The sequence below is a fragment of the Desulfurococcus sp. genome, from assembly GCA_026626905.1.
Classification (GTDB): domain Archaea; phylum Thermoproteota; class Thermoprotei_A; order Sulfolobales; family Desulfurococcaceae; genus Desulfurococcus.
Genome location: JAPNUX010000003.1, coordinates 114,685 through 172,355, shown reverse-complemented (window position 1 = coordinate 172,355; position 57,671 = coordinate 114,685). Strand labels below are relative to the sequence as shown.

General features: G+C 47.7%; 63 protein-coding genes and 2 tRNA genes (2 of these 65 only partly in view). 23 read left to right on the top strand and 42 right to left on the bottom strand.

Translation table 11 applies throughout. The features are described from left to right. On the top strand, positions 1-328 hold the 3' end of the coding sequence (locus OWQ48_02975; GenBank protein ID MCY0868178.1) for a radical SAM protein. Its footprint begins 731 nt before the window's first position; only the last 328 of its 1,059 coding nucleotides appear in the window; its start codon lies off the left edge, out of view; the stop codon is at positions 326-328. A gap of 41 nt (positions 329-369) precedes the next feature. Here OWQ48_02975 and OWQ48_02970 read toward each other — a convergent pair whose 3' ends face one another. The 3 genes from OWQ48_02970 to OWQ48_02960 form a co-directional block, all read right to left on the bottom strand. Further along, a complete protein-coding gene (locus OWQ48_02970) occupies positions 370-2,307 on the bottom strand; it encodes an ABC transporter permease (GenBank protein ID MCY0868177.1) in 1,938 nt (645 codons plus the stop codon). Between the two features lie 9 nt (positions 2,308-2,316). Then, positions 2,317-3,405: an ABC transporter permease gene (locus OWQ48_02965; protein MCY0868176.1), complete on the bottom strand. Its 1,089-nt coding sequence runs from the start codon at positions 3,403-3,405 to the stop codon at positions 2,317-2,319. 153 nt (positions 3,406-3,558) lie between these two features. Further along, entirely contained in the window at positions 3,559-6,552 is a 2,994-nt protein-coding gene (locus tag OWQ48_02960; protein ID MCY0868175.1) for an ABC transporter substrate-binding protein, read from the bottom strand. Positions 6,553-6,650: 98 nt separating this feature from the next. On the opposite strand from OWQ48_02960, the gene OWQ48_02955 reads away from it, so the two are divergent. Further along, entirely contained in the window at positions 6,651-7,163 is a 513-nt protein-coding gene (locus OWQ48_02955; GenBank protein MCY0868174.1) for a hypothetical protein, read from the top strand. A gap of 22 nt (positions 7,164-7,185) precedes the next feature. Here the strand turns inward: OWQ48_02955 and OWQ48_02950 are convergent, their stop codons facing one another. The 20 genes from OWQ48_02950 to OWQ48_02855 all read right to left on the bottom strand — a co-directional run bounded on the left by OWQ48_02950 (position 7,186) and on the right by OWQ48_02855 (position 22,576). Next, positions 7,186-8,184 (bottom strand): NADH-quinone oxidoreductase subunit H, encoded by a 999-nt coding sequence (locus tag OWQ48_02950; GenBank protein MCY0868173.1) that lies wholly within the window; start codon positions 8,182-8,184, stop codon positions 7,186-7,188. A gap of 1 nt (position 8,185) precedes the next feature. After that, the gene (locus tag OWQ48_02945; GenBank protein MCY0868172.1) at positions 8,186-8,539 is read right to left on the bottom strand and encodes a sodium:proton antiporter; all 354 of its coding nucleotides are present in this window, start codon (positions 8,537-8,539) and stop codon (positions 8,186-8,188) included. A gap of 3 nt (positions 8,540-8,542) precedes the next feature. Next, positions 8,543-10,144, bottom strand: coding sequence for a proton-conducting transporter membrane subunit (locus OWQ48_02940; GenBank protein ID MCY0868171.1), 1,602 nt, complete (start codon positions 10,142-10,144; stop codon positions 8,543-8,545). An 11-nt stretch (positions 10,145-10,155) separates the two neighbouring features. Next, positions 10,156-10,671, bottom strand: coding sequence for a Na+/H+ antiporter subunit E (locus OWQ48_02935; GenBank protein ID MCY0868170.1), 516 nt, complete (start codon positions 10,669-10,671; stop codon positions 10,156-10,158). Further along, positions 10,668-11,072 carry a sodium:proton antiporter gene (locus OWQ48_02930; GenBank protein ID MCY0868169.1) on the bottom strand — a complete coding sequence of 135 codons (405 nt, stop codon included), beginning with the start codon at positions 11,070-11,072 and terminating at the stop codon, positions 10,668-10,670. The genes OWQ48_02935 and OWQ48_02930 overlap by 4 nt, the downstream gene beginning before the upstream one ends. Beyond that, positions 11,065-11,880, bottom strand: a complete 816-nt coding sequence (locus tag OWQ48_02925) for an MnhB domain-containing protein (protein ID MCY0868168.1) — start codon at positions 11,878-11,880, stop codon at positions 11,065-11,067. The genes OWQ48_02930 and OWQ48_02925 overlap by 8 nt, the downstream gene beginning before the upstream one ends. Continuing rightward, positions 11,877-12,107: a DUF4040 domain-containing protein gene (locus OWQ48_02920; GenBank protein ID MCY0868167.1), complete on the bottom strand. Its 231-nt coding sequence runs from the start codon at positions 12,105-12,107 to the stop codon at positions 11,877-11,879. Before OWQ48_02920 ends, OWQ48_02925 begins: the two co-directional genes overlap by 4 nt. A 32-nt stretch (positions 12,108-12,139) precedes the next feature. After that, positions 12,140-12,526 carry a monovalent cation/H(+) antiporter subunit G gene (gene mnhG, locus OWQ48_02915; GenBank protein MCY0868166.1) on the bottom strand — a complete coding sequence of 129 codons (387 nt, stop codon included), beginning with the start codon at positions 12,524-12,526 and terminating at the stop codon, positions 12,140-12,142. A gap of 2 nt (positions 12,527-12,528) precedes the next feature. Next, a complete protein-coding gene (locus tag OWQ48_02910) occupies positions 12,529-12,804 on the bottom strand; it encodes a monovalent cation/H+ antiporter complex subunit F (GenBank protein MCY0868165.1) in 276 nt (91 codons plus the stop codon). Continuing rightward, positions 12,801-13,202, bottom strand: a complete 402-nt coding sequence (locus OWQ48_02905; protein MCY0868164.1) for a 4Fe-4S binding protein — start codon at positions 13,200-13,202, stop codon at positions 12,801-12,803. The genes OWQ48_02910 and OWQ48_02905 overlap by 4 nt, the downstream gene beginning before the upstream one ends. Then, positions 13,175-14,395 (bottom strand): nickel-dependent hydrogenase large subunit, encoded by a 1,221-nt coding sequence (locus OWQ48_02900; GenBank protein ID MCY0868163.1) that lies wholly within the window; start codon positions 14,393-14,395, stop codon positions 13,175-13,177. Before OWQ48_02900 ends, OWQ48_02905 begins: the two co-directional genes overlap by 28 nt. A gap of 8 nt (positions 14,396-14,403) precedes the next feature. Beyond that, positions 14,404-14,856 carry an NADH-quinone oxidoreductase subunit C gene (locus OWQ48_02895; protein ID MCY0868162.1) on the bottom strand — a complete coding sequence of 151 codons (453 nt, stop codon included), beginning with the start codon at positions 14,854-14,856 and terminating at the stop codon, positions 14,404-14,406. Further along, positions 14,831-15,319 carry an NADH-quinone oxidoreductase subunit B family protein gene (locus OWQ48_02890; protein ID MCY0868161.1) on the bottom strand — a complete coding sequence of 163 codons (489 nt, stop codon included), beginning with the start codon at positions 15,317-15,319 and terminating at the stop codon, positions 14,831-14,833. Before OWQ48_02890 ends, OWQ48_02895 begins: the two co-directional genes overlap by 26 nt. An 81-nt stretch (positions 15,320-15,400) precedes the next feature. Then, a complete protein-coding gene (gene hypF / locus OWQ48_02885; GenBank protein MCY0868160.1) occupies positions 15,401-17,713 on the bottom strand; it encodes a carbamoyltransferase HypF in 2,313 nt (770 codons plus the stop codon). A gap of 37 nt (positions 17,714-17,750) precedes the next feature. After that, the gene (locus tag OWQ48_02880) at positions 17,751-19,292 is read right to left on the bottom strand and encodes a dihydropteroate synthase-like protein (GenBank protein MCY0868159.1); all 1,542 of its coding nucleotides are present in this window, start codon (positions 19,290-19,292) and stop codon (positions 17,751-17,753) included. Then, positions 19,267-20,013, bottom strand: coding sequence for a 4Fe-4S binding protein (locus tag OWQ48_02875; GenBank protein MCY0868158.1), 747 nt, complete (start codon positions 20,011-20,013; stop codon positions 19,267-19,269). The genes OWQ48_02880 and OWQ48_02875 overlap by 26 nt, the downstream gene beginning before the upstream one ends. A 2-nt stretch (positions 20,014-20,015) precedes the next feature. After that, positions 20,016-20,414, bottom strand: coding sequence for a dihydroneopterin aldolase family protein (locus OWQ48_02870; protein ID MCY0868157.1), 399 nt, complete (start codon positions 20,412-20,414; stop codon positions 20,016-20,018). Continuing rightward, the gene (locus OWQ48_02865) at positions 20,401-21,135 is read right to left on the bottom strand and encodes a DUF115 domain-containing protein (protein MCY0868156.1); all 735 of its coding nucleotides are present in this window, start codon (positions 21,133-21,135) and stop codon (positions 20,401-20,403) included. The genes OWQ48_02870 and OWQ48_02865 overlap by 14 nt, the downstream gene beginning before the upstream one ends. Before the next feature lie 8 nt (positions 21,136-21,143). Further along, positions 21,144-21,983 (bottom strand): GTP cyclohydrolase, FolE2/MptA family, encoded by an 840-nt coding sequence (locus OWQ48_02860; protein MCY0868155.1) that lies wholly within the window; start codon positions 21,981-21,983, stop codon positions 21,144-21,146. A gap of 20 nt (positions 21,984-22,003) precedes the next feature. Continuing rightward, positions 22,004-22,576, bottom strand: coding sequence for a hypothetical protein (locus tag OWQ48_02855; protein ID MCY0868154.1), 573 nt, complete (start codon positions 22,574-22,576; stop codon positions 22,004-22,006). A 149-nt stretch (positions 22,577-22,725) separates the two neighbouring features. On the opposite strand from OWQ48_02855, the gene OWQ48_02850 reads away from it, so the two are divergent. From OWQ48_02850 to OWQ48_02840, 3 genes are read left to right on the top strand one after another with little or no spacing between them, the layout of a single operon-like run. Next, positions 22,726-23,103 (top strand): class II SORL domain-containing protein, encoded by a 378-nt coding sequence (locus tag OWQ48_02850; protein MCY0868153.1) that lies wholly within the window; start codon positions 22,726-22,728, stop codon positions 23,101-23,103. 4 nt (positions 23,104-23,107) lie between these two features. Beyond that, positions 23,108-23,401: a hypothetical protein gene (locus OWQ48_02845; protein MCY0868152.1), complete on the top strand. Its 294-nt coding sequence runs from the start codon at positions 23,108-23,110 to the stop codon at positions 23,399-23,401. A gap of 20 nt (positions 23,402-23,421) precedes the next feature. Beyond that, positions 23,422-23,859: an Lrp/AsnC family transcriptional regulator gene (locus OWQ48_02840; protein MCY0868151.1), complete on the top strand. Its 438-nt coding sequence runs from the start codon at positions 23,422-23,424 to the stop codon at positions 23,857-23,859. 73 nt (positions 23,860-23,932) lie between these two features. Here the strand turns inward: OWQ48_02840 and OWQ48_02835 are convergent, their stop codons facing one another. Then, complete coding sequence (locus tag OWQ48_02835) at positions 23,933-24,823, bottom strand: transporter (GenBank protein ID MCY0868150.1); 891 nt, start codon at positions 24,821-24,823, stop codon at positions 23,933-23,935. A gap of 142 nt (positions 24,824-24,965) precedes the next feature. After that, on the bottom strand, positions 24,966-26,123 hold the full coding sequence (locus OWQ48_02830; GenBank protein MCY0868149.1) for an alanine--glyoxylate aminotransferase family protein: 1,158 nt from the start codon (positions 26,121-26,123) through the stop codon (positions 24,966-24,968). 259 nt (positions 26,124-26,382) lie between these two features. Between OWQ48_02830 and OWQ48_02825 the strand changes: the two genes are divergently transcribed. Genes OWQ48_02825 through OWQ48_02815 form a run of 3 tightly spaced genes read left to right on the top strand, consistent with a single transcriptional unit; the run spans position 26,383 to position 27,935 of the window. Beyond that, the gene (locus OWQ48_02825; GenBank protein MCY0868148.1) at positions 26,383-26,532 is read left to right on the top strand and encodes a hypothetical protein; all 150 of its coding nucleotides are present in this window, start codon (positions 26,383-26,385) and stop codon (positions 26,530-26,532) included. A 7-nt stretch (positions 26,533-26,539) separates the two neighbouring features. Continuing rightward, a complete protein-coding gene (locus OWQ48_02820; GenBank protein ID MCY0868147.1) occupies positions 26,540-27,073 on the top strand; it encodes a YkgJ family cysteine cluster protein in 534 nt (177 codons plus the stop codon). Positions 27,074-27,128: 55 nt separating this feature from the next. Beyond that, positions 27,129-27,935 carry an aldo/keto reductase gene (locus tag OWQ48_02815; protein MCY0868146.1) on the top strand — a complete coding sequence of 269 codons (807 nt, stop codon included), beginning with the start codon at positions 27,129-27,131 and terminating at the stop codon, positions 27,933-27,935. Between the two features lie 23 nt (positions 27,936-27,958). On the opposite strand, the gene galT is transcribed toward OWQ48_02815, so the two are convergent. Continuing rightward, the gene (gene galT, locus OWQ48_02810) at positions 27,959-28,978 is read right to left on the bottom strand and encodes a galactose-1-phosphate uridylyltransferase (GenBank protein ID MCY0868145.1); all 1,020 of its coding nucleotides are present in this window, start codon (positions 28,976-28,978) and stop codon (positions 27,959-27,961) included. A 79-nt stretch (positions 28,979-29,057) separates the two neighbouring features. On the opposite strand from galT, the gene OWQ48_02805 reads away from it, so the two are divergent. Together OWQ48_02805 and OWQ48_02800 are read left to right on the top strand one after the other, a co-directional pair. Next, entirely contained in the window at positions 29,058-30,257 is a 1,200-nt protein-coding gene (locus tag OWQ48_02805) for a GHMP kinase (protein ID MCY0868144.1), read from the top strand. Between the two features lie 41 nt (positions 30,258-30,298). Next, positions 30,299-30,802 (top strand): Lrp/AsnC family transcriptional regulator, encoded by a 504-nt coding sequence (locus OWQ48_02800; GenBank protein MCY0868143.1) that lies wholly within the window; start codon positions 30,299-30,301, stop codon positions 30,800-30,802. On the opposite strand, the gene OWQ48_02795 is transcribed toward OWQ48_02800, so the two are convergent. The 4 genes from OWQ48_02795 to OWQ48_02780 form a co-directional block, all read right to left on the bottom strand. Beyond that, entirely contained in the window at positions 30,783-31,034 is a 252-nt protein-coding gene (locus tag OWQ48_02795) for a hypothetical protein (GenBank protein ID MCY0868142.1), read from the bottom strand. The two genes, OWQ48_02800 and OWQ48_02795, sit on opposite strands and share 20 nt — an antisense overlap. A 17-nt stretch (positions 31,035-31,051) precedes the next feature. After that, positions 31,052-31,717, bottom strand: a complete 666-nt coding sequence (locus tag OWQ48_02790; protein MCY0868141.1) for an adenylate kinase — start codon at positions 31,715-31,717, stop codon at positions 31,052-31,054. A 72-nt stretch (positions 31,718-31,789) separates the two neighbouring features. After that, positions 31,790-32,938, bottom strand: a complete 1,149-nt coding sequence (locus OWQ48_02785) for a myo-inositol-1-phosphate synthase (GenBank protein MCY0868140.1) — start codon at positions 32,936-32,938, stop codon at positions 31,790-31,792. A gap of 13 nt (positions 32,939-32,951) precedes the next feature. Continuing rightward, the gene (locus OWQ48_02780) at positions 32,952-33,272 is read right to left on the bottom strand and encodes a helix-turn-helix transcriptional regulator (GenBank protein ID MCY0868139.1); all 321 of its coding nucleotides are present in this window, start codon (positions 33,270-33,272) and stop codon (positions 32,952-32,954) included. Positions 33,273-33,405: 133 nt separating this feature from the next. On the opposite strand from OWQ48_02780, the gene aspS reads away from it, so the two are divergent. Together aspS and OWQ48_02770 are read left to right on the top strand one after the other, a co-directional pair. After that, entirely contained in the window at positions 33,406-34,665 is a 1,260-nt protein-coding gene (gene aspS / locus OWQ48_02775; protein ID MCY0868138.1) for an aspartate--tRNA(Asn) ligase, read from the top strand. A 376-nt stretch (positions 34,666-35,041) separates the two neighbouring features. Further along, positions 35,042-35,893 carry a hypothetical protein gene (locus OWQ48_02770; GenBank protein ID MCY0868137.1) on the top strand — a complete coding sequence of 284 codons (852 nt, stop codon included), beginning with the start codon at positions 35,042-35,044 and terminating at the stop codon, positions 35,891-35,893. Here the strand turns inward: OWQ48_02770 and OWQ48_02765 are convergent. Continuing rightward, positions 35,891-35,964: transfer RNA gene (locus OWQ48_02765), tRNA-Met, on the bottom strand. The genes OWQ48_02770 and OWQ48_02765 overlap by 3 nt on opposite strands. Before the next feature lie 161 nt (positions 35,965-36,125). Between OWQ48_02765 and OWQ48_02760 the strand changes: the two genes are divergently transcribed. Next, positions 36,126-36,199, top strand: a tRNA-Thr gene (locus OWQ48_02760). Between the two features lie 42 nt (positions 36,200-36,241). Here OWQ48_02760 and OWQ48_02755 read toward each other — a convergent pair. After that, entirely contained in the window at positions 36,242-37,717 is a 1,476-nt protein-coding gene (locus OWQ48_02755) for a protein kinase (protein ID MCY0868136.1), read from the bottom strand. 116 nt (positions 37,718-37,833) lie between these two features. Between OWQ48_02755 and OWQ48_02750 the strand changes: the two genes are divergently transcribed. Continuing rightward, a complete protein-coding gene (locus OWQ48_02750) occupies positions 37,834-38,661 on the top strand; it encodes an inositol-1-monophosphatase (protein MCY0868135.1) in 828 nt (275 codons plus the stop codon). Here the strand turns inward: OWQ48_02750 and OWQ48_02745 are convergent. Then, a complete protein-coding gene (locus OWQ48_02745; protein MCY0868134.1) occupies positions 38,650-39,747 on the bottom strand; it encodes a Xaa-Pro peptidase family protein in 1,098 nt (365 codons plus the stop codon). The two genes, OWQ48_02750 and OWQ48_02745, sit on opposite strands and share 12 nt — an antisense overlap. A 102-nt stretch (positions 39,748-39,849) precedes the next feature. Here OWQ48_02745 and OWQ48_02740 point away from each other — a divergent pair, with 102 nt between their 5' ends. Next, positions 39,850-40,053, top strand: coding sequence for a hypothetical protein (locus OWQ48_02740; protein ID MCY0868133.1), 204 nt, complete (start codon positions 39,850-39,852; stop codon positions 40,051-40,053). A 41-nt stretch (positions 40,054-40,094) separates the two neighbouring features. Here the strand turns inward: OWQ48_02740 and OWQ48_02735 are convergent, their stop codons facing one another. The 4 genes from OWQ48_02735 to OWQ48_02720 form a co-directional block, all read right to left on the bottom strand. Then, positions 40,095-40,835, bottom strand: coding sequence for an ABC transporter ATP-binding protein (locus OWQ48_02735; GenBank protein ID MCY0868132.1), 741 nt, complete (start codon positions 40,833-40,835; stop codon positions 40,095-40,097). Next, positions 40,820-41,470: an ABC transporter permease gene (locus OWQ48_02730; protein MCY0868131.1), complete on the bottom strand. Its 651-nt coding sequence runs from the start codon at positions 41,468-41,470 to the stop codon at positions 40,820-40,822. The genes OWQ48_02735 and OWQ48_02730 overlap by 16 nt, the downstream gene beginning before the upstream one ends. A gap of 2 nt (positions 41,471-41,472) precedes the next feature. Further along, the gene (locus OWQ48_02725) at positions 41,473-42,381 is read right to left on the bottom strand and encodes a substrate-binding domain-containing protein (GenBank protein MCY0868130.1); all 909 of its coding nucleotides are present in this window, start codon (positions 42,379-42,381) and stop codon (positions 41,473-41,475) included. A 68-nt stretch (positions 42,382-42,449) separates the two neighbouring features. Beyond that, positions 42,450-43,514 (bottom strand): LysR family transcriptional regulator, encoded by a 1,065-nt coding sequence (locus tag OWQ48_02720; protein ID MCY0868129.1) that lies wholly within the window; start codon positions 43,512-43,514, stop codon positions 42,450-42,452. Between the two features lie 188 nt (positions 43,515-43,702). Between OWQ48_02720 and mgtA the strand changes: the two genes are divergently transcribed. After that, the gene (gene mgtA / locus OWQ48_02715; protein MCY0868128.1) at positions 43,703-46,417 is read left to right on the top strand and encodes a magnesium-translocating P-type ATPase; all 2,715 of its coding nucleotides are present in this window, start codon (positions 43,703-43,705) and stop codon (positions 46,415-46,417) included. Positions 46,418-46,638: 221 nt separating this feature from the next. Here the strand turns inward: mgtA and OWQ48_02710 are convergent, their stop codons facing one another. From OWQ48_02710 to OWQ48_02690, 5 genes are all read right to left on the bottom strand, one after another. After that, on the bottom strand, positions 46,639-49,212 hold the full coding sequence (locus OWQ48_02710) for a plasma-membrane proton-efflux P-type ATPase (protein ID MCY0868127.1): 2,574 nt from the start codon (positions 49,210-49,212) through the stop codon (positions 46,639-46,641). Between the two features lie 527 nt (positions 49,213-49,739). Beyond that, on the bottom strand, positions 49,740-50,051 hold the full coding sequence (locus tag OWQ48_02705) for a nucleotidyltransferase domain-containing protein (protein MCY0868126.1): 312 nt from the start codon (positions 50,049-50,051) through the stop codon (positions 49,740-49,742). After that, positions 50,035-50,451 (bottom strand): HEPN domain-containing protein, encoded by a 417-nt coding sequence (locus OWQ48_02700; protein MCY0868125.1) that lies wholly within the window; start codon positions 50,449-50,451, stop codon positions 50,035-50,037. The genes OWQ48_02705 and OWQ48_02700 overlap by 17 nt, the downstream gene beginning before the upstream one ends. A gap of 276 nt (positions 50,452-50,727) precedes the next feature. After that, positions 50,728-52,068, bottom strand: coding sequence for a glycerate kinase (locus OWQ48_02695; protein ID MCY0868124.1), 1,341 nt, complete (start codon positions 52,066-52,068; stop codon positions 50,728-50,730). Positions 52,069-52,192: 124 nt separating this feature from the next. Then, entirely contained in the window at positions 52,193-53,416 is a 1,224-nt protein-coding gene (locus OWQ48_02690) for an iron-containing alcohol dehydrogenase (protein MCY0868123.1), read from the bottom strand. A 119-nt stretch (positions 53,417-53,535) separates the two neighbouring features. Between OWQ48_02690 and OWQ48_02685 the strand changes: the two genes are divergently transcribed. The 7 genes from OWQ48_02685 to OWQ48_02655 form a co-directional block, all read left to right on the top strand. Further along, on the top strand, positions 53,536-53,670 hold the full coding sequence (locus tag OWQ48_02685) for a hypothetical protein (protein MCY0868122.1): 135 nt from the start codon (positions 53,536-53,538) through the stop codon (positions 53,668-53,670). Continuing rightward, positions 53,633-53,908 (top strand): hypothetical protein, encoded by a 276-nt coding sequence (locus tag OWQ48_02680; GenBank protein ID MCY0868121.1) that lies wholly within the window; start codon positions 53,633-53,635, stop codon positions 53,906-53,908. Before OWQ48_02685 ends, OWQ48_02680 begins: the two co-directional genes overlap by 38 nt. Next, on the top strand, positions 53,905-54,141 hold the full coding sequence (locus OWQ48_02675) for a hypothetical protein (protein MCY0868120.1): 237 nt from the start codon (positions 53,905-53,907) through the stop codon (positions 54,139-54,141). The genes OWQ48_02680 and OWQ48_02675 overlap by 4 nt, the downstream gene beginning before the upstream one ends. After that, complete coding sequence (locus OWQ48_02670) at positions 54,108-55,370, top strand: aldehyde ferredoxin oxidoreductase C-terminal domain-containing protein (GenBank protein ID MCY0868119.1); 1,263 nt, start codon at positions 54,108-54,110, stop codon at positions 55,368-55,370. The genes OWQ48_02675 and OWQ48_02670 overlap by 34 nt, the downstream gene beginning before the upstream one ends. A gap of 32 nt (positions 55,371-55,402) precedes the next feature. Continuing rightward, positions 55,403-55,663, top strand: a complete 261-nt coding sequence (locus OWQ48_02665) for a MoaD/ThiS family protein (GenBank protein MCY0868118.1) — start codon at positions 55,403-55,405, stop codon at positions 55,661-55,663. Positions 55,664-55,886: 223 nt separating this feature from the next. After that, on the top strand, positions 55,887-57,194 hold the full coding sequence (gene cytX, locus OWQ48_02660; protein ID MCY0868117.1) for a putative hydroxymethylpyrimidine transporter CytX: 1,308 nt from the start codon (positions 55,887-55,889) through the stop codon (positions 57,192-57,194). After that, positions 57,191-57,671, top strand: the 5' end (the start) of a protein-coding gene (locus OWQ48_02655; GenBank protein ID MCY0868116.1) for an AIR synthase family protein. 605 nt of this gene lie beyond the right edge of the window; the window shows 481 of its 1,086 coding nt (coding positions 1-481); the start codon lies at positions 57,191-57,193; its stop codon lies beyond the right edge, outside the window. The genes cytX and OWQ48_02655 overlap by 4 nt, the downstream gene beginning before the upstream one ends.

Sequence of the window (57,671 nt, the reverse complement as noted above, 5' to 3'; positions counted from 1 at the left end):
AGAGGTATCATGGAGGGAGTTCTGGGCGTGGATTAGCAGAGTTGAAGAGGAGACAGGCTTAAAGCTCCACTGGACGATGGAGGAGTGGGGGATGAGGTATACAAAGCGCCTGGCTCTTCCAGCTAGAAGAGGAGACAGGATTACCGTGGAGGTCGCGGGTAGAGGGCTTTTTAAAGGAGAGTATCTTGGAGTAGCCGAGAAGAAGGGTACGAGTTTTCTCGTAGCAGTGTTCCCTGGAAGACGGCTGTTAAAACCTGGAAGCATGGTGACTGTAGAGGTAATCGAGGATAGAGATGGGCTGATAACAGGAAGGGCTCTCAACGATTAAAATATGATTGTTAAATAAATGGAAAAAATGAAAAGATTACTCTACATGGTTCTCAAGCGCGGCTCTACGATTCTCTCAACAGCTAGACCGAGTAGCACGAATGTAAGGGATGTTATTGATAATAGTAAGCCTGGTGGTATTATCCACCACCACGCTGAGTACCCGGCTATACCTGCAGTCCTGGCTTCAGCTAGCACTGCACCCCATGTTGGCCAGCCGTGCCTGAGCCCTAATACACTTAACCCTGCTTCAGTGAGTATAGCGCCTGGAACGTTAAATACTAGTGTAGCTACAGCGTACATCATTACCTGCGGGAATATGTGGTGGAATATTATCCGCTTGTTGGAAGCCCCCATTGCTCTAGCAGCTTCAACATAGGGTTCCTCCTTTATGCTGAGGGTCATTGAGCGTACTACTATTGCAAGGCCAGTCCAGCTGAATATTATCAGTATTATGACGTAGAGCATTATTATGTAGAATGACTTCTGGGCTCCAGGAGGCAGTGTCTTCTGAGCTGTACTCCCAATAATTATCATTAACGGTAGGAATGGAATATTATTCAGCACGTCAACTGTTCTCTGGATTGCTTCATCAATCCATCCACCGTAGTAGCCACTAGTGATGCCAGCTATAACCCCTATAAGCGTTGAGGAGACAGAAGCTACTAAGCCTATTAGCAGGGCTATCGGGAAGCCATAGTATAGTAGTGTAGCTAGATCCATACCGTTGTTTATTGTGCCTAGAATACCTGAAGCTGTGCCTTTCACAACAAACTTAGCTTGCTTTACAAGTGATTCAGCGTTCAATGGGAGCTCTGTAACATTCGTGTAAGTCACATTTAATTCAAAGACGTAATTCCCAGTTAGTACTCCGAATACTGGATCCACGTTTATAAAGGAGACAGTTGTCTTCATGTTAGAGACCTGTTTATCCACGTAGCTCAGTAAGTCGTTTATTCTAGCTGACGCCTCAGGGGGAACATCCTCTAGCATGGAATACTTGTATGCTTCTTTGAGAAGTTGAATACTGTTTCTCAGCGTCTCGTAGACTTCACTAAACGTTACCTTATCAATATTGCTTACCAGGTAGGTTATATTAGACTCCACGTAAGCTACCGGCTGTAGAACTTTGCTTGGAGCATTAATGCCTTCAAGGTATTTTCTAAGAGCTATAACTCCGTTTAGAATTGTTCCAAGGGTTTCATTTACCGCGCCAGTATTTCTGCTCACCCATCTACTAATATCAACTGGCTCCTGGAATACTGAGAGGACTATCGTGGGTTGCACTATCTTCTTGCTGACAGCATCCAGCAGCTTTGAATTAGAGAGAGCGATTATCTCTTCATTTTCACCTGTTATGCTCTCGGATACTGTCACATTGTATTCTTCTAGAAGCTTAATTACAAATGCATTGAATTTCTGGCTTACTATATCTGCTGGATTAGTCTTATAGGAGACTAGAGTCTCATTGCTCTGAGCAGCCAGCTGTACATCCCATAAAACCACGTTTATACCGTCGGGTCTCTTAACGCCTACTGTAACCTGTGGTGCCCTACCCTCTAGGGTCTTTGCTTCAACAGCAAGATAGTAGTCTTGGGGGAGTACTGGGTTATCAAGTGTGTACTGGAATCTATAGGTTAGTACTAGTATTCCGGTAGATGGATCCCACTGCGGTCTTATATCAGGCTTTGTTTTCACGTCTATAACACTTGGAGCTATCTTCTCACCAAGGTATTTAACCCATGAAGGCGGTGCTATAATCGGGTTATCCTCCCAGTATGCCGCGCTCTGCCATGACTCTAGGAAGCCTGGTGGCATTGTGAGTGCTGCTGATATCGATATTAAGGTTAAGACGATGATTAGTATTAACGCTATCTTACCAGTGGTCATGCTCCATATCTCTTTCAACACGTTCTTAAAGGGTTTTAGGATCTTCAAGCGAATTTTATCCATTGTTGACAACTCTCTAGCGCTCTTCATGCCTCTCACCTACCTTACTCTGACCCTGGGGTCTACCAGTATGTATAGTATTTCGAGGATGAATCTAGCTATTAAGTATACACCTACGTAGACGACGAACAATGCTGTAATAGTGAGGGCGTCACCTGATATTATTGCAGCATAGTATAGCGTGCCCATCCCCGGCCAATCGAAGACTGACTCAGTGATTATCATGCCGCCGAGCGTCCCTGCTAATGCTAGGATCACGTTTGTTAGTATCGGTACAAGAGAAGGCCTCATAACATACTTCCTCGTTATATCCTTCTCGGATAACCCCTTTGCTTTTGCAACCATCACGTAATCCTCTCTTACCACCCTTAGAAGCATAGCTCTAATCCCGTAGAGCCAGCTACCTAAGGCTATTATTATGAATACTATGAGAGGGGGCGTGATATACCATAATACCATAAGGAAGTTCTGGGATGGATTAGACCAGAAGTTGTTTAGGTACGTTGTCACCCCTCTAAGGCTTGTCGGGAACCATCCAAGCTGGTAGCCGAATACTCTTATAAATAGCATTGCAAGCCACCATAATGGTACAGCACTTGATAAAGCTGCGTAGGCTACTATACTTCTATCAATGAGAGTTCCATGCCTGTACGCTATCCGAGGGCCTAGTACTAATGCTATGGCTATAACTATTAGCTCACCGACTGTGACAACTATGATGGTTCTTGGTAGAACCATCGAGATAATGTATGCTATGTCGGCAGGCGGCATAGTGGGTACAACTCCTGCAACCATGTTATCTGTTGTCTTACCAAAGTTCAGTGTTAGCGCTCTCCACACGAGCAGCCACATGCGCTCGTATGCTGGTTTATCCAGCCCGTACTCCTTCATGAGCTGGAGGGTCCGGTTCTCCTTGAACTGCTGCACGTAGGCTGGGTCGATTTTACCGCCACCACTTCTTACTAGTGCTTCCACCTCAGCTCTAACCTGCTCTCTAATCATTGCCTGGTATATGTCTGAAGCATACCCTGAGAGCTCTAGTATAGCTGCTATAACAATAATTATAGCAATATATGAGGCTAGAAGTATTAGTCCACGCCTAGCTATATAGCGGCCGGCACCAGGCATTAAACCACCATTAAACCTTAAACTAATTGGACACCTATAAATATCTTATTAAATTTGATGTAGCCCGGGATTAACTCAAGTCTAATCCTAGAGGATTGAGGTGCTCTCCGAGAAAAGTTTTAAGGTTTAAGAGGAAAAATAAGTTTTAGAGGGTTAAGCCTTAGGCTTTCTAATTAATGCTACTATTGCTAGTATTATTGCTACCAGTGTTAACACTATGTTCACTATAACGTAGGTCTGGAGAGTGCTGACAGCATTCTGTGTATCGCTGACACTACTCTTGAGGCTTGCTACCTCCTGTGAAAGTGTTGCTACATCACCGCGGACGCTTTGCAGCTGTGTTGATACCTGCCCTGTTATAGTTGAGACGGCATTCTGGAGTGATGTACTGTACTGGTCTGATGTTATACTATTATATGTTGTAATGAGCTCTACTAGAGCTGTAGCAGTGTCTGCTAGAGCAGACCCTAACTGCTTCCTCAGCGTATCTAAGTCGGGTGTTAACTGTCCTTCAAGCTGTGATAATATGTAGTCTATCTGGCGGAGCGTGGCGTTCCTGACCTCACCTAGCACCTCGCTTAGAGGCTTCTGCTTAGCTTCAATTCTCGCAGCCTCTGATATTGAAGCTACACTGATAACCTGCTTGGAGATTGTTGGTACAGCTATTTCTTCAGATGTACCTATGAGTAGCAGCGTGTACCTGCCTCCATAAACCATGTTCTTAGTTAGCTCGGGGCTCAATGATACGCTGAATGTGTCTTCAGATACTTTTACGCCGCTTCCAGTAGCTATTATAGCACCCGCTGGGTCTTTTACAATGTACTTCAGCGAGAACGGTGGAATACCTGATAGTTTAACAGTTATATTTGCTGGCAGGCCTGGCACTATCTTACCGGGCACCTCTGGTGCTGGTGTCTCAAGTGATACTGATACTATTGATGTTAAGACGGGCTCACCGAAGTACCAGTCTCCCTTCTTGAACGGATATGATGGATCTCTGAACGCCTCGAGCACTAGTATCTGGTTCTGGGTATCTAGTGTTGTCAGCATGAATGGACCGTAGCTTATCCACGCGAGGTTATACTTGGCAATCCATTGTATATCAGCGTTTATTCTAGCCTGCCATTCATCCCATGATAGTAGTCCATTAGCATACTTGTTCACCCAGTTGAATGCTGTCTCATTATTCCGCCAGTTCTTTAAGGTCTCGTTTACTTTGGTCACATGCTCTGGCCATACAAGGCTGAACCAAGAGTACCCCTTCCTCTGGTATAGCACGTAGTTTGTTTCAGCTCTCCTGTTAAGGGCTAGATCGAATGTTACCGCGTGTATTTCAACCGGGTTAACCGGGCTGAAGGATGCCCATGAAGCAATATAGTTCTCATCGAAGTGCCAGTAGTCTACATACACTGTCACCCTCTTCTTCTCAGGATCGAATACGAAGCCTTTGACCGTGTCAGCCCACGGCTTAGCCTGGCTGGATAACCGTGGCTCCAGCGAGCTGTAGACTGGATCGTATACTAAGTCGAATAGGAATGCTAGGTAACCTACTACATCAGCGAATGTTATAGTTATCCCGTTGTGGAACTTTGTGCCTACGAGCTTACTGAAGTCGAAGACAACACGGCTTTTAGCCTTGGTTCCAGGAGCCACGTTAACCCACTTCTTGGCGTTGACATCCCATATTACTGCATTCGAGGGGACGTCTAGTTCTCCCTTAGGGCCAGCTGTCTCTACAGCATAGGGTGTCCTAAATGGTATTGGCTCACCGTTGAATGGGTGAGCCCACACCGAGGGATCGTATGTTACTCCAGCGAAGTCAGCACTGTAGACGTCTGAGAATCCACCCCACCAGTTCCAAGCGCTAGATGCAGTCCAGACGTAGAGGTGGCCTACTTTCAGCTCGCTCTTGCCTTCAACGTACATCTCACGGAGGTTCCATATACCTCTTAACCCAGCACCTAAATCTAAGGTTACACCCTTGACGTCTGTTCTTACAGGCCAGGCGTCTAGCCTAGTGGCAACCCATATTCTAATAGAATCATCTATACAGAGCTCTGTTGCATTCCTGTATAGTTCATCCCTCTCTGCTTTACTAGTATAGTTGCCGTTGTAAATCCTCAGGGTTAAGTCATCTATCTTATCATTCCTGTAGTTCCAGAATGCTGGCTCCTGCCATCCAGGCATGTTTCCGAACCATGGAGCACAGAACTGGGCTATTGCAGCTGAGTCGTAGCGGTTTATGCCGCCTTTACCCCATCCAGCAGTATATATGTGCCACTGGAATTCAGCTGGGTCTGTTCCATAGATTACGTCTATAGCCTGAGCGAAAGGCATCTCTATGTCATCTACAGTGAAGCCTAGCTTCTTGAGCTCTGCTGAGAACAGGTAGCCTATATCCCTCCTTTCGTCTTCAGGCCTTATTATGAATTTTAATGTTATAGGTGAACCCTCGTAAGTCCACTTCCCACCCACCTTTACTGCGCCAATCTTAGTTAGGATGTCTGTTACAACAGCGTTAACGTAGTCAGGGTTGTACGTGAACTCGTATTTTGCTACTATATCGGCTATTAAAGCGTAGTCAGGGTCGTACTGGCTTAGGAATGTGTACATTGGGACTGCGAACCCTCTCATTATAGTGCTGGTTACAGTGGCTCTATCAATCAAGTAGTTGAGGGCGAATCTTATCTGCTTGAATGCTAATGGGTTAACACCTTTACCTGGGTATGCTCCCAGCTCTACTATAGTATTGCCATCACTATAGTATATGTTGACTATCGCTACCTCTGGTACTCCTAGTCTAGCTGCAGCCTCACTTAACGTGAGGTTACCTTTAAAGACTTCTACGTGCACTGGGGCGGGGTTTAGCGTGAGCTCTATTAAGCCGGCTGGAGCTGTGTAGAGTTTTATGCCCGGCATACCCTGGAGTACTGCTGCTTGAACAGGCCTCACGGAGAATAGGTACGCGTATATATCGCCAGTTGATAGGGCGTCAGGTACCTCCTCTATAGTCTTTCTCACCGCTATTATTTTATCGGATGCCGGCCCGGGTTTAACCTCCTGGGCTTCTACTACTGTTAGAAGGGGTATGAATACTATTGAGGCTAGTATCATGGCTAACGCTAATAGTGGTATATACCTAGACAACTACACTCACCCGTTTATATTTAGTGAGCTTCTCCTGGTATATAAATCTTTAATATCATAATTTCAATAGCCTCTAGGTTAACACGTGGTGTAGGGGTTTGAGGTTCAGGTTGCTGCTTACCCTCGGCTTAATGCTACTCGCTTTATCGATAGTCATCTCATTGATCTCCATGACAGCCTACCCTGTAGAGTATACCTCGCAGGATGTCTACGTGTCTACTAGCGGGGTTGAAGTACCAGCTGTCCTGGGAATCCCAGGGGGTGAAAGTATTCTTGAACCCGTGCTTTCAGCAACTAATATAGGTGAGCAGGCAGTATACATTGAGGTGTTCTCAGTATTCAACGAGTCGGCTCCACTTGGTGGAGTAGTGCAGCCGGGTGAAACAGTTAACTTCACGTTAAACCACATATTCTACTATATTAAGTCGAGTGGTGGTGCAAGGCTCTCGCTGACTCTTAGAGGTTTTAAGATGCCCTTCATAGCTTTATCTATTCTATCACTGATAGCATTTATTGCTGGAACTGTTATCTCAGCTATCTCAGTGTACGCGTGGATACTTGAGAAATCCTTGGGGAGGGCTTCTAAGGCTTCAGCAACTCCTGGTTCCTAACTCCTGGTTTCCCATTCCACGGCTACGGGGTAAGAATCCAGATCACTGTGAGTAGCAGGGATAGGATTGCCGGGATCCCACCGTACTTCACTAGCTGGTGGAGGGCTTGCTCGAGCCTATACCTCCCGTATATGTTTTTAATTGTTGCTACAACCGTGAGGAGTGCTACATACTTTAATACTACGGCTACAACCCCACCTAGTGATTCAGCATTAAATGGAGCTGGTCCTCCGAGAACTATAAAGGTTACCGCTAGTAGTGAGACTGTTAAATCCATATCATGGAGGAGCGTGGCTAGTGCTAGAAGAGGACCTGAGAACTCTGTTTCAAAGCCGGCTATTATCTCCTGCTCGGCTTCAGGTATATTGAATGGCGGGTACATGGCTTTAGCTTGAATAGATGCTAGTAGAGCTATCAGCGAGAATACCAGGATTAGTATTGTAGCAGGGTTAACCCATAGCCTGGGGATCAGCATTGACGCCTCAGCGACTGAGAGTACAGCTGGCTCCTTGAACGTCGCTATATAGCATGGTATGAAGAGACCTGTAAAGTAGACTGGCTCACTGATTGTTAGAATACTGAGGAGTCTTGAGACACCTAGACTAGTATAGGGGCCTGGCATGGATAGCGATGCTATAGTGAGCATGAGTATAGGCATAACACTAGACATGTAGAAGAATACGAGGAAGTCCATCGGGCTCTGAATACTGAGGAACCCTAAGGGGAGTATCAGCATTGATGCAGTAATACTGGCTACCCCGATTAACAGTGAGACCTCTGCTACCCTCTGCATGCTGTACCTCGATTTAACTACTTCTTTAGCCCTCAATAGCTTCCAGAAGTCTGCGAGCGGCTGCAGGATACCGTAGGGTCCAACATACGCTGGCCCCATCCTCCTCTGGTATCTAGCACTGATCTTCCTGACAAGGTACTGAGTGAGGAATGCAAGCATCATTAAAAACAGTAGCCCTGGGTATACTAGCGTGGATAACACGAGTTGCAGCGTGATTAAGGCGTCCATGCTACCACCCTGTAAGCATGAGTATGAGGGCTACTATAGCGAGGAGCACGAGGAGCCCTAGCCACGAGGAGATGAAGTTGAACCAGTCGTGTAAGCTACCGGTTTGAACTCTCTCTGTGAGCACCTTGTACAAGCTGCCTGCAAACCTCTTCATAAAGCTGAAGTAGAGGCTACCAACTCCTGGGGACAACTCACCTACAACATCTTCTCCTTCACCAGACAAGTAGGCTTCACTAACCCTCACCCTCCTAGACTTCAATGTATAGTAGAGAATGCTCAATACTAGCAGGATAACGCCGCTTCCAGCCATGACTAGCGTGGCTGCAAGAGATGGATCCTCGAGGTACAGTATCATTGCTCACCCACCACCTCCAAGCACTCTAATAGTAATCTCCTCTATAGCTCTACTACTATACCTTGCAACCCCCTCTACTGTCACAATAGATGAGGAGGCATCCTTGAAAACCCACTCTATGAACGGGAATACTGCTCCTAGAGCGAGGAGTGATAACGCCATGACTGCAAGGAGAATTTCAACTCTTCCTGCTTCAACCTTCTCGAACTGCCGTCTTCCTACCCCGAAGACCACGGAGTATATTGCTTTAAAGTAGCCTGGCAGGGAGAGAGCTGATACTACTATTACCAGCATGCTTCCAAGCAGGAAGCCCATGGATGTATACCCGTAGTATATTAGCAGCTTGGAGTAGAAGCCTAGTAGTGGTGGCAGGCCTGCGAGACTGAGGAACCCTGTAATCCAAGCGAAGCTTGCGAGAGGGTGGAGTCTTCCAACACCCTTCATTTCATCCATGTTTCTTGATCCAGCTGAATCAATGAAGACGCCGCTAGCCATGAAGAGCATTGACTTAGCTATACTGTGGGAGATTATGTGTGCTATAGCACCTGCTACAGCTATCTCGACTGCACTGGTATCCCCGGCTTGAAAGCCTGCTGTAAGCCCTATGTATATTATGCCAACATGGCTTATCGTGCTGTAGGCGAGCAGCCTCTTCACGTCCCTCTGATTCATCATCATTAAAGCGCCTATTAAGCCGCTTATTGAGCCAAGAATGAATAATGCTGCCAGCACGGCTTCACGGTACCCGGCTAAATAGCTGCTGGGACCGAAGATCGTGTAGAGGAACCTCATGGTAGCGTAGATACCGACATTGACTACTAGGCCTGAGAGAGCTGCTGATACAGGTGTTGGTGCCTCAGGATGGGCATCGGGTAGCCAGAAGTGATTGGGGAAGAGAGCTGACTTGTAGGTGAATACCCACAGCGAGAATGCGACCACTATCATTCCAGCGTACTTTAAGGCGTCTCTAGCGGCAACATACTCCTCTGCAATCCTGGAGAGAACCCCCATGTTAAGAGAGCCGTGTGTAGCGTAGAGTATGACGAGGGCTCCAAAGTAGAGGTTTGTTGCTACTGCACCTATCAACGCGTACTTTGCTGCTGCTTCAACAGCTTCAGCTCTATTCTTATGGTATGCTACAAGACCGTAGGCGGAGACGCTTAGAACCTCGAGCATTACGAAGAGATTGAATACGTCGCCTGTGTATATGCATCCTAGTATCCCTATCTCCAAGCCTACGAGTAGGATATAGTACCATAAGGGTTCATCGAGGTGGCGGCTGTACCAGGTTGAGTAGACTGTGACAGCAAGCATTATTAGAGCACTACAAGCTCCAATTAAAGCGTTCAGCTCATCCACCTCGTAGACGATGCCGAAGTGTGGAGGCCACCCGCCGAACTTGTATAGGATTGGCTGGCCCGACCTGTAGACTTCAGCAAGTATTATAAGCGATGAAATAGCTGCTATAGAGGAGCCTATCAACGCTAGTATACTCGGAGTTCTTCCACCAGGAGCCAGCTTATCTAGCAGCGGCGTTATGAATGCTGTGAGAGCTAGCAACGGGATGAGCAGCCCGGTTAAATTGTAGGCTAGAGCTTCAAGCATTCCCTTCCACCTCACTCGAATATACGCTTCGAGTACTCCTCGAATGCAAGGGATATCCCCTTCCTAGCCTCCTCCGGCTCCACGGTTGGAGCGTAAATCCAGTGAACGTAGAAGGCTTTCTCATCCTCTCTAATCTCAACGACAACGGTTCCCGGGGTATTCGTTATAGAGTTGGCTGTCGCTGTTATAGCATAGTCTGAGGAAACCTCGTAGGGGACTTTAACTATCGCTGGCCTCACTGGTGTCTTAGGGTGAAGTATCCTCTTAATGACATCTATATGAGCTAATGCCTCGTAGAGAGTGAAGTATTTTACTGCGTAGAAAACCAGCCAGAACCACCTGGAGGGCTGAGCAATCTTCCATGGATTCGAGATGGTTATATTAGAGAATAAGACTCCTACAACGCATGCAACTACTGCTCCAGTGATGAGGTCGTAGGGTTGAATACTACCCGAGAACACTATGTAGGTTACATATGAGAGTGCAGCAACCACGAGTGCCCTAGTGAACCTCCCCACTTGAATCACCCCTTGAGCCTTCTTATCCCCCTCATATCAAGTGTATGGTAGTGCTTGTAGAGCTGGTAGCCTAGGAAGACTAGGAATAACGTGACAGCTAAACCTATGACTACAGCAGTTAACACGAGTGCCTGGGGTAACGGGTCTACAGCCCTTTGAACAAACTCCTGGAGGTTGCTTGGAGCCGGCTCGGTGACGAGTACTGGTGGACGCGGGCTAACCCCGTTAACCCACCTCCTGTAGCCGATGTATACTGCGAAAGCGTTAAGTGTATCCGAGAATATGGTTAGAGCTATCAGCTTCTTAACGTAGTGCGGCCTGAAGAAAAGCCCGTATATCGATATAGCGAAGTTGAATATCAAGGAGAATAGTGTAAGAGTGAACAAGTAGCTTACGAGAGGACTACTCACGTCCACCACCTCCCTGGGATCCAGCTTCAGGCATAGCTAGAAGCATAAAGGCTATAGTGAACCCGGCTGCAACAGCAAAGAACTCGAATAGATTGAAGAACCAGAGCGTGCCGCTAATTAACGCCCCATTCACCTCCCATGGGAAGCTTAAAGGTGAATCCGGCTTAGCCATGTTCTGGAATACGTAGGTGTTGACTCCCAGCAGGAGGCCTACAATAGATAGTAGTATGCTGGTAACACCTATCCCTGTTAACCCAAAGCTTCTTAAAATTACCATGTTCCCACTGCTCACTCCTCTCTCAACGAGAAAGGCTATTGAGAACACTATGATCACTACCATTGGTGCTACAGCTGCTGTAGCACCACCCTGGAAGCCTCCTCCAGGTGTCAAGTGACCGTGGAGAGCTATGGATGCCCCGACAGTTATAATCATTGGTAGTGTCAGCTTTGTCACAGTCTTAACTATCTTGGATAGTCCTAGCTCACTGCCAGAGGGAAGCTTGTAGGATACTCCCCTAGCTAGTGCTAACCCAGCTATTAAGGCTAGATAGAACACGCTTGTCTCAAATAGAGTGTCGAGGCCACGGTAATCCCAGACTATTGCTGTCACAGCCTCAGGGGAGTTGACGGTGTAGTCGGGTAGCATTGGATTATACGTGGTCAACAGGTAGAACTCAGGGAGGCATAGGCTTGGTACAGGGCACTTAAACCACTCGCCTGGTGTAACCCACTCCCATGCTATTGTAGCTAGAAGGCTTAACCCTGCTAGTAGAGCTAGGATCACAGTCAGCCTGACCAGGCTTCTCATTCCTTCTCCCACCTCTCAGTTCTACTGATCAGTAGGAGTAGAACACCAGGTATCAGTCCCACTGAGACTGGAAGGTATACTAGAACTATGTCTGGTGCCATTAGAATGTAGAAGATTAAAGCGTAGAAGCCGCTTTGAGCTGCACTGAATATTGTTGCTTTAACGAGGTCTCGTTCAGTTATAGCGAAGTATGTTGCTATTGTTGAAGCGACACCTGAGAGAGCCATTAGCAAGTAGACTGCTAGCTCGGCTAGCGTGGTCACTCGACACCACCCTTCACACACATCTCCTCGTTAAGCGCGTCGTGAATGCATGGTTCTACTCTCGCTACACCTGCCTTGTGAACTGCGCGTGCGAGAGCGTGGGAGCCTGCCGGAGCGAGTATTAGTATTATGAAGGCTGTTACAAAGCCTGCTCCAGCCATAAACCACTTGTAGACTCCTAGTTCATCGATGGTTATGGCTAGTAGTGACGCCCCAACTATAGGGTATACTCCACCCCATATAGTCGATACTGTCGCAGCATGCAGTCTTAGATAGAAGTTCTTGAATCTATGCATGCCTACCGCACCTATTATCGAGGATACCGCGCCTAGGCATAACAGGGCTGTGCCAAGATACTCTAATACTACTCTGAGTACAGTCACTTCTAACCACCCATCTCCTCTCTTCTCTCAAGGTATTTAGCAATGTAGATGTCTAGAGCGTAAATCCATAGAGCTAAGGGTATGGCGACTACTACTAGGATCGCCTCCCTCAGGTATACTGCTGTTAATACAACCAGCACGGCAAGCATGTACGTCATTACATCGACAGCTAGAACTTGATCGCCTATAGTTGGTCCTTTCAGAACTCTAATGAATACTATTAGTGTTGATGTAATGTAAACTAGTAGTATTACAGGAATGAAGGAATCCGCGATCATTGTGAGCCCACCCTTCTAAGTGTTGAAAGACTTAGAGGAGATGAATCCCCGACAACATGGCCTGCCAGCCTGTACTCGCTTGTTGAAACGTAAGCGTTAAAGGGGCATGCTGTCACGCAGCGATAGCAGAAAACGCAGAGACTGTAGCTTACTATAGGGTATATTCTTCTCGGATTAATCTTCGGGGCTTCATAGCCTTCCGGTATAGGCGTCATTCTTATAGCGTCTGCAGGGCACTCTATCGCGCAGAGAGAGCACCCAGTACACTTGTTTAAATCCGCGTAGTGCATCCCCCTGATGTCTTTTTCAACGGGAGTCGGCTCCCTAGGATACTGGATCGTCGCTGGCTTGCTTACAATATTCTTTAAGGCTAGAGGGAGTATCTTCGGCTTACCCATCTTCTACCACCACTCAACTCCTTCATTGATACTTTAAGCACAGTATTCCTCTCTAAGTCTACAACTGTCACTCTCTCCATGCAGGAGATACAAGGGTCTAGTGACGTGAGTATGACTGGGAGGTCGGGTATCGTGTAGCCAACATAGAGGAAGCCTGTGTTAATAATGTTATTGAAGCTTGGAGTCCTAATCTTCACTCTATAGGGGTTAAGGCTTCTCCCATCGCTCATAACGTAGTATGTAAGCTCTCCTCTCTGAGCTTCAACCCTCGTATATGCTTCCCCAGGCGGGAACTTCCTGGGGAGTTTTCTCTCATCGGGTACAGGGTTACCGTCGCTCGGCAGCTTCTCGAGGATGTAGAGGGATATGTTAATGGATTCTAGGGTTTCATCCCATCTAACCATCATTCTAGCCCAGGAATCTCCTTCACTCCTTGTTACGACATTGAAGGGTATTTCACTGTATGCATCGTACCTATCGCTGGCTCTAGCATCAATTCTCACCCCGGATCCCCTGGCTACCGGGCCTAGGAGCCCGTGCATTGTCACATCAACGGGCTTAAGTCTTCCGACATCAACTAGTCTCTTCAGGATCGTTTCATCCTCCTCAAACACCTTCTTGTAGTACTCTACTCTCGGCTTCAACTCTAGTAGGAGCCTGCGGATTCTATCCTTCTTCTCCTCGCTGATGTCTCTTCTAACCCCGCCGACCATCATGTAGTCTGCTAGAACTCTATTCCCAGTCAGTATCTCTTTAGCCTTCATAACTCTCTCACGATCCAGCATGATATTCATGAAGAGGTTATCGAAGCCTATGTTCTCCGCCATAACTGCGTTTATCAGCATGTGGCTGTGTATACGCTCCAGCTCCATTGCGAGAACCCTGAGATACTTGGCTCTACTGCAGGGCTCTACGTCTAGCAGGGCTTCAAGTGCTCTCACATAGCAGTTTGCATGTACTGCGTTGCAGATCCCGCATACTCTCCCAACAACGAAGATGTCACGGTAGAACGTGTTCTTCTCAGCGAGCTTCTCTATACCACGGTGATTGTATCCTGTGTTTACTTCAACTTTAACTATCTCCTCGCCGTCAGCATAGGCTTTCAATAATAGTGGCTCGTGGAGTGCTGGGTGCTGGGGTCCAACAGGTATTTCAAGCGTGTAGGGTATCTCGATGATCTTCGATACACCCATGCTGTAGCTTACACCCCGCTATCCTTTCTCAACGGGTAGACGTTTCTCTCGGCTAGATCTGAGGGTACGAAGAAGCCGCGCTTCAGGAATGGGTTACCCTTGAATACTACGCCGAGTAGATCGTGAGTCTCGCATTCACCGGAGAGAACGCCGGGAATCAAGTCTACTAGTGAGTCTATAACAGGGTTATCGCGGGGCAGGAACGTTCTAATAACAATGGTCTCTTCCTCCGGGAGCAATACGATATAGTAGTCTAGTCTTATTTTACCCTCGCCAGCTAAGTCGGTGCCAGCAATAGTTGACACGTAGAATCCTTCTCTACCAGTCTTCTCGAGTAAACCTGTGAAAACACTCCTCAAGTCTCCTGGTTTAACCACATAGAGCTTTCTCCCCGGCTTTACGATACCTTTCTCCACGGCATACTTCTCAATTAAGTTAAGCTTCTCCTCTACACCCGTCATCAACAGCCTCCCCTCTTCTTATTCTATCAAGGAGCTTCACGATACCGTCTAGAATGGCTTCCGGCCGGGGAGGACAGCCTGGCACACAGATTGAAACGGGGACAGCTTTATCGGCTCCGGCTAGAACAGAGTACGACTTGTGGAAGACGCCCCCACTGCACGCGCATGCACCGACAGCTATAACAAACTTAGGGCAGGGCATCTGGTTGTATAGCCTCTTTAATCTTACAGCTGACTTCTTTGTTAGAGCCCCCGTCACTACCAGTATATCCCCGTGTCTTATACTAGGAGCCAGCTTGACACCAAACCTCTCCGGGTCGTAGAGTGGTGTTATTGCTGCTAGAACCTCTATATCGCATCCATTACAAGCCCCAGTGTTGAAGTGCACTAGCCAAGGGCTGTAGCGTATAATCCTGTACTCCCTGCCAGCTTCAGTAGCCTGCTTACGGGTACTAGCTGACATGTAAGCACCTGTGAACTTCAATGGAGATCAAGGATAGTTTATACTAATAAATATTGTGTTAGGATATCCTAACATGAAATGTTAGGTAAGGCTAACAAGCCCACCTATAACTGCTTGACCAAAAGACAGGCCTCCATCGTTAGGTGGGATTCTCTGCGGGAGTAGGGGTTTCAATCCAGCAGCCCTCAGACTGTCTCTAAGACCCCTGTATATATAGTCGTTTACAGCTGCTCCACCCGAGATGACGACACCATCAATGCTCTCGCCTTTAGTGGACTCTATGATCAGCTCGCCGTAGTAGTAGCCTAGGCTGTAGAGGAATGAGGCGGCTATACTACCATGGCTAGCTCTCCCAGCATCCTCGAGAAGCCTGACAACGGCTTCATAGTAGTCTAGTCTAAGCAGCCTGTTCTCCTGGCTGAGCTTAAATCCTTCTATCAGCCTGGGGGCTCCTCTACTAGCAAGAGCTTCGAGGAGAATAGCTGGCTCCCCCTCAAAGCTTCTCTCAACACTTGGATCCAGAATAGAGGCCACCATATCCAGTAGGCGGCCGGTGCTAGAGGCTAGAGTATACCTGCCTAACTCGACAAGCCTGAATGCTACACGCCCCTCCACGCGTGCTCCTCCAGTAGCACCTGGTAGAGTCTTTTCTATCTCGCTTACACTCCAACCCTTCCTAGCTAGGTAGCCGTAGAGTAGTCTGATGGGCTTAAGAGTATCTCTATCGCTGGTCAAGGGTACCTGGTCTATGGAGGCTACTCTCTTGTATACTCCTGGCTCCTCTACATTGAAGATTATTACCTCACCACCCCATATCGTTGAGTCGTCACCCCAACCGACACCGTCGACAGCTAGCCCGGCTACTCTACCCTTCAGTCCTCTATCTACTGCTGCACCATAAACGTGCGCGTAGTGATGCTGGACCTCTAATACTTGAGCCCCATGTCTCCTCGCGTACTCTAATCCCAGGGTTCTTGAATGGTAGAGTGGATGCTTGTCGACAACTACGATGAGGCTGTTCTCGTTTAAACCGTAGTTTCTAACCAGGTAGTCCAGGGCCTTTAAGAGGTCCAGTTGAGCGTTGAAGCTGTCTAAATCCCCTATGTACTGTGATACAACAATTTTGTCTTCAAAGCCCACTGCTCCTGTACTATTGAGGTCTCCTCCAAAAGCTATAACACTCCTGGATAACTCGAATGGTATTCTAATCCAGGCTGGAGCGTACCCGCGGGATCTTCTAAGCTGAACGTATTCTTCCCCAGTTTTACGTAGAACGCTATCGTCAACCCTGTTAACTATCTCTCTATCATGCACGAGGTAGAAGTCCACTATGCCTTTAAGCTTTCTTCTAGCGCACTCCTCGCTGGTACACATGGGTTCCCCGCTTACATTCCCGCTGGTCATAATGAGGAACTTGTCGCGTGTATTCATTAGTAGTATGAAGTGGAGTGGCGTGTAAGCTGTGAAAACCCCTTCGTGGCTTAACCCCGGTGAAACCAGCTTTGAAACCGGTGAGTCCTCGCGCTTAGGTAGCAGGAGTATGGGTGCTTGAGGGGAGTTTAAAAGCGCCTCATCCTCCTCGCTCATGTATACTAGTAGCTTGAGCACGCTGGTATCAAGCCCCATTACAGCAAAAGGCTTCCTAGGCCTCTTTTTCCGCAGCCTCAAGCGGTAGACTACATCATCGCTTGTAGCGAGAGCCGCTATATGGTAGCCGCCTACTCCTTTAACAGCTATAATGTATCCTTCATCTACTAGCTTAGCTGCATCGCCTATAGGGTCTTTTGAATCCAGTAGATTAAACTCGCTATCGTACAAGGCTAGCTTCGGCCCGTCCCTAGGGCAGCTTATACCTTGAGCATGATACCTTCTCTCATTACTTGGATCCCTATACTCTCTCATGCATTCATCGCAGAGCAGGTACTTAGCCATACTCGTGTTTTCACGGTCGTATGGAGACTTGTACATCATGGAGAAGCGGGGGCCACACCAAGCGCAGGAGTTAAATGGGTACATGTATCTCCTGTTAGAGGGGTCTAGTACCTCCATTAAGCAATGCTTGCACACAGCTAGGTCTGGTGGTATATTGGATCTAAGCAGTTTCACTTCACTGCTCTTCAGTATAGTGAACTCATGGTAGTATGCAGGGGCTTCTTCCTCCACGAATACTTCTTCTACTACAGCCGGAGGAGGCTTCTCGTATACTAGGAGGGCTAGAAACTCGTAGAGTTGTTCTTCAGAGCCTTCAACCCATACCTCGACTTCACTTCCCCCCACGTTTCTCACGTAGCCTTTCAGCCCTAGGCTCCGCACAATTCTGTCTATGAATGGCCTGAACCCCACTCCCTGCACTAGGCCTGCGATAACTACTCTGAAAGCCTTCAAGACTGCCACCACGCCTTCAGGTAAACGCTAAGCGGTTAACGCGATCCTAGAATAAATCTTCATCCTGAACGTACTCCTTACCAATCCTTAAGGCTATGGAGGCTTTACTAAGCTCGTAGCCTAAGTAGAAGAAGTGGTCTGGCAGGCTTGCAAGCTGCATCCTAGTGATCTCTGCTAGAATAGCTTTAGGATCCACACCTATAATTGTGTAGTCTGGTGCAGCCTCCCCTGGCTTATAATGCTCAACCACTATTCTACTAGAGTCATGGTCGACGTGGATTCTAAAGAATCCCTTTGGGTCGGCTTTAAACCCTAGTCTCTCCCCGGCTTCAACTACAATACCCTGGAGCTGCAGTGGAGTAGTCTTCCTCCTCTTATCTTTGAGAACAAGAAGGTTTATTGAGAGGTCTTTAGGAGGCCTCTTCTCCCTCCGCGCTATCAAGCACATATCTAAAGCTCTTCTAAGCTCTCTTGTAGAGCCCCGCGTCTTCACGCTAGCCTCTGTTGTAAGATATACTTCAACTCCAATCTCAACTCCCATTGATGCTATCAAGGCGTTAACCCCTACGCTATCCGCGTCAATCATTTCCGTGATGTTCCCGGCACCCATAAGGAGAGGGGTTTTTGGGAACATCTCTCTAGCCTTCACGTACCTCTCTAGTGAGCGGGTTAACCCGGCTAGTGGTATATCTAGAATAGGGTCAAGGATAATCTTTGAAAACCCGTGCTCAACAGCAGTACTGTAGGTGTGAGCTAAGCTGTCGAGGACCTCCTGTCCTTGTGCCTCCTCACCCGGTATTAACACTACGGCTTTATCTTTCAAGCCATCAATATCCATGAATTCTCTGAGCCTACTGAGAGTAAAGCTCATGAGCAAGTCTACACCGGCATCTAAAGCCTCCTTTAAAACCAATGTATCAGGGGAGTCAACGCCTACAGGCCTGCCTGTAGACTCTCTTACACTATCCACGAGTTCCCTGAGACCTCTGGGATTATAGTGTAGTGGGAACCCGAGTACTATTACGTCAGCTCCGCTGCCAGAAGCTTTAACTGCACTCCTTACTACGTCTTCTACACGGGATTCACGGGGCACGTAGACTTCATGTAGTATTATAGGGTAGAGAGGGCTCACGTAGACCTTGCCCTCCACGCCTATAGTGAAATAGTAGTTTCTTGAAGCCTCCTTCTTCAGCTCCTCGAGGATCGCTAGATCTCTCTCCGCTCTCTGCGCTGCTATTAATTCGTCAGCCGGCTCTACTCTCGAGAGCTCCACGCCCCTGGCCACCGCGTCGATCATTAAGGGTATATCATGTAGGTATCTAACGCCCTTGACCACAGGCTTACCCATTATCTCTGAGACTCTTGTGAGATCTCCGCTTGTGAATCCAGGCACTATGATTAAATCAACATCTTTAAGCTCCTCTAGATGCCTTGGGAGTTCTTTCTCAAGGTAGCTGCTAGTCATCATTGCAGCAACGGGAATAGGCAGCTCGACAACTACTATCTCTAGACCCGGCCTGCTCAGCTCAGCAGCTAGTCTTCGCACCTCGCTGCCTGCAAGCCTACCTGTGATGAGTGCTATCTTCAATCCTCCGCCACCTAGTGTACTCGAGGATTCTCCGAGGATGATCTATTACTCTAATACCGGGTACGCCTCTAAGCCTCTCGATTATACTAGTGTAGAATGGGTGTGGTTTAACCACTACTTCTACATCGAATAGTATAGCGTTGAAGGGGCATGCATTAATACAGATATAGCATCTAGTGCACTTCGAAGGATCTACCTTCACCTTATGAAGCACATCCTTTCGGAGAGCTCCTGTAGGACAGGAGTCTGCTGCAGTACACTCAGTGCATTTAGAGCACTTCTCCCTCTCAACGAGTATTGGTATGAGGCTTCTCGTCTCGTACAGATCCACGGGTAGAACTAGGACTTCAATGTTATTCTTGAGAGCGTGCATAACCATGTTTGAGACTAGGGAGTCAGCTATACCGTTAACTATCTTAGCTACCGTATTCATTGAGGCCGGGGATACGACTGCAATACTGTACACGCCCTTATAGAACCTGCCTGTCGAAGGGTATCCTGGGGCTTCTTCATCCTCGAAGACTACTCCAGTAGGATACGGGCCTTTCAAAATGCTCTCTAGTTCCCCGAGAAGCCCGTACATTGCTAGGATGCTTCTACCAGCCCTAGACACGAATGCTGTGACAGCTACACCAGCCTCCACGAGGTTCTTAATAGCCTCAATGCTCTCCTTCATGAAGGCTCCTGCACCAGTAATACCCCATGCAATGCTTTCAGCCACGCTTATCCGCCAGCTTCCTCTATATCCTCGATGAATGCTAGATTGTAGTCTAGTTCAGGTATATACTTTAATCTAGCTTTAACGCGGACTCCTTTGTACTTGACTGTAATACTAACATCCATGTTCCTTGTTTTCAGCGTGGTATAAGAGTAAGGGTCGCTGGGGTCTCCCGGGCTATCAATTCTAATTTTAACTTTAGCATCCTCTCTAAACGGCTGAGCTTTAATAGCGTTCTCAATGATTTTTTCAAGTAGCCTGGCATCTTCCTCGCTTTTCACTGGTATACCGGTGAACTGGTGTACAACCATGCCTACTGCTATACCTGCTTCAAAGACAGCTCTATCCCTCGGTGTCACCTTCTCCGAGAAGTACTTGCTAGCCCTATCACTACTCGTATACATCACCCACACGTCTTATGGTGACGTTCTTCCTGCTACTAATGTACTCTAGCATTCTTGAAGCTATCTTCAACTTGGCTCTCTTCAACTCTCTATTAAATGAGGCTGTTTTACCCGGGCACGGAGTGGGCTCGCCATGGAGATCAAAGCCTGCTAGGTAGACTTCTCTAACACCTAACGCGACTGCTACGAAGACTCCTCTATCCCCATCCGTGAAGCCGCCGAAATTATAGACGTGGGGCCTTGGCTCAACCTGCGTAGAGCCAATTAAGGGGCCCTTAAAGCCTTTCGTGTACTCTTTAATCCTAGGTATGTTGTCTCCATGAGCGTGTATTACTGTAACTGACCCAGTACTAGAGGCCCTCCATAAATCCACGGCTAACCCATCGAGATCTGTGACAACAATACTAGGGGTTAAACTATTTAAGAGCAGGATGCTTGTAGAGCCATCTGACGCCACGAGTAGTGAATCCTCGAGCAGGCTGAGCTCCCTGGCAGTTTCTATATCTCTAAGAAGATTGCCTCCACAGCCGAATACTACTGCTCTCTTAAAGCCACCCTGTAATCTCTTCAAGTCGTCGAATTCGATCGTATTTGGGAGCCCACTTAGAATGGAGCTTAAGAGGTCTGCTGCCTCCTGATCTCTATCGAATGAGAGCTTTACTACCGACCTAATATATTGGTAGAGGGGCTCCCATTCCCTCCGAGGAATAATCCAGCTCATATCTTCCTTTAACCCCTATCCTTCAATAGATCTATAGCTCTCGCTTTAACCACTGATTCAACAGTATACTCGTGTATAGTTTCAAAGGATTTTACAGTCACATACACCAGGCTCTGGGGGTCTAGAGTGTTTTTCCTAGCTAAGAGCTCTGCTAGGCTAGCGGATACCAGCCTCGCTATATCCTCTGTGAAAAACGGCTTCTCGTGTACAGCTCTAACAAGCTCGGCTTCCTCAGCTCTCTTCAGATAGTTGCGTGGGGCTTGAAGCATGTTCTTTAATAGCTCGAATACCTCTAACGGCTCTACGCTGACACCCCTAGATTTAATGTAAGCGTTAACTCTTACCTTCTGCATGTGAGTGAAGGGCTTACCGTAGAGGTACTCGGAGACCGCCATCGCACAGGGGCAGGTGGTTAGAGTATAGAATCCTCCCCCACTGTACTCGGCTACCGGGGTTATCGAGCCCCCCTCACGTTCAACCGAGATGCGGGCGTAGAGAAAGCCGTTGCTAGAGTACTCGTGCTGCGATTGTGAGTAGTAGAGTCTCCCCTTAACTGTAACTACAGCTCTACTTGAGTAGTCGTTGGCTTCGAGTAGTCTTAGAGCAAGCCTTCTCAGCACGCTTAAATCCAGCCTGTTGAAAGGCTTCATGACACTGGTGAAAGCTTCGTATATACGTGAAAGATGGGCTCCCTTTAAGTGTCCTGGCAGATCCACTGAGATCTTGAATACTGGTGTAACAATGTATTCACCAGCTAACAGCGGCGGCGACCGCAGTCTCCCCAAGCCCACGTTGTTAACGCGTACTTCAATTGAAGGACGCTCTGAATGTACGTCTGGGATCTCCAAGCTGGTACACCTTGAAGCAGCTACTTTAGTCCGGCTTCCTCGGTAAACTTCGCTAATTCTCCAGCAAGCTCGTCGATCTTCTTTACTCCTTCAAGCTTACTGGTAGCCTTCACACTACCATCCTTTACATGCATTAACAGGATTGTCGGGGATGCGTGAATATCGTAGTATTGGAAGCTACCTTTAGCTATGCTTGAATCACACTCTCTCGTGAACCAGCCGCATAAGATGACAATGTAGTGTGAGCTCTTGAATGTCGACCCGAAGATCTTCACGAAGGGATACCAGTATAAGTCTTGTACTCTGCAGGCAGGGCACTTAGTGTTATCAAAGTACACTACGTATACACCATCCTCCCACGGCTTAAAGTAGTCGCCCTCCACATGCTTTAACACCCACTTGCTTCTCGCTGCATCGTAAACGTAGACTCCATGCGGCTGCTCGGGTCCAATAGAGTCTACCTCTAAGCCTACACCTCCACCAGGCTTCTTCTCGGGTTTTGCTAGAAGCTTTCTAAGCAGTTCGAGCACCTCGTTATCAATACTCATAGAAACCCCTCCAACTCTAAGCAGACGTGGTACTGAACTAATCATAAAGAAAGTCTTATTATAGTGGCACTAAATTAACCTTAAGAATTGCAGGCTAGCTAAGCTTACAAAGCCATCTCTACGTAAATCTTACCTGGAAATTAGGGTTATATTTTTATAACCTCGTTTTCCAATCATAGTGGTTTGGTGAGAGAATGCCCGGGTTAAGGGATCTCATATACACGCCTCAAGCAGCTAAAGGGGAAGCTATAAGCAAAGTTGAAACTCATACACCTAGAATTGAAGCACCAGATGAAGTTAAGCCAGGCGAAGTATTTAAAGTTAAGGTTACCGTGGGCCCCCACCCGAACACCCTGGAGCACTCTATCAGATGGATCGAGCTGTACTTCGAGGAGGAGGGGAGGGCATTCAACCCGATCCTAGTGGGTAGGTACGAGCTGACGCCAGTCTACAGTGAGCCCACGATAGAAGTCTACTTGAAGGTGTCAAAACCCGGCAGGCTAATAGCACTCGAATACTGCAACCTGCATGGATTATGGGAGAGCTATAAGGAGATAAAGGTTAAAGGGTGAAGTCTTGAAGGTAGAGAAGTATTCTCTGAAAGATATAGCTCTCTCCGCGGTTGAAGCCTACAATAAGGTTAGGTCACCGGAGGCTACAGCCCGGTTAGTGGATGTTAGAGATGATGAAGGGCTAGCAGTCATCGAATTCCAGGGCTCTTTCTGCCTTACATGTGGTGTTAGAGACTGGGTTGAAGACTATAAGTACGTGTTAATATCTATGGGTTACGAGGCTGAGCTCATAGACTACCTGGAGCCGGAAGGAGAAGAATATAAAAGGGTGGGTGTATTCAAGGTTAAATCCGTCTAGGTGCTTAGAGGTGGAATCCCATGCTTGATGAAATAGACTTGAAGATAATCAAGGAGCTCACGGAGAACGCTAGGAAGCCGTTCAGGCAGATAGCGTTAAAGCTGGGTTTAAGTGATGTAGCCGTCATCAAGAGAGTGAGGAAGCTAGAGGCTCAGGGTGTTATCAGAAGGTATGTTCCCATAGTAAATCCAGCCAGTCTAGGCTACAATAAGGTAAGCTATACCGGCGTAAACGTTAAGCCTGAAAAACTCTTCGAGGTAGTCTCAAAGCTAAAGGAAAAGGAGTATGTGAAGTACCTTGCGATAACATCAGGCGACCACGAGATATTAGCAGTTATATGGGCGAGGGAGAGCGATGAGCTCCAGAGAATACACGATGAAATCAGGGGTATTGATGGAGTAGTAGAAGTGTACCCAGCAATACTTACAGACATAGTTAAAGCTGAAGCATACATCTAGCTACAGTGAAATCCAGGACTTACAGTTCAAGGGCACCGGTAGGCTTATATAATGGTTTCCGCTGAACCAGCTATTAGAGTATAGTGGTAATTAGAGGAAAGCATAAGACCACTATAATAGTTAGAATGAAGGTTGTAGATGCCACTAGCTCAGGCAGCCACCCGTATCTCTCAGCGATCAGAGTATTCATGACAGCTGGAGGCATGGCTGAAACCACGATAAGCTGAACGCCGTAAAACCAGTCGACTCTTGTAGCCGAGACAACTATAAGCGAGAGTAGAGGCGCTATTAGAAACCTGTAGAGGGATGCAACTGCTATAAAGCCCCACTCTTCATGCAGCACGCTGAGCCTTAGAGGTAGCCTAGCACCAAGTACAGCTGTAGCAACATAGCTTAGCAGCCTGGGAGCCCACCAGAGGAGGCTTGAAACCCTTTGGGACAGCCATGCGGGAAGCGTGTAGTGGCTAATCAACCCGAGAGTGAACCCTAGGAGAGCCGGCATTAAGAGCACTCTACGTAGAGATACTCTGCCCATGGACATCGCGTCAGGCACTACTACGTTTAAAACTAGTGTTACAACACCGTATGTTGCAGCAACATCGACTACTCCGAATAAAGCCATTGATACTGGGAAGCCTAGGAACACAGAGTTCGGGAACGCTGACACGAGGAAGAGAGCCCTGTAGTATTCTCTAGGCCTACCAGCTGTGATCAATTTAAGCGTGAAAGCCACGGTGAATACTAATAACAGGATTGAAAGAGAGATCCATGCATCACTTGCCGCAACCCCTCTATCAATGTAAATCTTGATGAAAGCTAGTGGTATCAGCAAGTAGTAGACAGTGTTAACCGCAAGCTTTAATCCTCTCTCAAATAAGCTAGCCCGCTTTAACACGCTGTTGAAGAATACTCTTACCAGTAGCCCGGCAACTATAAGCAGCATTAACACTGTGATCTCATTCACGTAGACCCCCTCCACTACGGCTTAAAGCAGCCTCTATTTCACATTAATATTGAGAATCAGCTGGAAGTATTAATGTGAAGGTATTAAAATAATACAACTCGTTCTAGGAGAACCCAGCTATACAGGCATTTGAAAACGGGATTCAACTCAACCTGGGTTTAAAGCCTAACGTAGCGAGTATCTCCTTCAGGTGCTTGAATAACTCCTCGATATCGCTGTCAGTGATGTAACCCATGTGGCCTATCCTGAAGGTTACATCCTTGACTTTACCGTATCCTTTAGCTATCTCAATACCCCTCTTCCTTAGCTCCTCGTATATAACAGGGCCTTTAACACCTGGTGGATTATAAACCACTGTTATTGTAGGGCTATAGTATCCGGGTTCAGCGAAGAGCTCTAAGCCGAGTTCTACTACACCTTTTCTTATCTTCTCAGCTCTCTCAGCGTACATTCTAAGCCATGCATCCTTCCCACCCATCTTCTCTACTATTCTCAATGCAACGTTTAACCCGGCTACCTGGGGGATAGGGGGTGTTGTAGGTGTTGACCACTGCTTCTCAAGGAACTCCTTCATCTCTAGGAGGTCGAAGTATAATCCTCTCTCAGGTATTCTAGCGGCTTTCTCGAAGACTCTCTCGCTTATAGCTGCCATGGCGAGACCTGGGGGAACCCCGAATGCCTTCTGGCTGCTAGCGAAGACTAAGTCTATGCCCCACTCATCGACTTTTAACTCCGCTGCCCCCATTGCTGAGACTGCATCAACAAAGAGTAGTTTATCGTGCTCTCTAACAACCTTAGCTAGGTCTCTCAATGGATTTAAGACGCCTGTACTAGTCTCATTGTAGGTTATTGTGACAGCTTCTACATCAGGATTCCTCTTCAACGCTTCATCGAGTTCCCCTGGTAGCACTGGCTTACCTAGCGGCTTCTCAAGGACTACAGCTGTCCTCCCATTTCTTTCAACAGCCTCCCTATACCTATTCCCGAATTCACCTATAACTGTCACCAGCACCTTACCTCTCGGGGAAATAGCGTTTCTCACGCTTGCCTCCATGAATCCAGTTCCACTTGAAGGAGCAAGGAGGACTGTAGCCTTACGCGCCTCGATGAAGTCTGCCAGCCGTTTAACCGTATCTCTATGGAGCTCCTGGTACTCCTTGCTCCTGTGGCTAACCTGCTGTATCCTCATGGCTTCAAGAACTTCTGGGAAGCAGGCCACAGGGCCTGCGGTGAACAACTTCATAGGCTTAGGCCACAGGATTCTTTCAACTTCTCTCACAGCATCCATGTAGCCAGCCATAACTAATCCCTGCAGTATTATGCTTCATCAAGCTTAAATAATCTAGAGCCTGTGAGAGCTGAGCAGGGTATCTCTCTAAAGCTACATAAAGCAGGTAGTACTCGGAGTCTAGCTTACATAGAGCTGGAAGAATAAGTTTCCTACGTGCACCTTATAAGTTCTACCTCAATCTATCTAACAAGATATCTGGCTGCTTCGAGTACATCCAAGTATATAATCACGGCTAGCAAAACACTTAAAGAGAGTTAGGTGGTTACGCGTGCCGAGTGTTAAAGTAGAGAAGGATAAATACAAGTTTATACCAGGGGTAATACTAGATGACGCTGACGAGGAAGTAGTATACGGCGTGCTAGGCTACTCGAAAGGAGATAAGTGTAGCAGGTGTCCTCTGAGAGGTATCTGCGGGTAGTTGACTAGTGGAGCGAGTCATCTCGAAGGGGGATAAGATAAAATATAAGTGCTTGAGAAGCGGTGTATGCTGTAGAAGCGGGCCTAATGTAGCTCTAACAGCATTTGATGTCTGCAGGATAGCTAGATTTCTTGGAGTTGAGTGGAGGAGGCTTATAGGCAGCTACATATACGCTGTAATAGCTGACCACATACCTATACCTGTTCTAAGAGGAGTAAACGGGAGATGTGTTTTCCTAGAGGTGATTAACGGGGTTCCCTCGTGCCGCATATATCCTGCAAGACCTAGAAGGTGCAGGCTATTCCCCTTCATACCGCTCTCCCCATCTATAACTGATAGAGTGAGAGTATCCAGTATCTGCCCGGGGATCGGGGAAGGAGAGGAGTCAGAGCCCCCCTGGAGTGAACTGGAAAGATACTCCGAGGAGGTTAAAGCCCACTACAAGCTTCTCTACGACTACATATTTACTAGAGGCTACGAGCCCTTGGATGCCCTTGAGGCAGTAATAGACTTCGTCTGCTCCCAGCACCACTCCCTATAGCTCGAGGAGTGTTAATTACCCAGCTAGCACTATAATGTTAATGGGGCTGAATACCATGTACGAGTTCGAGGCGTGGAAGACTATTGGATCCGACCGTGTCTCAGCAATAGGGTTAGGCACTTATGGTATAAAAAGCTATGATAAGGCTTTCGAAGCATTCACGTATGCTTTAACACATGGATTAAACCTCATAGATACAGCTGAAATGTATGATGCCGGGAGAGCTGAGGAGTTTGTTGGAAGAGTTGTAAGGCATATTGGAAGGGATAGAATATTCATTACAACTAAGATGCTTCCAAGCAGGCTTGACGATAAAGAGAAAATTGTAAGGGCGGCTGAGGAAGCACTGCGAAGGCTGGGAGTATCCTACGTCGACCTCTACTTAATCCACTGGCCTAACGAGAAGCTACCGGTAAGCACTCAAGTGAGGAACTTCGAGATACTAGCTGAGAAAGGGTTAACCAGGTATATTGGTGTAAGTAATTTTGATCCAGCAATGCTGAGAGAAGCCGTGGAGTCTACAGCCAAGCACGAAATAGTGGTTAACCAAGTCCACTATAGCGTTGTGGATAGACACTACGTTGAAAAAGAACTCCTCCCGTACTGTATTGAGAAGAAGATTACTCTTCAGGCGTACACGCCTCTGGAGAAAGGGGGTGTTGCCCTCAATAATGCAGTGAGAAGGGTGGCTGAAAGGTACGGTAAGACGCCTATTCAAGTTGCATTAAACTACCTTATAAGTCATGCAAGAGTCATCGCAATACCTAAGGCTGAAAGCCTTGAGCACGTAAAGGAGATTCTCGGAGCTCTCGGCTGGTGGATGAGCGTAGAGGATCTCGAGTACTTGAGGAGGCAGGCTTAACGCTCAGCCGGCCCCCATGACTTTCATCCTTCATGTACTCTGCCTCTAGCCTTGTATCCTTCAGGTGAGGTCTCAAGCTTCTCTAATCCTTTCTTGAAGGCCTCTCTAAGCTCTAGAGCCCTCTCCTCGGGCAGACCGTCGTAGGTGAAAACCCATCCACCCCATTCAACCCCTGCAGCATACTTCAACTTGTCTCTCGCCCTGTGCACCGGGTAGAATTCCACGTGGAGATGGAATAGTTCTCTCTCACCTCTACATGGAGCCTGGTGGATAGCCATCATGTATGGGAGACTGAAGTCGAAGAGACTGTTGTATCCTGCCACCACGACTTTAAGTGAGTCTGCTAGATCCTCTACTTCACTATCCGTTAGCTCCAGCAGGCTGGGAATATGCCTCTTCGACACTATGTGAACCTCGTAGGGCCACATGGCGTAGAATGGAAGGAATACTAGGAAGCCATTGTTCTCGTAGAGCAACCTGGTTTTCTCATCTCTCTCCAACTCCATTATACGGCACAGCAGGCAGCCACCCTGCTGCTCCCTGTACTCTTTGAGCATTACTAGCTCCCGCTCGATCCGCGGGGGTATGAATGGGAAGACGTAGATCTGGCTGTGCGGGTGGGTTAGCGATACACCGATGACTTCACCTTTATTCCTGAATGGAAGAACATGCTTTATTCTTTCATCGCTGCATTCACGAGCTGTAACAGTCTTTAACTCTCCAATGTATTTAACGAGGCTAGTGAACAACACTGTATCCAGGTCGCCTTCATGCTCAGGGGTTTCAACTACAACGTAAGATGCACCGTAGGCGGGCTCCACCTTGTAAATATCCCTGCTACCTCTCGATACAACAGCATCTCTTCTAAGTGCAGGAAACCTGTTTCCCAAGACGAGTACATCCCAGCCGTAGCCGGTTTCAGGGGCACCGGGACAAAACGGGCAACCTCCACTTCTCCACGGCCTGCCAGCTCTGCCGCTGGACACTATTATCCAGCATCCAAGGAGAGGATTCCACCGTAGCTCGTTGCTCAAATTAGACACCGGCAGGATCATATGGTAGTTTTAGAGTTTAAAGCCTGAGTGCTCATCGGGTTTACTTAGCTACCCGGGCTGAGCTAGAATGCATGGCGGCTTCTCAGTTAAGAGAATACTAGAGAGATATCGTAGTATTAAGCTTCTAGTTTCAGCTCCCGGGCGCGTAGACTTCCTCAATACGCATCAGGACTACAAGGGTCTGCCAGTAGTCCCAATAGCAGTCAACCTGAGAACCTATGTAGCTGTTGTTGAATCTTCAAGGAGGTTCATAGTTGAAAGCCTTAACCTAATGGAGGAGGGAAAGCTTTACAAGGATGAATTCGATCCTGCACGACCAATTCAAAGCTGGAAGGGGTGGTTTGGAAACTACTTGAGAGCTGTTGTCGCAGCTATACGCGATTACACTGGGGTATCCTTGAATGAAGGCTTCCACGCAGTAATATATAGTGAGGTCCCCATAGGCGGCGGGCTAGCTAGTAGTGCAGCTCTCGAAGTAGCATTTGCTAAAGCCCTTGACGCCTACTTCAACCTCGGGCTTAACACTAGCAGTCTAGCCGAGGTAAGCTTCAAAGCTGAGAACACTTATGTAGGAGTCCCCTGCGGGAGGCTGGATCAATACGGGTCAGCGTACGGGGGTGCTATACTACTCTACCCGCGTGAGCCGGTTAGAGTAGAAGTCCTCCCGCTGGAAAGCTTAGACATGGTTGTCGTGGACTCCGGTATAAGGCATAGTGTAGCTGAAATCCACCCTGTAAGACAACGAGAGATAAATGAGGGGTTGAAGCAGCTCATGGAGAACCCGCTTATACCACGGGAGCTGAAAGAGAAGCTTGGCTACAGGTTTGATGAGCCGCGCTGGAGTGAAATAGAATACCATGAGATAAAACCGTACCTTGATGCTATTAAGGATGCTCCAGCTAAGCGTATAGCGTTCACTATACTAATGAATGCCTCCACGATGAAAGCCATTGATTTAATTAAGAGAGGAGAGCCCAGACTCCAGGAGAAGCTCGGCGAGATAGTTAACGAGCAGCACGAGCTACTAAGAGACCTCTACGAGGTCAGCCTGCCAGAGCTCGAGAAAATAAGAAATGCTATGCTGGATGCAGGAGCATACGGTGTTAAGATAAGTGGAGCGGGGATGGGTGGAAGCCTTCTAGCTGTAGTACCCTCAGAGCAGGAGGTTAAGAAGAGAGTGCTTGATGCAGCCTTGAAGGCTGGAGCTAGGAGAGGATGGATCGTGAGGATCGATGAAGGAGCAAGAGTTGAAGACGGCTACATATAATAAGGCGTTTAAAAGACAGTGATCAAGTGGTGGATGACAGCTTGAAGCCCAGTGACGTAGAGCTGACTAGAAGATTAGCCGAGAACCCGAGGGTAAGCTTAAGGAGGCTTGCCCTCGAGCTAGGCGTGAGCTATATAGCGTTAAGGGAGAGGCTGAGGAAGCTTGTTAATAAAGGGCTAGTGGGCTTTGCATTAATGGTTTCACCCGAGCTAGCAGGCTACACTGCAGCTGTAGTGAGAATACGCAGTAGTGCTGTCGAGAGGATAGTTGCAAAAGCATACAAGTGTAATCGAGTGATTACAGGGCTGCTAGTTAACAGTAATGAGGCTATTCTAGTAGTCTACGGGAGAGATAAGAAGGATGTAGCATTCATTATTGAAATGCTAAGGAGCGAGGCAGACAACTTCGAGGCCAGCATAGAGTACGGCCGGCTCCCACCCGAGTTTAAAGTTCAGATAAGAAATCCTGCACCAAGCTGCACTCACTTAAACTGTAGTAGCTGTATCCCTGTACTCAGAAATAGAGTCAACAACTCCAATCGCTAGGTAGACCGTACGCTTCACATGTAAAAGTGAATATACTCTCTACAGTCGGCTTCCTCCTTAAATCCCTAATCCTCCTCTTATACCAGGGCATCGCCTTCAGGGTGTGGTATACTATCTCATTAAATATCTTCCAGCCTTCACTATTCAACTCGTCATCACTGAAAAATAGGTCTCTCTCCTCGTAGAGCTTGATTATGAGTCTCTCCACGTACTCCCTTATCTTGTCATCCATGATCTTATCCTACCCGGCTACTCCCTACAAGGCTTTAATTTGAGTATTCCATTCCTCTTAAGTACTTCCTCGAGTAGGGGTAGGACTTCCCCGATTGATCTATCAGCGTTTACTTCTATAAGCCTGCGTGTCTCCCTATAGTAGTCTATTATAGGCTTGAATGTCTCATGGAACACTCTGTATCTATTCCTGACGACTTCTGGGTCATCGTCAGCTCTTCTAATCAACTGGGCTCCATCGTAATCGCACTTCTCGTCTACGCGCGGCTTAGGCTCGTAGTATATATTGTATACTCTACCGCAGACAGGGCAGATCCTTCTACCGCTGAGCCTCTTCACAGCTACTTCCTCTGAGACAACTAGGTGTACTGCTGCATCTATAGTGGTGAATTCATCGAGGGCTCTAGCCTGCTTTAGAGTTCTAGGATACCCGTCTAGTATGAAACCTTTGGAGGCGTCGGCTTCCTGGAGCCTCTTCTTCACTACCTCTACGACTACTTCATCAGGTACCAGCATCCCCTTTTCAACATAGGATTTAACTAGGAGTCCCAGCTGAGAGCCTCTAGCTATCTCCTCTCTAAAGATGTCGCCTGTAGATATATGGGGGATACAGTACTTGTCTCTCAGAGCCTGAGCGTAAGTGCCTTTCCCGGCGCCTGGTGCTCCAATCAACACTATCCTCAACTAGCTTCACCCCTCCACGCTTTACTCTGGTCTTTGAATACCCGGTGAGGTTTAAAATGAAAACTAAACAGGCTACTTGTATCTCGGGTCTCTTATCCCAGTCCACTCGAGGAGCCTCTGGAATGCATGGTATTTCGAGATGACCTTAGAGCCGGCTGGCCCCGGCTTCTTCATGTAGAATGCGTTCACCTCGTATACTGTACCGTAGACCTGTCTATCTAAAGCTATTCTCCCAAGCCTTACTAAGTCTACGAGGAGGCCTGCGAGAGCTGGACTATCATTTATTCTCGCTACAATGTATACTTCATCCTTGAACTCTCCGAAACTATAGTACTCTACTATCATTGCAACGAACTTCTTGTCTCCAAGAGGTTCAAGGTATCCTGTAGGCCTAATGTAGTTTGGTGCCTCGTAGCCTAGTATATCCTCGACTACAGCACTCTTCGTCTTCTTCTTCATCAAGTTTCTCTCGGGGAGAGTGAGAGCTAGGAAGTCTGTGTTACCTCCGATATTGAATTGAGCTATATCTATAACCCTCCTGTTCCTCTCGTACATGTGTTCTAGCAGGTCAGCTGTGAGAGGAGTAGCCCCTGTTGAACCGTCGTCACCGAATATAACGCACTTCCACTCCCTGCAGAGCTCCACGAAGCCCGGGTCATTAGCTATCGGGGAGGGGATCGCGTTTACAAATGCTGCAGGCTTGTGCATCGAGGAGTATAGGGCTGTAGCGTAAGCGTACGTCTGGCTTGCTGTTAAATCACCGTTTAAAGCTGTAGTTTTAATTACTGCTGGGTTCCCCACGGGTTCAACAGGCTCAGTTGTCATGACGTTTACAACTACATCTACGTTAAGGCTCTTCCACTCGTCTACCAGCTCCATTACAGCCTCTCTGACACTCCTACCTTCTTCCCTTCCTCTAGCCTTCACAGGCAGCCCTTTCAAGCTGTTGAGGTGGATGCCTCTTCTAACCACTATATCTTTAAGTGAACCTGGTATCTGGGAGCTCGGGTAGTCTCTTCTAGCTAGCTCGTAGACGGTCTTCCCTACTTTTGATTCATCGACGTCGTAGGAGGCCACGATCTCAATGTCACTGTACTTGTAGGGGAGCCAGTCTCTCAACGGGACACCGTAGTCTGGTATCTCATTGCTTCTAAGCTTCTCTAATCCAACCTCGAAGTGAAGGGCTACGAGGCCTTGTCCTACAACTGCTACACGTATCAAGCCTGCCTCACCCCTAGATCTTAAGCTTGCTCAGCACCTCCTCCATGAAGACTAACGCCTTCTTGAATGCCTCTAAGCCTCTCTCGGACACCGTGTACACGGCTTCATCTCCTCTCTGCCTCCTGGTGAGCACTCCGTCTCTAACCATCCTGTAGATAGCTGTGTAGACTGTTATTGCGGGAGGATTGATCCCAAATCTCTCTCTAAGCTCGATTTTTATATCGTAGGCTCTCATAGGCTCACCTTTATCTAAGAGTATTTTAACCACGTAGAGCCAGAGGTTCTCGACTGTCAGCTTCCTAGTCAGCCTGGAGTATGCTTTAGGCTCAGGCAAGATTCTGCACCACGTATTTGTGATCACAAATACTCTGGTTATTAAGCATTTCACCAGCCAGGATCACGCGACTATCATTTTAACCCTGCTTCCCCTCATCTATAGCGTAGAGCCTGCAAGAGAGGGTTAAGGCTTGGAGAGGCTGTGCGGCTGGATTATACGTAAGGCTAGAGTTGGAAGCGTCCTCATAGTTGAAGTCAGCTGGAGTGGAAGTGTTAAGCCTAGAGTCCTTGTCTTCAAGGAGGATCGTGATAGAGAGATGTTCAAGCTCGCAGACTCCCTTAGCGTGGGGACTGCTATATGCTTTGAAGGCGAGGTATCCCAGGCTCAGAGAAGCAAGCGTGGAGTTGAATACGTTGCTGTGAAGCTAGAGGTTTACGGTGAACCCAGAGCACCCCTACCCGTCGATACTGTCGGCAAGGTTCCAGCTCTACTTGACACGAGAGTAAAGTACAGGTGGCTTCTAGCAAGAAACCCTGTTGAGAGAGCTGTCTTCAGGATTAGAGCCAGCATGCTTAAAGCTGCGAGAGAGTACCTTGAATCAAATGGATTCATAGAGGTGAATACTCCTAAAATTGTTGCCGCTGGCGCTGAAGGAGGAGCAACCCTCTTCAAAATCCAGTACTTTGAGAGAGAAGCCTTCTTAAGCCAGAGCCCCCAGCTATACAAGCAGATCCTCATGGCTAGCTTCGAGAGGATATACGAGATAACACCCTACTTCAGAGCAGAGAAGTTCAATACCACAAGACACCTCAACGAGTCATGGGGTATAGACGTGGAGCAAGGCTTCATAAGAGGCGTAGAAGATGTACTCGACACCCTCGAGAACCTTATAGCATACATAATAGAATACGTGTCCAGGAACAACCGTGAGGAACTAGAAGCTCTCGGAGTAGAGTTAAAGCGACCGGCAAGACCCTTCAAAAGATTAAGATTCAAGGAGGCTATAGATATACTTAGCAGCGAGGGAGTAGAAGTCTCAGAAAACGAGGATCTAAGTGATCAAGCTGAGAGAACACTTGGAGAGATAATGGCTGAGAAAGGTTACGATTTATACTTCATAGTAGGCTTCCCGTGGACTTCAACAGGCTTCTACTACATGAGGGAGGATGATAGAGTACACACCAGGAAGTTTGACTTAGACTACAAGGGGTTAGAGGTAGCAAGCGGCGGGCAGAGAGAACACAGGTACGAGAGGCTTGTTGAAGCTTTAAGAGATAAAGGGTTGAAGCCAGAAGACTTTGAATTCTACCTTGAGGCATTCAAGTACGGTATGCCACCCCATGGAGGATTCGGTCTAGGAGTTGAACGACTACTCATGAGGATGCTAGGCTTAGAGAACATAAGGGAAGCAATAATGTTCGTTAGGGATAGAACAAGGCTTGTACCATAGCCACTAAATACTATCCAGTCTCTAGTAATGGATAATGCTTCAGGGACACAGATTGCACTCCTGCCACGAACACCTAGTGGATCAGGTTTATAAGATCGTTTAAGATCAATTATACTAGGGGCAGCCAGATACCCTTGGACTCCGCCGCCAGGCAGCCCGGCTAGATGATTGATTAATTGCTTCAATCGTGTAGCTGGGCGCAGCCCAGGCGGGTCCGTAAAGGGGTATCCGTGGGTTGAGCCTGGCTAGGATACCCTGGGGTAGGCTACAGCCTTCTTCCACACTCCATTCTACAATGCTTTAAGACTTAGAGTTAGTATTAGTGAACGTATTTATTACTGGGTTTCTATGACCAGAGGTGTCGCCGGGGTTTACCGTGAAGGCTCAGCTGACACTTAGATTTAAGCGCAGGTGCCTCAAGCGGCTTACAGCTACTACTGTTATCGTGGTTTTCGTGACGCTACTTGTACTTCAAGCTGCAAGCTTAAGGATCCCTCTAGCTGGGTACAATGCTAATGTAACTGTAAGCTATGAGAGAGTCTACGTATGGGTTAATGTAAGCGGCTTGATAACCCCACCCTACCAGCATCTAGTAGGCTCCAGCGGGGTCTTGAATGCAAGCCTCGTAGTAAATAAAACCTCCATTCCACTGAACGTGGAGGTGGTGGAGGGAGTCTACATTGTAAGCTATGAGGGGGGAGTACTCTTCGATCAAGGCAGTATTGAGAATACTTCGCTTGCAACAGGTGTAGTGCTTAATACAGGGTTAGCAGGGTATTCACCGTTCAAGCCTTTAATTGTCGAGTCCGCCGGCCCTGGACGCTGGCTTCTCACCTTCTACTCACCATACCTGCTTAATGTGACCGCTGAAATCTCTATTCTCCCCGTTAACCCTGCTGTTAATGTAAGTAATAGAGGAGGATTAGCCTACACAGTAATCATAGATGTATACGGGTTGAATGCTACTGAGAGATACAGTATTCAAGTGAAGCCTTACTCCACTGAAACATTAAGAGTAGATTCAACCGGCATACCCGTGGTCACCGGGCAGTTTGCATCGTGGGGTCCACTAACGCTTACAGTAGAGGATGGAAGACTCACTATAGATTTAAGCGGGAACACCGTGCTTATAGCAGTAGCAGAGATTCTAGTAGCTGTGCTTGCAGCAGCACGGTTATGCACAGTTAGAGATTCTTCTTCGAAGAAAGCAAGGAGAAAGAGGAAGTAGCGGGGGGTGGATTTGAACCACCGACCTCGGGGTTATGAGCCCCGCGGGCTACCTGGCTGCCCTACCCCGCTAGCCAGCCCCGCCGTATACAGGTCATGTTTTAAGGGGTTATAAGGTTTTGGAGCTGGATCCCCATTATACTCATCTAACTCTGTTATCGAGTGTACTATTAGCCATTTATTTCACGTAAAGTATAAATATAATCCCTGCTTGATATTATGGTTTACGGCTCGCCGCCGTAGCTCAGCCTGGTGGAGCGCTGCCCTGGTAAGGCAGAGGACCCGGGTTCGAATCCCGGCGGCGGCTCTCCACGTATGCTTAAACTGCTCTGTCCTCTCCACGATCTTCTCAGTACTTTAGGATCTCAGTGTACCCGTCTTCTAGTAGAGCTTTCTCAAGGCTTGTGAATGCTTCAAGCGGGCTTCTGTATCTTCTATCCGGGTTTAAGCTCACTGTTCTCAGCAGATACTCGAGTATTCTGGGGGGCACAGTATTCTGGAGGGCTGCTACATGGGATTCAAGGCGTTGTGAGATGAGCCTGTCTATTACTGTGAAGCCGGCTTCAACTCTACCGCTTTGTACTGCATCTCTCAGTATTCTCTCAACGTTTTCAGCGTACTCCTCTAGCCCTGGTTCTACTGATGTATCTACTTTAATATTGTGTATTACCTTAAGTACCAGCTTGTTGAGCTGGAGGTATTCGGGTACAGGTCTACCTAGAAGAGTATTTAACGCGAGCATTGATACCATGAACGCGTTGCTCGTTGAAGCTAGCCTCCTGGTGGCGAGTGATAGTGGATCCAAGGTTTCAAGACCCCTGTAGAGCCCTCTGTAAAGCGAGTCTAGCCTCTGGATTGATGTTGGGTTAGCTAGCACTGGCTTACGGCCTAAGGGTTCACCTGGATCCTCTGTGATTACAATGTCTACTGGCCTGAGAGTATTAAAGCCGAAGCCGGCTAGATTCATGTGGGCTGCGAGCCCTGTCATTCTGTGGAGCACGAGTAATATGCTTGCTAGATCAGTTTTACTGGGTAAGCTCTCTCCTTCAAGGAATGATGCTATCACTAGTGGGGGGTTTTCAAAGTATTCTCCCCCATTCCCGAGGCCCGCTATCACTCCCCTGCTCTCCAAAAGATACCTTGTAAACCGGGATAGCTTCTCAACGACACCTGGCTCAGCTATCTCAGTGCTTATCTGACCGTACATGCTGGGCTTCATTAACTGGTAGCTTACAGCATCTAGGGCATTTAATAGTAGTGTTGTGAAGGCGCTGAAGGCTTCAGGCCTTGGTACTATGAGGGTGAATCTGTTGCCGTGCTGGTCGCGGGCCTCCAAGCTGAATGTAAACTCGTCTTCTCCTAGTAGCCTGGTCACCTTGAAGCCGTAGATAACTCTATCCGTCCACATCTCTGGGGCTGCAGCCTTCTCGCTTAAAGCTTCCTCGGCGAGCACTCTTAGATCACCTGGTAGGTCGTCGGGAGCTACTAATCCAACCGCCATAGTGCAGAGGGATCCAGGTGTTGAAACCAGTGCTTGCAGCTCCCTGAAGGCTTCTCTTCCTTTACTGACTCGCCCGGCAGCCTCCTCTAGAATAGCTAGTATCCTACTTCCTGCTAGCAGTATTCTGAATAGTATTCTTCTATCCCGCCTGATAATCGAGTACGTTAACCCTTTTCTCTCCTCGAGGATCCGCGTACCGGATTCAACAAGACTCTCTAGTATCTCACTGCATGAGAGTAGTTTCTCCGGCTCTACAATGCTTACTTTTCTTACTAGTAGTGCTAGATTCAAAGGCTCTGAGAGAAGCTCGCTCGCTTCATTCAACCGCCTATAAATCTGTAAATGGGGGGTCAAAAGCACGTCCACCAGCATTAAAATAAGTGATCGGAATAATTTAAAGCCTTGAACCAGCTTTTTAATCAGCTACCCCGGTGGCAGGGATGAGTATAGCTGAAGCCTCTAGGAGAGTTGCAGGAGAGTTAAGGAGGATGCTACTAGAGTACTATGGTGAAGCCTACTACAGCACGGTGATTGGTGAGGGAGTCTCAGGTGACGAGACAAGACGCATAGATATTGCTGCCGAGGAGTATGCTGTCGACTTATTCAGAGGGTCAGGGTTAAACCTGTGGGTGGTTAGCGAGGAGAGAGGAGTGTACAGGCTGAGAGAGAAGCCAGACTACATTATTCTTCTAGACCCCTTGGATGGAAGCCTCAACTATGCTATGCAGATACCCTTCTCAAGTATATCCATAGTAGCCTATAACGCAAGTGAAACTATACCATTAATCCATGAAGCCGTCTACGGTATAGTCCAGAGTGTTTTCAGCGATGTAAGAGTAGAGTATGTTGATGGAAAAGCACTCCTTAATGGAAGAGTCTTCGAGAAGCGGGTCGAAAGGAGAAGGATTCCAGTAGTCTCAGCCTACCTTAATAACACCGGGGAGCTAGAAGCTCTCCGTAGAGCTCTAGCCGATCCTGCCGGAGGCTTAAAGCTGAGGATTATGGGTTCAGCATCCCTTGAAGCCTCACTATCTTCTCTCGGTTTAATTGACTACTTTGTATCGCTGACAGGCCGCTTAAGAAACATTGATGTCGCGCTAGCTATAGCCCTTGCCGTTAAGCTAGATAGTGGGATCCTAGTGTATCCGCCGCTAGAGGAGTTAAGAGTAGATGATGTTAAAGTTATTAGAAAGCTTATAATAGGCCCTAGGGAGGGCATGCCTTTAAGCCTTGGTGAAGGGTTTCAGGGCGGGCAGTTAAGCTACTAGCAACGGCTTAAGCCTCCCCGATAATACTCTCGCACCCTTCTTGGTGACTACTACGTTCTCCTCCATTCTAACCCCGTACCTACCATTGAAGTAGACACCTGGCTCCACAGTAAAAACCATTCCTGGCTCGAGTACTGTAGTACTCCCTTCTCTCAGGTATGGGGGTTCGTGTACTACTACACCTATACCGTGACCTAATCCATGAATGAACTTATCGCGTAAGCCGTGCTTCTCGAGTACTCTAGATGCTACTTCTGCTACCTCACCTGCTTTAACCCCCGGCTGGATGTAGTCTACTGCCTCCCAGAGTGCCTCTTCAACAGCCTCAAGACTCCTCTTCTCCTCAGGGCTCGGCCTGCCGTGCACTATCATCCTCGTTAAATCACTACACCTACCATTGTATTTAACGCCTACGTCAACTAGTATTAGATCCCTTCTACCAAGCCTTAAACTACCGGGGAGGGTGTGCGGGTAGCTGTTGTTCGGCTTGAATGCAATTATCGGCTCAAAAGCATACTTCTTCACTCCTTCTCTCCTCACTCTCTCCTCGAAGAAGCCTGCTAGCTCTGTCTCTGAGACTCCTTCACTAATGTTGTCTAGTAGTGTTCTCACACCTTTGATCGTTATTTCCACCGCCCTCTTGATCGCTTTGATCTCCTCACTATCCTTGATCATCCGCTGCCTCCACAGATCCTCTGAGACGTCTACTACTCTCTCTCCTAGAGGTACACTTGTTAAAGCCGCTACTGGGCCACGGATTCCGTCAACTCCAATCCTGCTGCTTGACTCAACTATCTCTTTTACAACCTCCTTCAACTCCTTCTCAGCTATTCTAGCATCACTAGGCTTCAAGCTTCTTGATAGAGCGTATACCTCCACGCTTTCCGGTAGTAGACTCCTATACCTATAGTATTCTAGTAGCGGCGTGTATAGTCTTATCCCGCCGTCTCTAGAGACGTGTAGTAGTAGTGTGGCGTCAGCAATTGACTCTACTCCCGTGTAGTATTCCACGTTGTCGGGTGACGTCACGAGGAGATCCTGGAGTCCTCGTGCCTCTAGGACTTCCAATAGCTTCTCCAGCCTCAACTCTACCACCGTCTACAGAGTCTGCTTTATTTAGAGTGAAAAGATAATATAGCTTACGACTACTATTAGAGCATGTATGGCACTGTAGGGTGGTGAACTCTAATGGCTAGAGAGGTTAAATGCCCTAGAGATGGCAACACCATGCTGTTAATCCTGGAGTCCGAGAAGCTGAGTGATGGAACTGTGAAAGCCTACTTCACCTACAAGTGCCCGGTGTGCGGCTTCAAGATTGAAGCTGAGAGAATAGAAGTTGCGCGTGGAGAGGAGGCTTTAAGCGTTAAGAGGATTATTAGGGTTCCAGCGTGAGTAAGCAGCCCGTCCTCTCCTTTTACTCTGCTGGATTACAGTTAATGCTGTACTCTACTGTGCAGCGTGCTGGCTAAACCCTTCTTTACTGGAGTATACAGCTTCTCGAGGAGCTCGTCGACTGAGCCCTCCAGCTTTAACTCTCCTTCCTCAAGGTAGAATGCGCTATCACATATACTCAACGCTACCCCTATGTCGTGTGTTGCTAGAGCTATAGTCTTACCCCTATTCTTCAACTCGACTATGAGGTCGGCTAGAATCATTCTTCTACTAGCATCTAGGTTCGCGAAGGCTTCATCGAGTGCGAGGAAATCTGGGTCTACTACAATGGCTCTCGCGATAGCGACCAGCTGCTTCTGGCCTGCTGAAAGGCCTGCAGCATTCTTCTCTAGGAGGCTGCTGAGACCTAGGATACCTGTGATAGCTTTAATCCTCTCATCGGCTTCCTTCTCGCTAACCCCTCTTAACTTGAGGCCTAACGCTATATTATCGCGTACAGTACCCTTAAGCATCACGGGTTTCTCGTGCACGTAGACAGCTCTCCTCCTATGTAGAGCGGTATCAGTTCTCCAAGGGTCTACTCCATCGTAGAGCACTACCCCCTGCTCCGGCTTGTATAGGAGGGATGCTATTTTGAGGAGTGTTGTCTTACCTGAAGCATTAGGGCCTAGTACTGCATAGCATTTTCCAGGCTCCATCTTCAAGCTTATATTTCTTAGAGCCGGCTTCCCCCTAGACTCGTAGCTGTATGATACCCCTTGCATCTCTACTTTGACGCCCATTTAGCATCCACCAGCACCCTGATCATTGAGAGCCCGATTATAATGAGTGTTAGAGATAAACCTAGGAGTACGGCATACTCGTACTCACCTAGCGATGTAGCTAGCGCTATGGATGTCGAGATCACCCTGGTAGACCCCTTAATGTTGCCTCCTACGACTAGCGCGACCCCAAGCTCTCCGATAGCCTTAGAGAAAGCCATCACTACACCTGATAGAAGGCCTGAGAGAGACTCCCTGAATACTATGAGAGCAGCCTGTCTACTCGTAGCGCCAAGGCTTAACGCAAGCTCCATGTAGCTTGAGACTCCAGCGGTAAGTATACGATAGGATACCGCGACTAGAAGAGGAGTCACCAGCACTGACTGCCCTATCACTATAGCCCACGGCGTGTAGAGGAGGTTGAGGAATCCTAGAGGCCCCCTTCTACTCAGCAGGAAGTAGAGTAGGAGGCCTATGAGGACTGTGGGTACTCCGACAAGAGCATCCATCACGTATACAACTGGCTTCTCACGCTTTGATACCGCTAGAATATAGGCTAAAGGTATACTCCATGAAACCGCTAGGAGGGTGGCAAGACCTGAGACCCATAGGCTTCTAAAAAATACTATGAGAGGAGGCTCTAGAATAGACTCCATTCTCAGCCGCCTTCAGCTATTTTTTGCCAAGTTGCAGCTAGCTCAGCAAGCTTATCTGATGCAGGGTAGAATAAGCTGCCCCCGTACTCCTGGACACCGAAACTTCTTATTAGCTCCTGTCCTTTACTACCCGCTATGAAGTCTATGAAAGCCTTTGCCATATCTCTCTCCCTACCCCCGCAGCTTGAGACAAGGTATGCACTGTAGATGTTTATGAGGTTTTCATCCCCGCTGAATAATTCCTTTATGCTGGGTATCCTCCCCTCCTTCTTATACTTGAGGTAGGTTCCAATATCGCTGAGAGTATAGGCTCCTCTCTCATCTGACATCACAAGGGTCTGACCCATTCCCTGACCAGCCTCGATATACCATTGCTTGCCCTCAGGGTTTAATCCAGCTTTCCTCCACAACTCTAGCTCCTTCACATGCGTCCCCGAGTTGTCTCCGCGGCTAATGAACAAAGCTTTCCCTGCCTCGCCGGCTGCATATATCTTCTGGAATGCTTCAATAGCGCTCTTAGCGCTTCCCACACCTGCTGGATCGCTGGAGGGCCCTACTATTATGAAGTAGTTGTAGGCGAATATCTTCTGGTACTCGATTACCCCGTCGCTCATATATGTTCGCTCAAGGCTTGGAGCATGCACTAGGACGAGGCAGGCATCCCCGCCAGCCGCTCTCTTCAATGCCTCCCCAGTCCCCACTGGAATGAAATCTATTACAACATTGGGATTTATCTTACGGAATTCGCCTGCGAGAGCGTCGAGGAGGCCTGTCTGGTAGAGGCTTGTTGTAGTAGTAGCTCTAATGTGGAGTGGCTCGCTCCCCGCAGTCAACTTATAGTATGCTACACCTGCTACCACCGCGATAGCTACGACTGCTACTGCTACAAGCAGTTTAGTCCGGGTGTCCACATGCACACACCTCGTTACCAATTTTCCGATAACGAACAATAGTATTTATATTTTTACGTTCTGCTTACTTAGCCAGCTATAATCTCCCCGATGTCCTCGCTTATAGTGTAGCCGTGGAGTCTTCCAGCTATAACTGGTGCCTGCTTCTTTAAGGCTTCAATGAACTGTCTGCCGGCTTCTTTTTCAAGGAAGCTTCTAGCTACTATGAAATCGTAGTGCTCTAGCCATATTGGAGTGTACTCTAAGCCGTAGGCTCGGGCAGCCTGCTCTATGACTACTCCGATGTCAGCGCTACCGTTAGCTACTTCCTCGGCGACCTCTAGATGAGTTTTAACTTCTCTCTCGTAGCCTTTAATCCCTGCTATAGCCTCCTGTAGTGGTATACCTCTTCTCAAAGCTTCTTCTTCTATCAGGTTGTCGAGTAGAGCTCTAGTGCCGGAGCCTTTCTGCCTGTTCACGAGTCTCAGCTCCCCGCTGAGTAGCTTCTCGATAGCTTCATCTCTACTCAATGGTCTCCTCGAAGCAAAGCCTATACTCCTCAGGTATCCTTTCACGAGGACTGCAATAGGCTTCAAGCCCAGGGATTCGTAGAAGGGCTTATTGTATTCCCTGCTCCTCTTATCGTATAAGTGCAAGCCGGCTAAGTGGGCTTCACCCATGAGCACAGAGTATAATCCAGCTGTGGATCCAACCCAGTAGGCTTCGATCACTAAACCCTTCTCTCTAAGCCAAGCGATAATATGGCTTAGAAGCAGGTCGTGGCTTGAAGCAGCTATCCAGCCTTCAAGCCGCCCTCGTACACCTGCAAGCTCAGTGAAGGGGGCTGCACCGAGAAGCCTATGATATGCTGACTCATACCTCCTCAGTAGCTCTAATCCAGCCTTGGTGAGACGGGCGCCGCCTCTCTCCCTTCCACCACGCCAGGCTTCAACCAGCTGGACTTCCAGCTGTTTTTCCGCTCGGGCGATCCTCTCCCATACACGCGAGTAAGGTATCCCTAGTATCCTGCTAGCTGAAAGCATTGAGCCTGTCTCCTTGACAAGGTAGAGTATCTCCGCTAGCTCCCTGTCGGCGACTTCAACCCCCTTATAGTAGAGTGAGAGCTTAACCCTGGGCTCTAAGCCTGCAAGCAAAGCCTAACCCCGGTTCAACAGTCAGGGAAACGTAAGCTCTACGAGGGTATTAATAGATGATTCCCAGACTGCTGAAAGCTAAGCCTCCACTTTCAGCTTAACACCTGTTATTTTTTTAGGGTCTAACCACTGAATACATGGATGGGTAGGTGAGAGTAGATTGCAATGCTTAATGGTGGTAGATTTTGATGAAGGCTTTGATAAGAAGGGTTTCAAGGAGCAGTGGTGGAGGCGAGGAGGCTCTAGCAAGACTATCAGAGTACGCGAGGATGAGCATTGATGAGGTACTAGTAAGACTGGGGAGTGATAGAGAAGGGCTTACACTTGAGGAGGCTGAGAGAAGACTTAAGGAGTATGGAGCTAACGAGGTAGTCCGCGAGAAGCCAGCTCCCTGGTACATTTACTTCCTGAAGGCTTTCATTAATCCATTCACAGGCATACTCCTCCTCATAATACTCGTATCCTATCTAGCCGACGTCCTCTTCGCCCCGCCTGGGGAAAGAGATTGGAGCACTATTATCATTGTCTCAGCGATGATTGTAGTCAGCGGAGTCATCTTATTCCTCCAAGAGTACCGTTCAATCATGGAGGCCGAGAAGCTTAAAGCTATGGTTAGCACTACTGTGGCAGTTAAGAGAAGAGATATTGGTGTAAAGGAGGTTAGAGTTGAGGAGATAGTCCCCGGGGACATAGTGTACCTTACAGCAGGAGACATGATTCCAGCTGATATAAGGATTATATCCTCCAAGGACTTCTTCGTCAACCAGGCTATCCTGACAGGTGAATCAGAGCCCGTGGAGAAGTATCCTGAGTTAAAAGAAGAGAGGAAGGCTAAGCATCTAACAATATTCGATCTCGATAACATATGCTTCATGGGAACCAGCGTAGTCAGCGGTACAGCGGTAGGTGTTGTAGTAGCAACAGGCGAGCACACATACCTCGGCTCCATGGCGAGGAAACTAGTGGGATTAAAGACTGTGACAGGATTCGAGAAGGGTGTTAGCGAAGTAAGCAAGCTCTTCATTAAATTCATGGTTGTAATGGCTCCAGTAGTCTTTATACTCAACTTTATAACAAAGAAGAACTGGCTTGACGCGCTCCTATTCTCCCTAGCTATAGCTGTCGGGCTAACACCCGAGATGCTTCCACTCGTAGTCACAGTCAGCCTAGCTAAAGGCGCTGTAGCAATGGCTAAACGTAAAACCATTGTGAAGAGGCTTGACGCAATCCAGAACTTTGGAGCAATGGATGTTCTCTGCACTGATAAAACTGGTACTCTAACAGCAGGTAGAATGGTTCTAGTAAAACACTTGAATATTAAAGGAGAGGAGGATGACAGAGTACTATTATACGCCTTCCTTAACAGCTACTTCCAGACAGGCTTGAAGAACCCGCTCGACCTGGCAATCCTAGAGTACGGTGCTGAGAGAGGAATAAAAGGAGTGGAATTAGAAAAAGTGTACAAGAAGATTGACGAGATACCATTCGACTTCACTAGGAGGAGGGTCTCTGTTGTAGTAGAGAAGAGTAGTAGCGGTGGCTTGAAGAGAGAGCTTGTAACCAAGGGTGCGGTAAGAGAAACTCTCTCTATATGTAGCCGCGTCGAGTACGAGGGGAAGGTTATCCCGTTAACCGAGGAGTTGAGGAAGCAGATAATGGATACCGTGGAGAAGCTACATGAGGATGGAATGAGAGTGCTAGCTGTAGCTAGGAGAGAAGATGTACCCCCGGAAAACGTGTTCAGTGCAGCTGACGAGAAGGATATGATACTAGTTGGATTCCTCGCGTTCCTAGACCCCCCGAAGGATACCGCTCCTATTGCAGTTAGAACTCTAAGAGATCACGGTGTAGAAGTAAAGGTTCTCACAGGGGACAACGAGATAATAGCAGGTAAGGTTTCAGCAAAGGTTGGAATACCTGTGAGGAAGGTTGTTGTAGGCGATGAAATAGAAGGCATGAGTGATGAAGAGCTGAGTAAAGTAGTAAGCGAGGCTACAGTCTTCGCTAGAATAACGCCTACACAGAAGATGAGGATAATTAAAGCGCTACGAGGGAAGGGGCATATAGTGGGATTCATAGGGGACGGAGTGAATGATGCTCCAGCCATGAGGGAGGCTGATGTATCTATCTCAGTGGAAAACGCTGTCGACATAGCTAAGGAGTCAGCTGACATGATACTCTTAGAGAGAAGCTTAATGGTGCTGAAAGAAGGAGTAGTTAAGGGGCGTGAAGCATTCGGCAACATCGTGAAGTATATTACTATCACTGCTAGCTCTAACTTCGGCAATGTATTCTCAGTCCTCGTAGCCAGCGCCTTCCTACCATTCCTCCCAATGACTCCAGTACAATTCCTCTTCCTCAACTTAACCTACGATCTCATGATGACACTGATACCCTGGGATAGAATGGATGAAGAATACGTTAGAAAGCCGAGGAGATGGAATGCCTCGAATATAGGGCGATTCATGGTTTGGTTTGGGCCTTTAAGCTCGATCTTCGATATAACAACCTATACTTTAATGTTCTTCGTGGTAGGCCCACTGGCTACCGGGGGGTCCTATTTTACTCTAAGCGAGCCCTTAAAGTCGAAGTTCATCTCAGTCTTCCAGACAGGTTGGTTTATAGAAAGCCTGTGGACACAGACCATGGTTGTAAACATGCTGAGAACTGAGAAGATACCGTTTATCCAGAGCAGGCCTTCGAAGCCACTACTCACTGCTATGCTAGTAGGCTTAACACTTGAAACAATCATGCCGTTCACCCCGCTTGGAGCAGTATTCGGCTTTACTCCTCTACCACCATTATACTTCGCGATAGTGCTAGCTCCAGCTGTACTAGCATACCTAGCCTTAGCACAGTTCGTAAAAACTATATATATAAGGAGGTATGGCTTCCTCTACTAGCCTGACATCACAGAGAGTACTCCCGGAGTAGTATTCCTCTAATTCTTTTCTTCCAGCTTACCGCTAGCTATTCCAGGAACTTGACGACTACTCTTTCCATGGATGTTCTACACTATTCTTCTCCTCAGTTTCACTGGTGATTAAGCTAGTGTAGGTTGAAGAGCTAGGTTTAAAATGGTTTCCATATGTGCTTGGCTGCCTGTAATCAATGCTAGCTGAGGCTACTCCACGCCTTCTCTTCTCAGTAGCATGTACTTTACGTTATCGTTGACTACGAGTGAGAAGAATAGTGTCAGCGTGATCACAGTGGCTGTGTATGCTGGAGGTATAGGCTTTACTCCAGGCATTCCTATTGTAGCTATGGCTGCCACGATAACTGTGTCCGCAAGGATAGCGTAGAACATGGTTTTACTCGGCTTCGACTCCCAGAAGTGGCCTCTCTCCCTTACCACGAATACTGTGAAGACGCCGAAGTAGAATAGTATTGTGAACGAGTATGTGCGTAGAGCATTGTAGTCTGCTTCCAGCCCAAAGTACTTTAACCCCACGTAGAGTACTACTAGTGACTCTACGACTACCAGCACGCCTAGTATCACCGAGGCTAATACTATCCTCCGCATATTCCATACATCAGGCTTCCTAGACCATCTAGCGTTATCAGTGGAGATCGAGAGGGTTACAAAGTCTACGAGGAACATTAGGAGGATAACGTCGAATGCTGATACAATGAACTTCTTGAATACTAGGAAGGCTACTACCACGAATATCACTATCTGGAATGTCTTCACTATCTTGTTGAGTATCCATGTCAGTATCCTCTGGTGGATTACACGGCTTACTTTCACTAAGTCAACTATGTTGACTAATCCCTCGGATGTTAAGACAACGCTTGCAGCACCTTTAGCTACATCAGTTGCTGTGCTGACGGCTATCCCTACTTCAGCCTGCTTGAGTGCTGGTGCATCGTTTACTCCATCCCCTGTCATCCCGACGATATGGCCTCTGGCCTGGAGGCTTTTAACTATAGTGTACTTGTCTTCAGGGTATACCTCTGCGAATCCATCGCTCTCTTCTGCCAGCCTTGAGGCTTGCTCAGGGTTCTTTTCGAGTAGCTCTCTCAGCTCAGCTATATTCACTATTCTACTCCCTATTCCAACCCGGCTGGCAACTTCTCTCGCTATGGGGAGAGCATCGCCTGTAACCATTTTCACTGAGATACCAAGGTTCTTTAATTCTTCTATGAGTTTCCCTGCATCCTTTCTAGGTGGATCGTGTAGTGCTACGAGGCCTGCTATCTTTAATGGATCGTTGACTCCTCCCACTGCTACAGCGAGAGTTCTATAGCCTTTCGCAGCGAACCCGGCTGCCTTATCATACAATATCTTCGCGTCGACTCCTGCTAGTGCTGCTACAGCACTTATCGCTCCCTTCACTGCTCTGAAAGCTCCTTCCTTCCCTTTGACGACAGCTTCTGTATGCTTTGTTTTCGGGTCGAAGGGCTTGAATGACTCCTGAATGTATTCTCCTAGAGGTAGATTACTGCTTCTAGCTGCATTCAGGAAGGCTAGGTCTATGGGGTCGTTGTTAGCCTCCTGAGATGCTAGTGCCCCGTAGAGCAGGACATCTTCTCTCTTAAAGCCCTCCATTGGGAGGATGTCGGCGACTTCAAGCTTGTTCATTGTGATAGTGCCTGTTTTATCAACACATAGTGTATCCATTGCTGCAGCATCATCAATAGCGTTAAGTCTTGTTATTAAGACCCCTTTCTTCACGAGTTCAACTGAGCCGAGAGCCATGCTTATAGTGAACATAGCTGGGAGTGCTACTGGTATAGAGGATGCAAGAAGGACTAGTGCAAGAGGAGCTATATCAAGCAGGTTTAACCCGATCAGATAGGATACCAATAGTGCTGAGGCGAGAGCAACCCCCACCATTACGAGAAGCCATTTAACAACCTGGGAGATAACTTCCTCGGAGTGTAGTTTAGGCCTTGCTATCTGGACCAACTCAACGGTTCTACCAAAGTACGTGTTTAAGCCTGTCGCCACCACGATCCCTGTGGCCTCTCCGCTTCTAACAATGGATCCAGAGTAGACTATGCTGGAGTGCTCCTTGGAAACAGGCAGCGACTCCCCTGTTAGAGCAGACTGGTCTACCTCAATACTTCCCTCCACAATTTTAACGTCAGCTGGCACGAAGTCCCCGGCTCTCAATCTTACTACATCCCCTGGAACCAGCTCTCTAGCCGGGACAAGCTGCCATACACCATCTCTTAGAACCCTAGCATTAATCCTCAGCTTCTGCTTCAAAGCCTCTAGCGCTCTAGAAGCCTTCTCCTCCTGAATAAAGCCTAGGAAGCCGTTAACGAAGAGTAGGGCTGTCACAATATACATGTCGAGATACTTGTGGAGAAGGAATGAAAGGATGATTACAGCTTCAAGCATCCATGCTGTAAGCCCAGTAAACTTCCTAGCAAACCTCACGTACGGGTTTACTTTTCTCTCAGGTACCTCGTTAAACCCATACTTCTTTAATCTAGCTTCAACCTCACTCCTACTTAAACCCTTCTCTAGATTACTCTGCAGGTATCTTACAGCATCCTCCACACTCATCTCATCAAAGACAGGTTTCTCTCCCCCAGCAGCCGTTTTACTCATGAACACCAGCACCTCTAGAGTAACTACTAGCATCAACCTCCCATAAATACCCGGCCATCTAGACCCACTCTGAGTAAGCCCGGGAAGCCGGCAGGCTGAAAGCACCATGAAACCTGGAGTTACAGGCGGGGACTCCATTAAAATGATTTAAATAACAGCTTGAATAAGGCTATTGTAGTAGAGTGGTTTAAAGACCAGCATACACGTCTTAACCACCAGTAGACCCACAGCTAGATGAATACTAGAAACACCCATAGCAACCCAGAAGGCGTAACAATCCCTACAGCATAATCCCAGACATCCCTACACTAATCCTTAGAGATAAACCCGAAACAACAATAAAGGATCAGACAACTCTAGAAGAGTCTCTAACACTCGTTGAAGATGAGTTTATAAGTTTTTCGGCTAGCATTCTACGAGGGGGTTTCCTCGAGTCCATGGAATGCTAACAACAATCCCGTGGAAGAAAAGTTTAAAACTATTCAAGCATACAGAAGACTAATAGAAAAACCCAGGTGGGAACCAGTTCAAAACAAGCAAAACTAAGAGCTCTAGAAGTCTAAGACAATGCTGCTTGATGGATTGGGTTCAAAACAAGCAAAAAACTGAGAGTAGCTCCTTATTAAACCAGCTTTCATAGCTGCTGGGAGGCTGGGGGTTGAAGACTACTTTACTTTCAGCCAGTAGCGTGAAGCGTCTCTTAACACGATACTACTCTCTACTCTCTCCTCGAGCTCTCTAGGGGTTAAAGGTATTACTTCGATGAAGTGTTTTAAGCCGAGCCTCCATTCAACTCTGTACACTAAGTCTAATCTATCCGTGAACTTTAAGCTCTCGAAGTCTCTTGAAATCACTATTAAGTCTACATCACTAGTTTTAACCCACGTGCCCTTCACGTAGCTCCCGAAGAGGTAGGCTTCCTCTACTCTAACATGCTTCTCTAGTTCTTCTAGAAGCCTTTTAACTTCTACTAGCACTTTCTCCAAGGACTCCTCTAACATAGTCTCTAATCCTCACTGCTAAGTCTACAGCTCTCTGAGCTTCAACTCTATCTACAGACTCACTTGGTAGTCCACCTGCCGCATCAGGGTATCTTGTAACCGTATAGTACTTGTTGAAGATGTATAACTGCTCTTCGAGGTCTCCTGGTAGAGTGAACCCGTGCTCTCTTAGAGTCCTGTAGAGCTCTGTTACAGCATGTATTCTCGGCGGCTCCTCCCTACAGTAAACGAAGAAGAGAGCTTTAAAGGTCTTTTCAACAGCCTGCTGAGCGTAGAAGGCTGCTCTAAACCACCGCTTCCTCTCAAGTGCATCGCGGGCATCAGCGAGATCCTCGTCAGCAGCCTTCAACCATAATAAGACTTCCCATCTAACCATGAATAATACCCTAAACCATATATTCTCCTGCAAGCTTATAGCTTAGAGCTACAGGGGTAAGGATGACTGTACGCTAAGGCCTATTAAAACCTATGCAGGCTGAAATACTTCAAACATAAGAATCCCCTTGCTTCCACGTGTAGGAGGCTGCAGGATCATTGTGGATTATAGCAGTAGTGCTCTCAGTGTTAATAGTCTTCGAGCTGTAGCCTTCATTCATATCTTCCACTAGCATCTAGAGTAGTGTAGTTTGAGTGAGGTTAGTGTTGGCTTCGCTTAAAGTACTATAGCTATTACCAGTGAATTCACTTTTGTTCTCGTAGGCCCTGTGACTAGGAGTGCCCCGGCCTCTTTTAGCGCTGTATACGTATCGTGTCTTCTAAGGTATTCTTCCACGTCTATTTTCCTCTCGTTTAAGACTTCTAGTGTGTATGAGTCTACGAGTCCTCCAGCAGCGTCTGTCGGCCCGTCTGTTCCATCAGTGTCTACTGCTAGGACTGCAGTGTTTCTGAGCCCGGCTATCTTTCTCGCTGCGCTTAATGCTACCTCCTGGTTTGGTCCCCCGGGCCCGGCTTCACCTGTGATAGTTATAGTTGTCTCGCCTCCAGCTATTATAGCACAGGGCTTCTTGAATGGTCTATCCTTATGGTATACCTCCTCGATTACTGAGCCTAAGACTACGCCTACTTCCCTAGCCTCACCTTCCAGCGTTGTTGTGAGAATGTAGGCATTTAACCCTAGCTCTACAGCCTTCCTCGCAGCGGATTCACATGCAATCCTACTGCTTGCTACTAGATAGTTGTGCACGTTTGGTAGATCCTCCTTCAATGTCTCTTCTCTCTCGCCTCTAACTCCTAGCTCTATGTGTCTTCTAACTCTCTCAGGCAGCTTACTCCAGAGGTTGTAGTACTCTAGTATTCGACGGGCATCCTGGAATGTTGATGGGTCTCTGACTGTAGGGCCTGATGCTACTACGTCTAGTCTATCTCCTACTACATCCGATATAATCAAGCTTATAACAGTCCCTTTCACTAGCCTGGCTAGCTTCCCACCTTTTACTCTCGATAAGTGTTTTCTCACAGTGTTAACCTCCTGTATTCTAGCACCACTCTTAATGAGGAGCTCGTTGACTCTCACTTTATCCTCGAGGGTTAACCCCTCCTCGGTTAAAGCGAATAGTGATGAGCCTCCACCTGATACCAGTACTAGCAGGAGGTCGTCTCCACCCACCATCCCGGCAACCTCGACTCCTAGTAGAGCGCCTCTCACAGAGTTCTCATCAGGGACTGGGTGCCCGGCTTCAATAACCTTGATCTTCTTTAATGGAAAGCTATACCCGTATTTTGTGATAGCTACTCCACCTGCAATCCTATCACCAAGTAAGTCCTCGACAGCCTTAGCCATGGGGCATGCAGCCTTACCGAAGGCTACAACATACACTCTACCCTTCAACTCGAATTCATCACCGCCCACGGTAACCCTGTCTCCTTCAACCCTTAGAGCTCTCACAACAGCCTGGTAGGGGTCAGCACTCTTCAAAGCCTCCTCCATTAATGCTAGAGCAATCTCCTTAGCTCTAACATCACCATGAGAGAGAAGCTCGCCGCGGTTAACCACGCTAGCCACCAGAGTAGATTATGTGAAGCCCACAGTAATTAGTCGTGCTTAAAGCACGTGGAGTGGGCAGTAGAAGATTAGCGTGGGAACAAGAGGGTGGGAGGAGAAGGGTTTAAAAGAACTGTTATTTAGAGAGGGGTTCCAGCGACTCTCTATATATGCTTCTAACAAGCTCTCTTGTAACACTTACTGGTGCTACATTGAATAAACCTGGGCTTCCCGGTGATGTCATCGCGTTCTCTGTGAGCTTCTCGACATCCTGCTCGGTGAACCCTAGATCTCTGAGCTTCTCGGGGCTGCCTACACTTGCAAGCCATTTCTCTAGTTCTACTGCTGCATGCTCTGCTTCACCAGGCTCTCCTTTAAGGTCGGGGATGATGGGTCTCAGGAAGTCAGCGCTTGTTGCAGGTAGTACCCGGTAAGTGATCTTCACTACAGATGGCATTAAGGCTGCCAGCCCTATTCCATGCGAGATCTTAGGGTTGAGCGCGCTTAACGGGTGCTCTAGAGCGTGAGTTAAGTGTAGGAGTGCTATATCGAATGCTATACCTGCTATTGCTGAAGCATACATGAGCCAGTAGCGTGCAATTATGTTCCCAGGCTCTCTTCTAGCTATTGGAAGCCACTTGTAGATTAATCGGGCAGCCGTCATAGCTAGCTCTTTGGAGTACGGGTTTCTCACAGTGGTTGTTGCAGCCTCGAATGCGTGGTTTAAAGCATCCAGCGAGGTAGCAATAGTCTGCTTCTCGGGGAGGGCTTTCGTTAAAATAGGATCCTCTATTGAGAATACAGGGTATAATGCAGCTCCAAGTATTGCTGGCTTATAGCCTCCATCAGACTGGGCGACAGCGAATTTATCGACTTCTGAGCCTGTTCCATGTGTTGTATTAATGCATATAATTGGAGCTGCTTTCTCGATTACAATTATCTTCTCGTAGAGTTCTTTAGCTGTCTTACCCGGGTAGTGTAGGAGGGCTGCAACAGTTTTAGCTGTATCATGGGAGCTGCCGCCGCCAATACTGAGGACTGCACCAGCTTTTACTTCTCTAGCTAGCTCAGCGGCTTTATCACAGCTCTCATAGGTTGGGTTTGGTCGAACTTCATCGAAGATAGTGTACTGTATACCCTTCTCCTCTAAGGCGGGTCTTACCTTATCCCACGCTCCTGTAGCCTTATAGCTGGTTTTACCGGTGACGATTAGAATGGAGTCTATGCCTCTCCCCTTCAGCCATCCAGCAATATCCTTTATCTTCTCTAAGGCTCCAACACCAAAGTAGGTGACTGGGCGGGCTGGCTGCAGCGTGAAGACATTCTCAAGGTTTATTTCAGCCTCCCATTTATACGACAACGCCACACACCTACTGGTAGTGTAATGTTTATATCCTAATAAAGTCTACATGTAATTTAGTTTCTATGTAAACTTTACAAGACTATATGTTCTAGAATGACTACTGGAGTGGGATTGCCGTGTACGGCTACTCAGGTAGAATTCTTAGAGTAGACTTATCGAGGCAGAAGGCTGTCGTGGAGGAGCTTAGAGAAGACCTTGTCAAGAGGTTTGTAGGTGGGAGGGGGGTTTGGAGCAAAAATCCTGTGGGATGAGCTTAAACCTGGCATCGACCCGCTGAGCCCTGAGAACAAGCTTGTATTCACGGTGGGGCCGCTTACAGGGACTAAAGTTCAGTCTGCGTCGAGATGGATTGCTCAATTCAAGTCCCCGCTCACGGGAACATACTTTAGGAGTGTTGGAGGAGGCTTCTTTGGAGCCTGGCTGAAATTCGCTGGCTTCGATGCGTTAATAGTAGAGGGGAGGCTGAGAAGCCCACCTACATCTACATAGCTGATGGCAGAGTAGAGTTTAGGAGTGCTGAGAGAATCTGGGGTATGACTACTGATGCTGCACGCGACTTCCTGCTGGATGAGACTGACAGGAATGCTAGAATGGTGTTAATAGGTCCAGCTGGAGAGAGACTCGTGAGGATCTCAGCTATAGTCACAGATGACATGAGGACTGCAGCTAGAGGTGGCGGCGGGGCTGTATGGGCTCGAAGAATCTTAAAGCAATTGTTGTAGTAGGGGATAGGAAGCCAGAGGTGTATGATGAAGAAGCACTTGATAAAGCTGTAAGAGAGCAGATTGAATCCTACAGGAGGAATCCTGGGTTTGAAGGCTTCCATAAGCTTGGAACACCTTTCGCCACCTACCCCTTCTACACTATAGGGCACTTCCCAACCTACAACTTCAAGCAGAAGGAGCTAGAGGGTGTTGAAGTATTCCAGGGGGAGAATCTAGGTAGGTATGTTGTCAAGCATGTAGCATGCTATAACTGCATGATAGCGTGCGGTAAGATATGGAAGGCAGCTAAGGGGCCTTACGCTGGCACAGTCTGGGATCACCCTGAGTACGAGACTCTTTGGTCGCTTGGAGGTAACCTCGGCAACATAAATGTGGAGTCTATAGTCTACGCTAACATGCTCTGCGATCGCTATGGTCTCGATACAATCTCGACAGGCGTAGTAATAGCTTTCGCAGTAGAGCTCTACGAGAAGGGGGTTATAGGGAAGAGCGAGACAGATGGCCTCGAATTAAGATGGGGAGACCCGGATATCATCCCAGAGCTAGTTAGGAGAATAGCATTACGGATAGGTATAGGAGACCTGCTAGCAGAGGGTGTGAAGAGAGCAGCTGAAGCTATAGGGAGAGGAGCTGAAAGGTACGCTATGCATGTTAAAGGCTTAGAGCTCCCAGCCTACGACCCCAGGTCAGCTAAAGCCCACGGCTTAAACTTTGCTACATCACCGATAGGGGCAAGCCATATGATCGGCTGGAATAAGTTCGAGATAATGGGGATTCCGAGAAAAGTAGACCCGTTTACTACTGAGGGTAAAGGCGAGCTAGCAAAATACGTGCAGGATGAGTCAGCGGCTGCTGAGACAGCAGTATTCTGCTTGTTCCCGTGGGGCACGGAGATGGTGAATATGGATATGTATGCTAGAATGCTCTATGCTGTAACAGGCGTAGAGGAGTTTAAGGATCCAAGATACCTCTGGCTTGTAGGTGAGAGAATATTCAACCTGGAGAGAGCTATAAATATTAGAGAAGGTATTGATGGAAGATACGATAAAATGCCTGAGAGAATAGTTAAAGAGCCTGTGCCAAGAGCACCATCTAAAGGCCAGGTATTTGAGGAGGACACTCTTCTCAAGGATTACTATAAGGTTAGAGGATGGGATGAAAGAGGGATCCCGAGAAGAGAGAAGCTCGAGGAACTAGGACTCCTAGAGGTAGCTGGAAGACTCTAATACTACTCTCTTTTTCTCCTCTAGGTGGGATAGTGAAAGTATTTGTTAAACTACTAGCTAGAATAGCTGAGAAGGCTGTTAAACCAGAAGCATGGATACATCTAAACGAGGATTCAACTCTACAAGACCTCCTAGAGAGAGTAGCAGAGGAGCTAGGTGTTAAAGTAGACCTTAATCAGGAAGATATCGTTATACTAGTAAACGGCCGGTCAATAGAATTCCTTAATGGAGTTAAAACGAAACTTAGAGATGAAGACGTAGTAGTAATAATGCCTCCTGCAGCAGGAGGATAACACTCTACAGGCTGATAAACCACTAGCTTCTAAATTAAATCTTTTTCTACCTGCTTCTATGGAAGCATTTTAGCCTAGTTTTAGGCTACGCGTGTTAGCCTGTAGTACTACGGCTCCCGCTAAGTGTACAGGGTGTGCTTCTTCATGGTGGTTTAGCTGATAAGTTGGTTATAGATAGATTTATAAGTGATGAATACTGAATCTATGATACTGGTGGGCTCCGTTGTCGTACGGCTATAGTATAGAGCCGGTACCCTCGGAGAGTAGAAGATATGATTTCATAGATAACTTCTCGATATGGTTTGGGGTTGGGATAAGTATAGCGGAGTTCTGGGCTGGAGCAATACTTGCTGCACCCCCAGTATCGCTTACATTGAAGGAGGCTCTTCTCGCTATAATTGCAGGACATGTACTAGGCAACCTGCTTCTCTCGCTCATCGGGGTTGTAGGGGTTGAAACAGGGCTTCCAACAATGGTGATTGCTAGAAGGCCTCTAGGCTTAAGAGGCTCTCATCTTGTCTCAGCTCTCAACTATCTTCAGCTCATTGGGTGGACTGCAGTAATGCTTATAGTGGGTGGTCGTGCAATGAATACTGTTAGCTTGAGTGTCTTCGGGGTTGAAGCGTACTGGGTGTGGGTGCTCCTCCTCGGAGTAGTAGTCACGTTTTGGAGTGTAGTGGGCCCGGAGAAGTGGAGTATTATGGAGAGGCTTAGTGCAGTCCTCCTAGTAGTTTTAACAGGATGGCTCACCTACGTGGTCTTCGAGAGGTACGGGTTCTGGGAGTGGTTTAAGGGTCCATTAAGCTTCTCGCATAGCTTCTGGCTAGCGTTAGACCTGGTTGTAGCTATGCCTGTCTCCTGGGCTCCACTTATAGCCGACTACACTAGGTTCTCGAAGAACACTAGAGGAGCATTCTGGGGTAGCTACACAGGGTATTTTGCTGCAAGCAGCTTATTCTACTTTCTCGGAGCCTACAGTAATATTGTTCTGGGAGAGATGGATCCAATCAGTGTTATAGCATTCTACGGTCTCGGCATTCCCGCAATGCTTATAATAATATTCTCTACTGTCACAACAACATTCCTCGACGTGTATAGTGCAGCAATAACGTATAAGAACATGGCTCCTAGGGCTGATGTGAGAAAACACATAGTTATCGCTGGTGCTCTAGGAACACTTCTAGCCCTAGTATTCCCGATGGAGGAGTACGAGTGGTTCCTCCTACTGATAGGCGGGTCGTTTGTAAGCTTAACAGGAGTAATGATAGCAGACTACGTGTTGGAGAGAAGCGAGTACAGGGATCCCTTGAAAGTAATGAATCCAGGGGTTAATGTAAAATGGGGGGCTCTCGTAGTGTGGAGTACAGGGTTTACTCTCTACATGCTGCTATCAGCTCCAATCCTCTTAGGAGTCCACGTACCATTCTTCAGCGATCTAGGCTCGAGGATAGGTAGCTCTATGCCCACCCTTATAGTAGTATTCATTGCGTACATAGTCTACAATCGGCTTGCTAGAGGTGGGCGTGCGTGAAGAGTGAGAGTGTTATAGGTAAGGTGGATAGAAGGCTTTTCGAGGAGGTCATACTCCCCCATCTAGGGAGAAGGGATCCCTCGGTAATTGTAGGACCGAAGTTTGGAGTAGACTTCGCGGTAGTAGAGCTAGGCGACCACGCTTTGATAATCGAGGTAGACCCGGTTTTCGTAGTCCCGGAGTACGGGTGGGAGAGGAGCGCGTGGTTTGCTATCCACATTCTTGCAAGTGATGTTGCTGTATCAGGTGTACCGCCTAGATACCTCTTCATAGACTTAAACCTCCCCTTGAAGATTAGTGATGAAGAATTGAAAACCCTCTGGATCCACATGCACAGGGAGTGCGAGAAGCTAGGGATCGCGATTGCAGCAGGGCATACAGGGAGGTATGGTGGAGTAGACTACCCTATGATAGGCGGGGCTGTTATGATGGGGGTAGCTGAGAGAAACGGGTATGTTACACCTGAAATGGCTAGCC

What these genes read in the sequence shown, in the direction of transcription:
- OWQ48_02945 (MCY0868172.1), bottom strand. Translation starts at nt 8,539, where the DNA reads ATGATACTGTACCTCGAGGATCCATCTCTTGCAGCCACGCTAGTCATG.
- OWQ48_02950 (MCY0868173.1), bottom strand. Translation starts at nt 8,184, where the DNA reads ATGGACGCCTTAATCACGCTGCAACTCGTGTTATCCACGCTAGTATAC.
- OWQ48_02890 (MCY0868161.1), bottom strand. Translation starts at nt 15,319, where the DNA reads ATGTCAGCTAGTACCCGTAAGCAGGCTACTGAAGCTGGCAGGGAGTAC.
- OWQ48_02670 (MCY0868119.1), top strand. Translation starts at nt 54,108, where the DNA reads ATGGGCTCGAAGAATCTTAAAGCAATTGTTGTAGTAGGGGATAGGAAG.
- OWQ48_02815 (MCY0868146.1), top strand. Translation starts at nt 27,129, where the DNA reads ATGTACGAGTTCGAGGCGTGGAAGACTATTGGATCCGACCGTGTCTCA.
- OWQ48_02735 (MCY0868132.1), bottom strand. Translation starts at nt 40,835, where the DNA reads ATGGGCGTCAAAGTAGAGATGCAAGGGGTATCATACAGCTACGAGTCT.
- OWQ48_02865 (MCY0868156.1), bottom strand. Translation starts at nt 21,135, where the DNA reads ATGAGCTGGATTATTCCTCGGAGGGAATGGGAGCCCCTCTACCAATAT.
- OWQ48_02850 (MCY0868153.1), top strand. Translation starts at nt 22,726, where the DNA reads ATGCCCGGGTTAAGGGATCTCATATACACGCCTCAAGCAGCTAAAGGG.
- OWQ48_02925 (MCY0868168.1), bottom strand. Translation starts at nt 11,880, where the DNA reads ATGAGAAGCCTGGTCAGGCTGACTGTGATCCTAGCTCTACTAGCAGGG.
- OWQ48_02855 (MCY0868154.1), bottom strand. Translation starts at nt 22,576, where the DNA reads ATGATTAGTTCAGTACCACGTCTGCTTAGAGTTGGAGGGGTTTCTATG.
- OWQ48_02730 (MCY0868131.1), bottom strand. Translation starts at nt 41,470, where the DNA reads ATGGAGTCTATTCTAGAGCCTCCTCTCATAGTATTTTTTAGAAGCCTA.
- OWQ48_02840 (MCY0868151.1), top strand. Translation starts at nt 23,422, where the DNA reads ATGCTTGATGAAATAGACTTGAAGATAATCAAGGAGCTCACGGAGAAC.
- OWQ48_02895 (MCY0868162.1), bottom strand. Translation starts at nt 14,856, where the DNA reads ATGACGGGTGTAGAGGAGAAGCTTAACTTAATTGAGAAGTATGCCGTG.
- OWQ48_02870 (MCY0868157.1), bottom strand. Translation starts at nt 20,414, where the DNA reads ATGTATACGAGTAGTGATAGGGCTAGCAAGTACTTCTCGGAGAAGGTG.
- OWQ48_02830 (MCY0868149.1), bottom strand. Translation starts at nt 26,123, where the DNA reads ATGGCTGGCTACATGGATGCTGTGAGAGAAGTTGAAAGAATCCTGTGG.
- OWQ48_02805 (MCY0868144.1), top strand. Translation starts at nt 29,058, where the DNA reads ATGCATGGCGGCTTCTCAGTTAAGAGAATACTAGAGAGATATCGTAGT.
- OWQ48_02910 (MCY0868165.1), bottom strand. Translation starts at nt 12,804, where the DNA reads ATGATCGCGGATTCCTTCATTCCTGTAATACTACTAGTTTACATTACA.
- OWQ48_02795 (MCY0868142.1), bottom strand. Translation starts at nt 31,034, where the DNA reads ATGGATGACAAGATAAGGGAGTACGTGGAGAGACTCATAATCAAGCTC.
- OWQ48_02905 (MCY0868164.1), bottom strand. Translation starts at nt 13,202, where the DNA reads ATGGGTAAGCCGAAGATACTCCCTCTAGCCTTAAAGAATATTGTAAGC.
- OWQ48_02970 (MCY0868177.1), bottom strand. Translation starts at nt 2,307, where the DNA reads ATGAAGAGCGCTAGAGAGTTGTCAACAATGGATAAAATTCGCTTGAAG.
- OWQ48_02965 (MCY0868176.1), bottom strand. Translation starts at nt 3,405, where the DNA reads ATGCCTGGTGCCGGCCGCTATATAGCTAGGCGTGGACTAATACTTCTA.
- OWQ48_02750 (MCY0868135.1), top strand. Translation starts at nt 37,834, where the DNA reads ATGAGTATAGCTGAAGCCTCTAGGAGAGTTGCAGGAGAGTTAAGGAGG.
- mgtA (MCY0868128.1), top strand. Translation starts at nt 43,703, where the DNA reads ATGAAGGCTTTGATAAGAAGGGTTTCAAGGAGCAGTGGTGGAGGCGAG.
- OWQ48_02710 (MCY0868127.1), bottom strand. Translation starts at nt 49,212, where the DNA reads ATGGAGTCCCCGCCTGTAACTCCAGGTTTCATGGTGCTTTCAGCCTGC.
- OWQ48_02940 (MCY0868171.1), bottom strand. Translation starts at nt 10,144, where the DNA reads ATGCTTGAAGCTCTAGCCTACAATTTAACCGGGCTGCTCATCCCGTTG.
- OWQ48_02900 (MCY0868163.1), bottom strand. Translation starts at nt 14,395, where the DNA reads ATGGGTGTATCGAAGATCATCGAGATACCCTACACGCTTGAAATACCT.
- OWQ48_02700 (MCY0868125.1), bottom strand. Translation starts at nt 50,451, where the DNA reads ATGGTTAGATGGGAAGTCTTATTATGGTTGAAGGCTGCTGACGAGGAT.
- OWQ48_02740 (MCY0868133.1), top strand. Translation starts at nt 39,850, where the DNA reads ATGGCTAGAGAGGTTAAATGCCCTAGAGATGGCAACACCATGCTGTTA.
- OWQ48_02920 (MCY0868167.1), bottom strand. Translation starts at nt 12,107, where the DNA reads ATGGCTCTCTCAGGTGTCGCTTCAACAATAGCAACATACTTCGCTATA.